This window comes from Acidimicrobiia bacterium (assembly GCA_036271555.1).
Taxonomy (GTDB): Bacteria; Actinomycetota; Acidimicrobiia; order IMCC26256; family PALSA-610; genus DATBAK01.
The window spans coordinates 1-49,029 of sequence record DATBAK010000058.1 but is presented as its reverse complement, the minus strand read 5'-3'; the positions used below and the strand labels follow the sequence as shown (position 1 = coordinate 49,029).

At 69.7% G+C, this 49,029-nt stretch carries 47 protein-coding genes and 1 tRNA gene; 8 read left to right on the top strand and 40 right to left on the bottom strand.

Annotation, left to right across the window (positions count from 1 at the left end):
- Positions 1-152: 152 nt before the first annotated feature.
- Complete coding sequence (locus VH914_14320) at positions 153-815, top strand: hypothetical protein (GenBank protein ID HEX4492381.1); 663 nt, start codon at positions 153-155, stop codon at positions 813-815.
- A 299-nt stretch (positions 816-1,114) separates the two neighbouring features.
- Here the strand turns inward: VH914_14320 and VH914_14315 are convergent, their stop codons facing one another.
- The 3 genes from VH914_14315 to VH914_14305 all read right to left on the bottom strand — a co-directional run bounded on the left by VH914_14315 (position 1,115) and on the right by VH914_14305 (position 3,340).
- The gene (locus tag VH914_14315; protein HEX4492380.1) at positions 1,115-1,963 is read right to left on the bottom strand and encodes a hypothetical protein; all 849 of its coding nucleotides are present in this window, start codon (positions 1,961-1,963) and stop codon (positions 1,115-1,117) included.
- A gap of 55 nt (positions 1,964-2,018) precedes the next feature.
- Positions 2,019-2,924 carry an alpha/beta hydrolase gene (locus VH914_14310; protein ID HEX4492379.1) on the bottom strand — a complete coding sequence of 302 codons (906 nt, stop codon included), beginning with the start codon at positions 2,922-2,924 and terminating at the stop codon, positions 2,019-2,021.
- 161 nt (positions 2,925-3,085) lie between these two features.
- Entirely contained in the window at positions 3,086-3,340 is a 255-nt protein-coding gene (locus tag VH914_14305) for a hypothetical protein (protein HEX4492378.1), read from the bottom strand.
- 164 nt (positions 3,341-3,504) lie between these two features.
- On the opposite strand from VH914_14305, the gene VH914_14300 reads away from it, so the two are divergent.
- Positions 3,505-5,490, top strand: coding sequence for a hypothetical protein (locus tag VH914_14300; GenBank protein ID HEX4492377.1), 1,986 nt, complete (start codon positions 3,505-3,507; stop codon positions 5,488-5,490).
- A gap of 84 nt (positions 5,491-5,574) precedes the next feature.
- Here the strand turns inward: VH914_14300 and VH914_14295 are convergent, their stop codons facing one another.
- Together VH914_14295 and VH914_14290 are read right to left on the bottom strand one after the other, a co-directional pair.
- Positions 5,575-6,642 (bottom strand): DUF1565 domain-containing protein, encoded by a 1,068-nt coding sequence (locus VH914_14295; protein HEX4492376.1) that lies wholly within the window; start codon positions 6,640-6,642, stop codon positions 5,575-5,577.
- A gap of 285 nt (positions 6,643-6,927) precedes the next feature.
- A tRNA-Asn gene (locus tag VH914_14290) sits at positions 6,928-7,003 on the bottom strand.
- Positions 7,004-7,104: 101 nt separating this feature from the next.
- Between VH914_14290 and VH914_14285 the strand changes: the two genes are divergently transcribed.
- Positions 7,105-7,335 carry a hypothetical protein gene (locus tag VH914_14285; GenBank protein HEX4492375.1) on the top strand — a complete coding sequence of 77 codons (231 nt, stop codon included), beginning with the start codon at positions 7,105-7,107 and terminating at the stop codon, positions 7,333-7,335.
- Positions 7,336-7,341: 6 nt separating this feature from the next.
- Here VH914_14285 and VH914_14280 read toward each other — a convergent pair whose 3' ends face one another.
- The 4 genes from VH914_14280 to VH914_14265 form a co-directional block, all read right to left on the bottom strand.
- A complete protein-coding gene (locus VH914_14280) occupies positions 7,342-7,809 on the bottom strand; it encodes an EVE domain-containing protein (GenBank protein ID HEX4492374.1) in 468 nt (155 codons plus the stop codon).
- A gap of 112 nt (positions 7,810-7,921) precedes the next feature.
- A complete protein-coding gene (rpoD, locus tag VH914_14275) occupies positions 7,922-9,361 on the bottom strand; it encodes an RNA polymerase sigma factor RpoD (protein HEX4492373.1) in 1,440 nt (479 codons plus the stop codon).
- Entirely contained in the window at positions 9,348-11,150 is a 1,803-nt protein-coding gene (gene dnaG / locus VH914_14270) for a DNA primase (GenBank protein ID HEX4492372.1), read from the bottom strand. The genes rpoD and dnaG overlap by 14 nt, the downstream gene beginning before the upstream one ends.
- Before the next feature lie 39 nt (positions 11,151-11,189).
- Complete coding sequence (locus VH914_14265) at positions 11,190-12,284, bottom strand: HD domain-containing protein (GenBank protein HEX4492371.1); 1,095 nt, start codon at positions 12,282-12,284, stop codon at positions 11,190-11,192.
- Between the two features lie 119 nt (positions 12,285-12,403).
- On the opposite strand from VH914_14265, the gene VH914_14260 reads away from it, so the two are divergent.
- Entirely contained in the window at positions 12,404-13,027 is a 624-nt protein-coding gene (locus VH914_14260) for a hypothetical protein (protein ID HEX4492370.1), read from the top strand.
- Positions 13,028-13,089: 62 nt separating this feature from the next.
- Here the strand turns inward: VH914_14260 and VH914_14255 are convergent, their stop codons facing one another.
- The 8 genes from VH914_14255 to uppS form a co-directional block, all read right to left on the bottom strand.
- Complete coding sequence (locus VH914_14255) at positions 13,090-13,533, bottom strand: GNAT family N-acetyltransferase (GenBank protein ID HEX4492369.1); 444 nt, start codon at positions 13,531-13,533, stop codon at positions 13,090-13,092.
- Positions 13,534-13,606: 73 nt separating this feature from the next.
- A complete protein-coding gene (locus VH914_14250) occupies positions 13,607-14,020 on the bottom strand; it encodes a PaaI family thioesterase (GenBank protein HEX4492368.1) in 414 nt (137 codons plus the stop codon).
- A 14-nt stretch (positions 14,021-14,034) separates the two neighbouring features.
- Complete coding sequence (gene ppdK / locus VH914_14245) at positions 14,035-16,668, bottom strand: pyruvate, phosphate dikinase (protein ID HEX4492367.1); 2,634 nt, start codon at positions 16,666-16,668, stop codon at positions 14,035-14,037.
- Between the two features lie 43 nt (positions 16,669-16,711).
- Positions 16,712-17,722 (bottom strand): RDD family protein, encoded by a 1,011-nt coding sequence (locus VH914_14240; protein HEX4492366.1) that lies wholly within the window; start codon positions 17,720-17,722, stop codon positions 16,712-16,714.
- Positions 17,723-17,798: 76 nt separating this feature from the next.
- Entirely contained in the window at positions 17,799-19,109 is a 1,311-nt protein-coding gene (locus VH914_14235; protein HEX4492365.1) for a glycine--tRNA ligase, read from the bottom strand.
- A gap of 61 nt (positions 19,110-19,170) precedes the next feature.
- Positions 19,171-19,896 carry a DNA repair protein RecO gene (gene recO / locus VH914_14230; protein HEX4492364.1) on the bottom strand — a complete coding sequence of 242 codons (726 nt, stop codon included), beginning with the start codon at positions 19,894-19,896 and terminating at the stop codon, positions 19,171-19,173.
- Between the two features lie 28 nt (positions 19,897-19,924).
- Positions 19,925-20,419 (bottom strand): hypothetical protein, encoded by a 495-nt coding sequence (locus VH914_14225; protein ID HEX4492363.1) that lies wholly within the window; start codon positions 20,417-20,419, stop codon positions 19,925-19,927.
- Positions 20,420-20,496: 77 nt separating this feature from the next.
- The gene (gene uppS / locus VH914_14220; protein ID HEX4492362.1) at positions 20,497-21,216 is read right to left on the bottom strand and encodes a polyprenyl diphosphate synthase; all 720 of its coding nucleotides are present in this window, start codon (positions 21,214-21,216) and stop codon (positions 20,497-20,499) included.
- 36 nt (positions 21,217-21,252) lie between these two features.
- Between uppS and VH914_14215 the strand changes: the two genes are divergently transcribed.
- Entirely contained in the window at positions 21,253-22,134 is an 882-nt protein-coding gene (locus tag VH914_14215; GenBank protein HEX4492361.1) for a diacylglycerol kinase family protein, read from the top strand.
- A gap of 6 nt (positions 22,135-22,140) precedes the next feature.
- On the opposite strand, the gene VH914_14210 is transcribed toward VH914_14215, so the two are convergent.
- The 17 genes from VH914_14210 to VH914_14130 all read right to left on the bottom strand — a co-directional run bounded on the left by VH914_14210 (position 22,141) and on the right by VH914_14130 (position 38,193).
- Positions 22,141-22,923, bottom strand: coding sequence for a plastocyanin/azurin family copper-binding protein (locus VH914_14210; GenBank protein HEX4492360.1), 783 nt, complete (start codon positions 22,921-22,923; stop codon positions 22,141-22,143).
- The gene (locus tag VH914_14205; protein HEX4492359.1) at positions 22,920-23,777 is read right to left on the bottom strand and encodes a cytochrome c oxidase assembly protein; all 858 of its coding nucleotides are present in this window, start codon (positions 23,775-23,777) and stop codon (positions 22,920-22,922) included. The genes VH914_14210 and VH914_14205 overlap by 4 nt, the downstream gene beginning before the upstream one ends.
- Positions 23,777-24,172 carry a cytochrome C oxidase subunit IV family protein gene (locus VH914_14200; protein ID HEX4492358.1) on the bottom strand — a complete coding sequence of 132 codons (396 nt, stop codon included), beginning with the start codon at positions 24,170-24,172 and terminating at the stop codon, positions 23,777-23,779. Before VH914_14200 ends, VH914_14205 begins: the two co-directional genes overlap by 1 nt.
- 13 nt (positions 24,173-24,185) lie before the next feature.
- Complete coding sequence (locus tag VH914_14195; protein ID HEX4492357.1) at positions 24,186-24,821, bottom strand: heme-copper oxidase subunit III; 636 nt, start codon at positions 24,819-24,821, stop codon at positions 24,186-24,188.
- Entirely contained in the window at positions 24,818-26,725 is a 1,908-nt protein-coding gene (ctaD, locus tag VH914_14190) for a cytochrome c oxidase subunit I (protein ID HEX4492356.1), read from the bottom strand. Before ctaD ends, VH914_14195 begins: the two co-directional genes overlap by 4 nt.
- A 40-nt stretch (positions 26,726-26,765) precedes the next feature.
- Positions 26,766-27,797 (bottom strand): cytochrome c oxidase subunit II, encoded by a 1,032-nt coding sequence (coxB, locus tag VH914_14185; GenBank protein HEX4492355.1) that lies wholly within the window; start codon positions 27,795-27,797, stop codon positions 26,766-26,768.
- Between the two features lie 181 nt (positions 27,798-27,978).
- Complete coding sequence (gene era, locus VH914_14180) at positions 27,979-28,884, bottom strand: GTPase Era (GenBank protein HEX4492354.1); 906 nt, start codon at positions 28,882-28,884, stop codon at positions 27,979-27,981.
- Positions 28,885-28,951: 67 nt separating this feature from the next.
- Positions 28,952-30,232 carry a hemolysin family protein gene (locus tag VH914_14175; protein HEX4492353.1) on the bottom strand — a complete coding sequence of 427 codons (1,281 nt, stop codon included), beginning with the start codon at positions 30,230-30,232 and terminating at the stop codon, positions 28,952-28,954.
- Between the two features lie 6 nt (positions 30,233-30,238).
- Complete coding sequence (gene ybeY, locus VH914_14170; protein HEX4492352.1) at positions 30,239-30,763, bottom strand: rRNA maturation RNase YbeY; 525 nt, start codon at positions 30,761-30,763, stop codon at positions 30,239-30,241.
- A gap of 136 nt (positions 30,764-30,899) precedes the next feature.
- On the bottom strand, positions 30,900-31,811 hold the full coding sequence (locus VH914_14165; GenBank protein ID HEX4492351.1) for a PhoH family protein: 912 nt from the start codon (positions 31,809-31,811) through the stop codon (positions 30,900-30,902).
- A gap of 109 nt (positions 31,812-31,920) precedes the next feature.
- Positions 31,921-32,418: a transcriptional regulator gene (locus VH914_14160; protein ID HEX4492350.1), complete on the bottom strand. Its 498-nt coding sequence runs from the start codon at positions 32,416-32,418 to the stop codon at positions 31,921-31,923.
- Between the two features lie 68 nt (positions 32,419-32,486).
- Positions 32,487-33,275, bottom strand: coding sequence for an RsmE family RNA methyltransferase (locus tag VH914_14155; GenBank protein ID HEX4492349.1), 789 nt, complete (start codon positions 33,273-33,275; stop codon positions 32,487-32,489).
- Positions 33,276-33,384: 109 nt separating this feature from the next.
- Positions 33,385-34,509, bottom strand: a complete 1,125-nt coding sequence (gene dnaJ / locus VH914_14150) for a molecular chaperone DnaJ (GenBank protein HEX4492348.1) — start codon at positions 34,507-34,509, stop codon at positions 33,385-33,387.
- Positions 34,506-35,543, bottom strand: coding sequence for a heat-inducible transcriptional repressor HrcA (gene hrcA / locus VH914_14145; protein HEX4492347.1), 1,038 nt, complete (start codon positions 35,541-35,543; stop codon positions 34,506-34,508). The genes dnaJ and hrcA overlap by 4 nt, the downstream gene beginning before the upstream one ends.
- 162 nt (positions 35,544-35,705) lie before the next feature.
- Entirely contained in the window at positions 35,706-36,797 is a 1,092-nt protein-coding gene (gene hemW / locus VH914_14140; protein HEX4492346.1) for a radical SAM family heme chaperone HemW, read from the bottom strand.
- Between the two features lie 32 nt (positions 36,798-36,829).
- On the bottom strand, positions 36,830-37,582 hold the full coding sequence (locus VH914_14135; protein ID HEX4492345.1) for an anti-sigma factor: 753 nt from the start codon (positions 37,580-37,582) through the stop codon (positions 36,830-36,832).
- A complete protein-coding gene (locus VH914_14130; GenBank protein HEX4492344.1) occupies positions 37,579-38,193 on the bottom strand; it encodes a sigma-70 family RNA polymerase sigma factor in 615 nt (204 codons plus the stop codon). The genes VH914_14135 and VH914_14130 overlap by 4 nt, the downstream gene beginning before the upstream one ends.
- Before the next feature lie 60 nt (positions 38,194-38,253).
- On the opposite strand from VH914_14130, the gene VH914_14125 reads away from it, so the two are divergent.
- Positions 38,254-39,396 carry an acyl-CoA dehydrogenase family protein gene (locus tag VH914_14125; protein ID HEX4492343.1) on the top strand — a complete coding sequence of 381 codons (1,143 nt, stop codon included), beginning with the start codon at positions 38,254-38,256 and terminating at the stop codon, positions 39,394-39,396.
- 508 nt (positions 39,397-39,904) lie between these two features.
- Here the strand turns inward: VH914_14125 and lepA are convergent.
- On the bottom strand, positions 39,905-41,689 hold the full coding sequence (gene lepA / locus VH914_14120) for a translation elongation factor 4 (GenBank protein ID HEX4492342.1): 1,785 nt from the start codon (positions 41,687-41,689) through the stop codon (positions 39,905-39,907).
- Between the two features lie 117 nt (positions 41,690-41,806).
- Between lepA and rpsT the strand changes: the two genes are divergently transcribed.
- Entirely contained in the window at positions 41,807-42,082 is a 276-nt protein-coding gene (gene rpsT / locus VH914_14115; GenBank protein HEX4492341.1) for a 30S ribosomal protein S20, read from the top strand.
- A gap of 9 nt (positions 42,083-42,091) precedes the next feature.
- Here rpsT and VH914_14110 read toward each other — a convergent pair whose 3' ends face one another.
- From VH914_14110 to VH914_14095, 4 genes are read right to left on the bottom strand one after another with little or no spacing between them, the layout of a single operon-like run.
- Complete coding sequence (locus VH914_14110; GenBank protein ID HEX4492340.1) at positions 42,092-43,183, bottom strand: hypothetical protein; 1,092 nt, start codon at positions 43,181-43,183, stop codon at positions 42,092-42,094.
- On the bottom strand, positions 43,180-44,064 hold the full coding sequence (gene folP / locus VH914_14105; protein HEX4492339.1) for a dihydropteroate synthase: 885 nt from the start codon (positions 44,062-44,064) through the stop codon (positions 43,180-43,182). Before folP ends, VH914_14110 begins: the two co-directional genes overlap by 4 nt.
- A gap of 20 nt (positions 44,065-44,084) precedes the next feature.
- Positions 44,085-45,608, bottom strand: coding sequence for a ComEC/Rec2 family competence protein (locus tag VH914_14100; GenBank protein HEX4492338.1), 1,524 nt, complete (start codon positions 45,606-45,608; stop codon positions 44,085-44,087).
- Entirely contained in the window at positions 45,605-46,348 is a 744-nt protein-coding gene (locus VH914_14095) for a ComEA family DNA-binding protein (protein ID HEX4492337.1), read from the bottom strand. Before VH914_14095 ends, VH914_14100 begins: the two co-directional genes overlap by 4 nt.
- Before the next feature lie 136 nt (positions 46,349-46,484).
- On the opposite strand from VH914_14095, the gene VH914_14090 reads away from it, so the two are divergent.
- The gene (locus VH914_14090) at positions 46,485-47,399 is read left to right on the top strand and encodes a DUF6398 domain-containing protein (protein HEX4492336.1); all 915 of its coding nucleotides are present in this window, start codon (positions 46,485-46,487) and stop codon (positions 47,397-47,399) included.
- Here VH914_14090 and VH914_14085 read toward each other — a convergent pair.
- The coding region (locus VH914_14085) for a class I tRNA ligase family protein (protein ID HEX4492335.1) at positions 47,389-49,029 on the bottom strand (1,641 nt) is incomplete at its 5' end. The genes VH914_14090 and VH914_14085 overlap by 11 nt on opposite strands.

The window sequence follows — 49,029 nt, the reverse complement described above, 5'->3', positions numbered from 1 at the left end:
TTATGAGTCCCCTGCTCTGACCACTGAGCTACGGGCCCGGAGAATCTCCTGCAAATACGGCGCCTTTCGCCGCACGTCGCCACGATAACGACTCGCCCCTGCTCGCCGACGGAGAGGCTCGGCGGTTTGCGGTTCGCGCATGGTTGCGCATCGTGCAAGCCGTCCGTAGCGTGCGCCACGGTGGGGATCCGGACGAGTGGGAGGGCAGGATGCGAAACGGGCGAATTCTCGTGTGTGCAATCGCGGCCGCGGGGCTGTTGACCTTTGGGGCTCAGGCCGTGTCGGCTCAGGCCGCAACACCGACGTCCTTCGGGGCGAAACTCACGAAGCACAGCCAGCCGTCGAATGCGCAGGATGGCTACTCCTGCGACGAGAGCGCACACATTCCGAATCACGCTGACTGCACCTGGGTCGCAACGTCGGCGTTCGAGAACGGCAGCAACTTCACTGCACCGAAAAATGGCAAGATTCTGCATATCAGCTTGATCTCGTGCGTAGCGGGCAGCTTCACGCTTCAGGTCGCGAAGGCGATCCCGTCGAAGCACAAGGCGCAGGTCATCGCGAACGGCCCCGTCATCAACTACGCCGGTCAGGGCGGCTGTGGGCACAGCTTCACCATTCAGACGTTCGCGGTGAACGTGCCGGTGAAGAAGGGTGACTACATGGCGATCGAGGCGCCGAGCACCGGCACCCTGTCGTGCTCCGGTGGGAGCGGCGTGATGCTCTTCGCGCCTCCGCTCACCCCGGGCGGACCGTTGACCAAGACGAAGGCCGGAGCGAGCTGCGATCTCCTCATCTCCTACAGCTACGTCTGAGCCGCACCGCGACCCGAGGGCGCTCGCCACGTTCGTGAGGCGCGTTCTCTGAACCGAAGGCCCCGCAGCAAGTGGCGGGGCCTTCGCGCGTCGCCGAAGCCGGCGTCGACACCGCGGGCGCAACGCGCGCGCAAGCGGAGCCCGTACGCGTGGGTGGCGTGATGGGGTCAGGCGCTTCACGCGCACGGGCTCCGCCAGCCGTCCTACCCGCGCGCAGCTGTGGCGTCACCCGCGCGCAGCGTCGACCTTCGTCACACCGCGTCGCAACGCGACGATCACGCGCAGCGCAACGACCGCGCTCACGTTCCCTGACAGAAACCGACCGCGTCCGTCTTGAGCGACCCGTTCGCGCAGCGCACGTCGGAGTTGTCGTGCGAGAACACGCCGCTCGGGCTCTCCCACCCGGGCACGACCCACGCGTGCACCATCCACGCGGTCTCGCGCATGAACTGACCGTGCTTCGCCGCACACATCGGCTCCGTCACGTCCGAGTCGGCCGCGAACGGCACGACGATCTTTGCGCCCTGGTACACGACGCACGTGTTCGTGTGCCGGTGCCAATGGTCGTTCGGACCCGCGAAACCCTGCGGCGGCAGCACCGACAGCGACAGGTACATCACCCCGATGACGCGCGACGTCGGGTCGCTGCCGTCGTAGATCAGCGACTGCGGCTGCGACGCGTCGAACCCGCCGTAGCGGACGTTCGTGCCGTGCGGCACCATCGCCCCGATGTTGATGAAGTGTGCGCCGGTCAACGGCGAGAACTGCCCGGCCTGCAGCATGTGCGCGTTCTCGGCGTCGGCGACCGTCGGGTAACGCAGCGCGGCCGCGCGCGCGGCGACGAGCTCTTGCGAGAGCACCGTGCGCGTCGGCGCGTTCAACGGCTGGTCCGGGATCGCGAGCTCCTTCGCCTCGTCGGTGTTGCACGAGGTCGGCGCGGCACCGGGGATGCACGTCGGTGCGGCCTTCGTACTCTTCGCCGGCGTCGCCGACACGGTCTGCACGACCGTCTTCGTCTTCTCGTGCGCCGTGCCGACCGCATACGAGATCGCGGCCGCCGCGACGACCGCGGCGACGCCGCCGGCCATCCACGTGAAGCGCGAATGCGACGACGCGCGCTGTGCCGGATCGGGCTCGAGCGTCTGCATGGCTTCCCCCCGGAGACCGCGGACCGTTGCCGAGAGTGTACGGCCGGCGGGTCGGTCAGGCGCTCAGCGCGTCGAGGATCTCTTCGAAGTGGGCCATCATCATCATGTGGCCCTCGCCCGGGATGGTCGTGAAGGTGGAGTGCGGCATGCGCTGCGCGACGGCCCGGGCCTCGGCGATCACGACGATGCGGTCGTCGTCGCCGTGCCAGAAGTGGACCGGGAACTCGACCTGCTCGGGCTCGAAGCCCCACGGTGACGCGAGCACGCGGTAGTCGTCGACGACCCCCGCGCTGCCGTTCCGGAACGCCTCCACGAAGAAGTCCATCGCGCGCCGCGGGTCGGGATTGAGCCGGCGGAAGATCTCGAGGTCGGTCGGCGACATGTCCTGCTCGGCACTCTTCGCCGCGAGGCGTGGCGTCCGACGCGCCGCGATCTCCGCCGGTCGGAGCAGCAGACGTCCCACGCGCGGCGCGCGCAGGCTCAGCGCGAGCAGCGTGCGATCGAACATCGCCGAGCTTCGGCGCGCGAAGCCCGAGTCGAGCGGACCGCAGCCGCTCAGCACCGCGGCGTCGGTGAGCCGATCGCTCAGCGCGTACGCACACGCGAGCACGTACGGCCCGCCACCGGACCATCCCGCAATCGCGAAGCGATCCAGACCCAACGCGTCGGCGAAGGCGTCGACGTCGCGCGCCCAGTCGAGCAACGAGCGGCCGGGCGCGGGATCCGAGAGCCCGATTCCGGGCCGGTCGAGCGACAGCAGGCGCACGCCGCGCTCGGCGGCGCCGACCTCGGCCCACTCGACCGCGAGCCGGCTCGCGGGAGTGCCGTGGAAGAAGAGGACCGGCCGGCCGTCGGGGTCGCCCCAGTCGGCGTAGCCGACACCACGGCCGTCGGGCAGCATCGCCCGGCGGGAGCCGCGCTCCCCCGGTGTGACGTCCGGCGCGATCGGGGTGCTGCTCACCGGTTTCGCCGCGTCGCGGCTCGCGCGCCGCGCCCGTGTGTCACGTCCACCCCCTCTGTTGCCGGATCGCACCTCGTCCGATCGAGCCCACCGGGATCGGAGTCGATGGTACCGGTTCGCCGCGGTGGTCCCGTCGGATCACACGCGCCGCGAAGGCGTCGTCAGGCCGAGCGCACCGACTCGTCGCCACAGGCGCCGGGTTCATGACGGCGCATGATCTCGAACAGGGCGCGGCGTCCGCGCGCCACGTCCGGCGGCTGGCCGAGGGCCTCGACGAGCGCCATGCCGTCGGCCGGGTCGAGTCGGCCCGACTGCACGAGCAGCAAGAGGAGATGCACGAAGCGTCGCCACTGCTCGAGCTCGAGCGACGCCGGATCGACGGCGCGGCCCGACGGCCGCGGTGCGAGATCACTCATCGCGTGCTGGTTTATCGCGGCGACCTTGCGAAGCGCCCACGGATGGGCGAACGCGGCGCGAACTCCGACTGAACGGCGGCGGGTGCGGTACCGGTTGGTACCGGATGTCGAGAGCGACCACGGCCTAACCTCCGCGTCGGCGCCCGGGGATCCAGCGGGGGGAAGTGGACACTTCGAGACCCAGGAGCGATGGGACCGGTCCGGTCGAGCCGCCGCATCGCCTGCGCGACCTCCAGGGGCGGGACCGGCTCCTCGCGGCGGCGTTGCTCGCGGCGGTGCTCGTTCCGTTCGTCGTGTCGCTCGTGCGGGCGTATCACGACGGCTGGGTGCCGAGCGGCGACGACGCGAACATCGCGACGCGCGCGCTCGACGTCTTCAGCCGGCATCCTCCGCTCACCGGTCTGCCGTCGACGACGTACGTGTACGGCAAGAAGATCTTCACGCAGCACCCAGGCCCGATCGAGTTCTACCTGCTCGCCGTGCCCGTGCGATTGCTCGGCGAACGGACGGGACCGCTGCTCGGCGCGGCCACGATCAACGCGACGTTCGTGCTCATCGCACTGTGGGCGATCTACCGGCGCGCCGGCGTGCGCGTGCTACTCGGCGCGGGCGTGCTCATGGAGGCACTGCTCTTCGCCGCGGGTACGTCGGTGCTCAGCGCGACGCTCAGCTCCAACATGACGATGTACTCGACCCTGTGCACCGCCGTGCTCGTCTGGGCGCTCGCCGACGGCGACCTCGCGCTTCTGCCCGTCACTGCCTTCGTCGCGACGTATGCGGCGCAACAACATCTCGCGACCGACCTCGTCGTCGTTCCACTCGTCATCGGCGGACTCGTCGCGCTCGTGCTCACTCGTGTCCGCGCGCAACGACCCGACCACGGCTCTCGATTCGTCGTCGGCGCGCTGGCCATTGCGTCCGTCGCGTGGCTGCCGGTCGCGATCGACGAGCTCGCGCGGCATCCCGGAAATCTCACGCAGATCGTGCGCTTCGCGCGCGACGGCGGCCGCCCCACGCAGGGACTCACGTCCGCGGTGACGCAGCTCGGTCACGCGATCGTGCCGCCCACGCTGCTCGCGATGCGCGACGTCACCGGGCTCACGCTGATCCATCACGCGAACGCGCTGCGAACAGTCGTCGCCGGCCTCGAGTTGCTCGCGCTCGTCGCGGTGCTCTTCGCCGCGGCGCGTCGGAATCGCGCGCTGGCGCGCCTCGCGGTGGTGACGCTCGTCCTCGTCGCCGTCGGAGTCGTGAACGGCGCCAACGTCCCGCGTGGCATCGAGGCGAACCGCGCATCGGAGTTTCGCTGGTGGTGGGCCGCCGCGTTCCTCACATGGATGACGCTCGGCTGGGCGGTCGCGACGTTCGTGCCGTGGCGGCCCGACCGGCGCGCCATGTCGCGATTGGCTCGCGTTGCCGTCGTCGTCGTGCTCGCCGTGCTCGCGGCCACGACGGTCGTGACCCACGGCTCCGACGACGTGCCGCGCGAGGCCGAAGCATTCACCCTGGAGCGCACGATCGACACGCTCGTGCTGCCCAACGTCGACCGCGATCATCCGGTCGCCGTCGTGTACCGCGGCGGCACCGCGGCGCTCAGCGTCGGCAACCACCTGACGTTCCGGCTCGTACAGGACGGCATCGCGGTACAGCTCTCGCCGAACTCCGCGCGCGCCTACGGCTCGTACCGCGACTTCCAACCGGCCACGCATCCTTCGGTGATCGTGATCTCGAGCGGCAAGGACACCGCCCCGCCGACACCCGGCCGCGTCGTCGCGCACGAAGTCTTCGATCCCAGGTATGCGGCGCTCATCGACCGGTTCGTCGTCGCGGTCGAGAAGCAACCGTTCACCCTCGCAGTCAGCGGCGTCGCGCTCGCCGGCGCGCAACGGGGCGCGTACATCGAGGCTCTCTTCAACCGCTACGGAAAGGACGCGCGCACGATGCTCACGAGCCGGGCGCTACTGGAGCTGGTGCAGTCGGGCTACGTCAGGTCGGCCGCGGTGACCACCGAGCAGGCCGCGAACCTGGAGACCCGGCTCGCGCGCGAGCGGACGATCCTCGGCGACGAATGGTTGCGCGTGTCGATCATGACGCCCGCCGAGGTCGCGGCCGCGCCTCCGCCCGAGCTCACGTCGACGTTCGGCCCGTAACGGCGCGGGACCCGGCGGCGACTCGAAGACCGATCTGCTCGCGGCGAGGCCCGAGCTCGCGAGCCCGGGCCTCGTGCGCAGTCGCTAGTGGATGACGCGGATCGCGTTGTTGCTCGACGTGACATGGAACGTCGCGCCGCCGGTTGCACTCTCACTGATCGCCGTCGACGGCGCCATCACGGTGCCCTGGTTTCCCGCGACGGTCGCGGTGAGGTCGTTGCCATTGAACTTGGCCTCGAGCACGATCGCCGAGGTTCCCGCGACGCCCGGATCGAGCGTGAAGGTGTTGCGAGCGAGAGAACCGCTGATCGACCCGTTGCACGGGTTGTCGGTGCAGTTCCCGTTGTTGTAGCCCGCTTCCATGATCACGCCGTAGCCGCCGTAGCCCCGGAACGTGTTGCCGTTCGCAACCTGCCCCGTGACCGACTGCGCGAGATCAGAGAGGAAGAACACGCCCTCGGCCGCATACGTCGTCGTGTCGGCGGTTTCGGAGATGCCGTTCTGCACGGTGTTCGAGAGCACCTGCGCGGGACCGTTGTCCTCGAGCAGCATGCCCTGGAAGAAGCCATCGACCGTGTTGCTCCGGATCGTCGTCGACGCCGCGTTGTTGAACGAGTCGATGCCGATCGGGAAGTCCGTCGAAGCATTCGCGTCGGACGACCCCTCGGTGATGACGTTGTTGTGCAGGTTCACGGTGTCGCTCGCATTCGTGTCCGCGAGCGCGACCGCTTCCGGCTCACCGCCGGTGTACGAATCCGGATACGGGTTCGTGATCGTGAACCCGCTCACCGCGGTCGTCCCGCCGGTTGCGCCGACATACAGCACTCCGTACTCCGACCCGACGGAATCGATGCCGTTGCCGTCGATCGTCGTCGTGGCCGCGCCCGCACCCTTCAACACGAGCGGCTTCGTGAGCGCCACCGTCTCGTGATACGTGCCGGCCGCCACGTTCACCGTGTTGCCGGCATTCGCCTGTCCCACCGCGTAGCTGATCGTCGCGCACGGATGAGCGTGCGCAGTGCAGGCACCGGTGTCGGTGCCCGTCGGCGCGACGTAGCGGGTTCCACCGACCGCGCCCGCGGTGCCCATGAAGAGCGGCATCGCCAGCGTGACCGCGGCGCCCATGATCGCGACCTTGCAAAGTCTCCTCACACTTACCTCCCACATCTCCCGCCCCCAGTGAGCGGGTCACGACGCGCCTACCCAAACGCGTCGCTCACTCGCGCGCAAAATGCTTTCGTCACGAATTGCGATGCGCGCGCGACACGCGTGCGCGTGTTGAAGGCCACGCGCGTGACGCGCCGACGACGCGCGGCAGGTGATCGGCGTGCCTTGCACGGTCGGCATCACGGTGAGGTCCGAGGCCCTCATTCCGTCCGGCGCAGGGTCGCCGAGGCGGGCGCAACCTCGCGCGCCGGGCCTCGAAGCGAATCGGTATGGCTCCGGGGGAGAGACTCGAACTCTCAACCTAGCGGTTAACAGCCGCTCGCTCTGCCGGTTGAGCTACCCCGGAATGCGCCCGAACCGGGTTCGGGCACGAGGGGTGACACTACCAGCCGGGCCCGACGCGACCGTTCGAAGCACGCACCTCGGGTGATGCGATACAACGTCGGCATGCGACGACGGACCGCCTTCCTCACCGGCCTCGCGGTCGGCTACTACTTCGGCGCGCAGGCCGGGCGCGAGCGCTTCGAGCAGATCCAGACCGTCCTCGGCGACCTCAAGCTCGACCTCGTCGCGGAGAAGAGCCGCGCGCTGCTCGAGCTCGCGGTGGTCCGGCTGCAAGAAGCACGCGAGGAGCGCAGCGCGATCGTGCTGCAGTTCCCCACCGCGTCGGGCGAGTAGCGCGCCTCAGCGTTTGCGCTTGCGGCTCCGAGCGAACGCGACGATCACGTCGAACTCGGCATCGGTGAGCGGTACGACCGACAGCCGGTTGCCCTTCGCGAGCAGGCGGCAGTTCACGAGCTCGGGAACCGTACGCAACTCGTCGAGCGAGACGAACGGCAACGCGCGCACGGGCGCGATCGTGACGAGATCCCAGCGCGGGTCCTCGGGTTTGCTCGCGGCGTCGTAGTACTTGGTCGCCGGATCGAATTGCGTCGGATCCGGCTCCGCGGTCTTCACGATCTTGCAGACGCCCGCGACCCCGGGCGGCTTCGCGTTCGAGTGGTAGAAGATCGCCTGCTCCCCCACCTTCATCGCGCGCATGAAGTTGCGCGCTTGATAGCTGCGGATGCCGTCCCACGGCTCGCGCTTCGATCGCACGAGATCGTCGTACGAGAAGACGTCGGGCTCCGACTTCAACAACCAGCGCGCCATGCCTGGAAGCTACGCGAGTTCCCGCCAGAACGGACGAGTCGCTGCGCGGCTCGCCCGACTCGACGACGGCGGCGTCAGGAACGGCGAGCGTCGGCGAGCGCGACCAGAGGGCTCAGGTTCCCTCGAGGTAGTCGCGGAGACGCTGCGAACGCGTCGGGTGGCGCAGCTTCGCGAGCGTCTTCGACTCGATCTGACGGATGCGTTCGCGCGTGACGCCGAACTCTCGTCCGACCTCTTCGAGCGTGCGGATCTGACCGTCCTCGAGACCGAAGCGCAGCCGCACGACCTGTTGCTCGCGCGGGTTCAGCTCGCGCAGCGCCTCTTCGAGGTCTTCGAGGAGGAGCTTGCGGTCGGCCGCCATCGCCGGCGCGATCGCGGTCGGGTCCTCGACGAAGTCGCCGAGGAAGCTGTCGTCCTCTTCGCCGACCGGCGTGTCGAGCGACACCGGCTCCTGAGCGATGCGCTGGATCTCGCGCACGCGGTCGGGCGTGAGCTCGCACTTCGCGGCGACCTCTTCGACCGTCGGCTCGCGACCGAGCTCCTGGAGCATCGAACGCTGCACGCGCATCACCTTGTTCATGGTCTCGACCATGTGTACGGGGATGCGGATCGTGCGCGCCTGGTCGGCGATCGCGCGTGTGATGGCCTGGCGGATCCACCACGTCGCGTAGGTCGAGAACTTGAAGCCCTTCGTGTAGTCGAACTTCTCGACGGCACGGATGAGCCCGAGGTTGCCCTCCTGGATGAGGTCGAGCAGCGACATGCCGCGCCCGACGTAGCGCTTCGCGATCGACACCACGAGGCGGAGGTTCGCCTCGGTGAGCTGCTTCTTGGCGAGCTCGCCGTCGCGCACCACCGCAAGGCGCGCCGACAGGTCGCGCTCGGGAAGCACCCAGTCCGAGGGCACGATCGGCGCAGCCGGCAGCGCACCGACCTGATGGAACAACGCGAGCACGGTCGGAAGCTGCTCGCACACGTCGAGCTCGAGCTGCGAGAACACACCCGCTTCGATGCGCTTCGCGAGCATCACTTCCTGCTCGCCGGAGAGCAGCTGAACCTTGCCGATCTCCTTGAGGTACATCCGCACGGGATCGAAGCTGCCGAACTCGCTGGCGGCGCGCAACGGGCGCGCGAGCGTTCCTTCGTCCTCGTCGTACGACATGCGCCGCGCCGGCGCGGCGCCGGGACGGGTCACGGCCTCGCCCGGTCGGTGCTCACTCGGACGCCGGCGCGCGGCGGGTTCGGGCTCGCGGTCGCCGATGACGCGTTGCTGATCCTCGAGCTCGAGCTCGGCGCGGATCTCGTCCTCGATCTTCACGCCCTGCGCTTCGATGCGCGAGTAGATCGACGACAGCTCGTCGGTCGCGGGCTCGAGATCGGGGAACGCGGCGAACACCTCACCCGACGTCACGAAGCCGCGCTCACGTCCGCGCGCGACGAGCTCGGCGAGACGGTGATCGTCGGCGTCGAGATGATCGACGGACGCGTTCGTCGCGCCGAGGCTCGAAGGGTGCGACGCGCTCGCTTCGGTCGCGTCGTCAGATGTTTCCATCGTCACCATTCGGCTCCGCGGCCACGATCCACCCTACCAATTGGTCGGCGACCTCCTCGGCCGCGGCCCACTCGTCGTTCCCCCGGCGGCGCACGAGAAGATCGAGCAGCACCTTGAGCTCGGACGACCGAACGTCTCCTTCGTTCACCATCGACGCAAGGAGGCGCTGACTTGACGCTTCCACCAGGTTCACCACGACCCGTACGACCATCTCATCGGCAGGTCGACCGTCGGCTATCGGATCTTCGACCGCGAGTCTTTCGAGCAATTTCGCCACTTCGGGCTCCGCGTCCGCGACCGCCTTCCGAAACGGGGCCTCGAGCAGCGCCGCGCACGCCGCCCGGGCCAGCGGATCGGAGAACAGCTCGAGCGCGATGCGGCCGCCGATGTCGGTCGGCGCGTGCACGGCCCAGCGCAGCGCATCGAGCTCGCGGCGGTCGACGGGACGCGTGCGCACGGGTGGCGCGCTCGTCGTCGCGGTGTGCGCAGACGCGGGCCGATCGCCGCGTCGCGATCGCTCCACTGCTTCGCGCAGGCGATCGTCGTTGATCTGCAATCGACCGGCGAGCTTCACCACGTACTGATCGCGCACGAGCTCGTTCGGATGCTCGGCCACGAGCGCCGCGGCCGCGCCCGCCGCGCGCGCGCGACCTTCGATCGTCGTGAGGTCGCCGGCTTCGAGCAGTCGATCCACTCGGAACTCGAGGAACGGCGCGGCGCGCTCGACCGCCGCGACGAGCGCGGGCGCGTCGGCGGGCCAGAGATCGCCGGGGTCGCGACCCGCGGGGAGGTCGGCGACTTGGAACTGCACCTCGAACTTCTGCTCCCACTGGTAGCAGCGCTCCGCGGCCGCGCGCCCCGCCGCGTCGGCGTCGTACGCGAGCGTGACCTTGCGCGCGAAGTTCTTCAGCATCGTGAAGTGCTCGTCGGCGAGCGCGGTACCGCACGTGGCGACGACGTTCGGCACGCCGGCGAGCACGAACGCCATGACGTCGGTGTAGCCCTCGCAGATCACGACCTCGCCGCGCGCCACGATCTCCGACTTCGCCCAGTTGAGGCCGTAGAGCAGCCGGCTCTTCTGGTAGATCGGCGTCTCCTGTGTGTTCTTGTACTTCGGTGGCGTGCCGTCGAGCGAGCGCGCGCCGAACCCGGCCGCTTCGCCGCGCTGGTCGTAGATCGGGAACATGACGCGACCGCGGAAGGCGTCCTGGATCTTGTTGGCGCGGTTGACGAATCCGAGGCCGGCGTCGGTGATGTCGGCACGCGAGAACTTCTGCGCTTGGAGGTGACGGGACAGCTCGTCGAAACCGTCGGGTGAGGAGCCGAGCATGAACCGCTCCGCCGCTTCTCGTTCATACGAACGGCTGCGGAGGTAACGGCGCGCGAGGCCTGCGTCCTCGTGCGTCATCAAACGCTGGTGGTAGAAGTCGATCGCGGCCGCGACCGCGGCCTGCAGCCGATCGCGCCGCTTGCGGTCCTGTGAGTAGGACGTGTCGTCGTAACGAAGCTGGATGCCGGCGCGCGCCGCGAGCCGTTCGACCGCGTCGACGAAGTCGAGATGCTCGACCTCGCGCACGAACGTGATCGCGTCGCCACTCGCCTGGCAGCCGAAGCAGTAGTACACGCCCTGCTCGGGATTGATCGAGAACGATGGGGTCTTCTCGGGGTGGAACGGGCACAGGCCCACGAAGCGCCGACCCGACCGCTTCAATGCGAGGTGCTCACCCGCCAACGCGACGAGGTCGGTCGCGTCACGGACCCGCGCCACGTCGTCGTCGACGATCCCCATGCCGTGTCCAAGCCTACGGGGCGAGCGCGACCAAGAAGCTCAGACGCCGCGGGGAAGCGTCTCGAACCGCATGCCGAGGAGCTCGACGCCCTGCGCGAGCGCGAACCGGTCGGTCATGCCCGAGACGTACCGCACCGCGACCGCCGCGGCCTCGGGGGTACCGGGTTCGAGATCCGGGTGCGCGCCGGTCGCACCCTCGGGCAGTCGCGCCGGCACGTCGACGTACCAGTCGACCAAGCCTCTGAGCAGGCTGATCACGCGATCCGCCTGGCGCAGCGACGCGGGGCGCAGGTAGATGCGCTCGAAGTTGAACTGCCGGAACGCGGCGAGGGCGTCCGCTTCCCGTTGGGTCATCGAGACGCGACCGGTGCGGTCGATGCCGTCGAGCACCGCGTGCACGAATGCCCCGATCTGCTCGGAGCTACGCGTTCCGACCACGTCGGTGACCGGCGCGGGCAGGTCGGTCGGCGCGATCAGCCCGGCGCGGCACGCGTCCTCGAAGTCGTGGCACACGTACGCGATGCGGTCGGCCCACGCGACGACCTCACCCTCGGGTGTGGCGGGCGGCGGCCGGCGCCACGAGTGGTTGCGCACACCGTCGAGTGTCTGCACGCACAGGTTCAACGGCTCGAGCGTGACGTCGGCGCCGTACACCGCGTGGTCGTAGCCCCCGGGGAGGTACGGCGCGAACGCGTCTTCCGACGCGTGGCCGGCGGGGCCGTGGCCGCAGTCGTGCGCGAGCGCGATCGCCTCGACGAGCGGAAGACACAGGTTCGCCGCGCACGCGATGCCCGACGCGACCTGCGCCACCTCGACCGCGTGCGTGAGCCGCGTGCGCAGATGATCGTCCTCCGGTGCGACGAACACCTGACACTTCCCCGCGAGCCGGCGCCACGGTCGCGAGTGCTTGATGCGGTCGAGGTCGCGTTCGAAGCACAGACGGTACGGATCGGGATCCTCGGCCCGGGCGCGCGTGCCCGCACCCGACGGCCGGGTCGCGCCCGGCGCGAGCCGTTGCGCGAGGTCGCCCTCGCGTTCCTCTCGCCCCAGCAGTGCCCCGCCGACGACCGCGAGCGCGTCCGGATGCGCGTGCGCCACGTCGTCGACGACGGTGAGCCGAGCCGGTTCCTTCACGGGATCAGCGTACCGAGGGGGTGCGACAGCGAAGCCGACCGCTCGATCTGATCGAGAAGAGCGACGCAGGCGCGTCACGAAACTCGATCAGTTCGCCGAATCCCCTACGCTGCGCCGTCGTGGGCGGGCGGATGCGGTTGTGCGTCGCGGCGGCGGTCGTCGCCCTCTCGGCGTGCGGCGGCGGCCGGTCCGCGGTGACGACCACCACGACACCTGGGCCGGTCGACCGGCAGGCGCCGTTCCTGCGGGTCGTGACCGCAGAGTCGAAGCCGCCGTGCCGCGCCGGTCAGGTCCCCGGATTCGGCACCGAGCAGGACGGCAAGTGCTTCGCGCTCGGCACGACGCTCGCACGCGCCGACGGTCTCTCGAGCTATCGCGTCTCGTGCACGGATCCATCGGTCGGTTGGAACATCTTGCTGGCGTTCGACCGCGACGCGGGTGCGCAGATCTCCTCGTTCACGCGTGCACACGTCGGCACGCAGCTCGCGCTGGTCGAAGACGGCGTCGTCGTGTTCGCGTCCCGGGTGAGCACACCGGTCGGGCGGGACTTCACGCTGACGAACCAGGACTTCCACGCGTCGGCGCTGCGTCGCATCGGCGCGCGCTCCGGTGCCCGGGAACAAGCGTCCGGAACGAATGGCCTGCCGCCGACGCCGCCCGGATCGCCCAGCACGCTCACGATCACGCCGATCCCGACCGTGACGCCGGCGCGCATCGGTCGCTGCAAGGCGAACGACGACTGACTTCTGGGCCCTTCAGTTCCCCTCAGGGGAATCCAATGGCCCAGAAGTGCGAAGGTCCCAGGTCAGGCGGGCGGGGCCAGCGGGCGGAGGAGGCGTTCCATCGCGCGCTCGGGATACGAGTGCGGGGTGAAGCCGAACTTGGCGTACAACCCGTGCGCGTCGCGCGTGCCGAGCTGAAGGCGGTTGATCCCGGAAGCCGCGTCGGCGACGCACTCCATCAGGAACACGCCCAACCCGCGCCCTTGCATCGCGGACGCGACGAACACGTCCGCGACCCAGCCGTACGTGACGCGATCGGTGACGAGCCGGGCGAACCCGACGACTCCGCCCGTCGCCTCGTCGATCAACGTGAAGCACCACGACGCCGCGAGCGCGGCCGCGGTCTCGTCACGCGTGCGATGTGTCGCCCAGTACGACTCCGTCGAGAGGTACGCGTGCACGACCTCGACGTCGACGCGCGCCGGATCGTCGGTGACAAGAAATCCGTCCTGCCGCCACTCGGTCACGACGCACCGTCGGCATGCGACCAGACGCGGTGGCATCTCGCGTCCGGAGCGGCGAGCGAAGCGAGTGCGACGATCAAGACGGCGGGATCGCGTACGTCACCGACGCACGCGCGCACGGCTCCGCGGAACCGTCGGCGGTCATCAACACGTCGCCGACGGCCAACGAGCGGCCGACCTTCAGCAATCGCGTGTCGGCAACGACGTCGTGCGCGCCGACGAAGCGTAGGAAGTCGATGTCGAGGTGCGTCGTCACCGTCATCGCGACCGGGCCGACGACGGCGAGCACCGCGACCCACATCGCGACGTCGGCGAGCGCCATCAGCGAGGGCCCCGACACGGTGCCGCCGGGCCGCAACATCCGCTGCTGATGCGTCAGCCGAACGACGGCGCGCCCTTCCGACAACGAGATGATCTCGTACGCCTCGAACGCGCCCGGCCAGACCGATTCGATGAAGGCGCGCACGCCTTCCGCATCGAGCTGCAACACGGCGACGAAACCGGCTACGCGGTGCCGCCGGGTCCGCCCGCGCCGAGCGCCGCGTGCGCGGCGGCGAGCCGCGCGATCGGCACGCGGTACGGCGAGCAGGACACGTAGTCGAGGCCGACCTCCGCGCAGAAGTGCACCGACGCCGGGTTGCCGCCGTGCTCACCGCAGATGCCGAGCTTGAGGTCCGGGCGCGTCGCCCGACCCTCGCGCACGCCCATCTCGACGAGCTTGCCGACACCCTCGACGTCGATCTCCTCGAACGGGCTCACGCGCAGCAGCTTGTCCGCGAGATACGCGGGCATGAGCCGGCTCTCGACGTCGTCGCGCGAGAAGCCGAACGTCATCTGCGTGAGGTCGTTCGTACCGAACGAGAAGAACTCGGCGACCTCCGCGATGTCGGCCGCGTCGATCGCGGCGCGCGGCGTCTCGATCATCGTGCCGACGGTGTAGTGCAGGTCGACACCCGCGGCCGCGAGCACCTCGGTCGCGACCTCGCGCACCCACTCGTCGAGCATCGCGAGCTCGGCGCGGTTGACGATGAGCGGGATCATGATCTCGACGCGCGGATCGCCTCCCGCCTGCTTGCGTTCGACCGCGGCTTCCATGAGTGCCCGTACCTGCATGCGGTACAGGCCGGGCTTCAGGATGCCGAGCCGGCAGCCGCGCGTCCCGAGCATCGGGTTCACTTCCTGCCACGCGCGCGCCGCCGCGAGGAGCTGCTCGCCCTTTGCGTCGAGCTCGCCCTTCGCCTGCGCGACGATCAGCTCCTCGATGTCGGGCAGGAACTCGTGCAGCGGCGGGTCGAGCAGGCGCACGGTGACCGGCAGCCCGTCCATCGCCTCGAGGATCCCGACGTAGTCGGAGCGCTGCACGCGCCGCAGCTCCTCGAGCGCGGCGGCCTCTTCCTCGTCGTTCGACGCCAGGATCATCCGCTGCACGATCGGCAGCCGGTCGCCGAGGAACATGTGCTCGGTTCGGCAGAGGCCGATGCCTTCGGCGCCGAACTCACGCGCGCGCTTCGCGTCTTCGGGCAGATCGGCGTTGGTGCGCACGCCCAGCACGCGGAACTCGTCGGCCCAGTCGAGCACCGTGCCGAACGGACCGCTCGGCTCGGGCGTCACGACCGCGACCTCGCCGACGACGACCTCACCGGTCGTGCCGTTGATCGACACGACGTCGCCTTCGCGCACGGTCACGTCACCGACGGTGAACGTGCGCGTCTTGAGGTCGATGCGCACGGCCTCGGCACCGCAGATCGCGGGCGTGCCCATGCCGCGCGCAACGACGGCCGCGTGGCTGACGAGACCGCCGCGCGATGTGAGGATGCCCTCCGCCGCGATCATGCCGCGCAGGTCGTCGGGCGACGTCTCGGGCCGCACGAGGATCACGCGCTCACCGTCGTTGTGATGCGATTCCGCGGAGTCGGCCGTGAAGTAGACGCGCCCCACGGCTGCGCCGGGCGACGCGTTGAGACCCTTCGCGAGCACGGTGTACTTCGCGTTGGGGTCGAACTGCGGGTGCAGCATCTGGTCGAGCTGGTCGGGCTGCACGCGCAGCACCGCTTCGTTCTTCGAGATCAGTCCCTCTTCGTGCATCTCGACGGCCATGCGCAACGCCGCGAGCGCGGTGCGTTTGCCGACGCGCGTCTGCAGCATGAACAGGCGACCCTGCTCGACGGTGAACTCGGTGTCGCACATGTCGCGGTAGTGCAGCTCGAGCTTCGCCAACACGTCGAGCAGTTGCTGATGCGACTCGGGGAAGTCGTTGGCCATCGCGTCGAGCGGCTCGGTGATGCGGATGCCGGCGACGACGTCCTCACCCTGTGCGTTGGCGAGGAAGTCGCCGTAGGGCGCGCGCTCGCCGGTGGCGGGGTTGCGCGTGAACGCGACTCCGGTACCGGAGTCGTCGCCCTTGTTGCCGAACACCATCGTCTGCACGTTCACCGCGGTGCCGAGATCGTCGGGGATCTTCTCCATGCGGCGGTAGACGCGCGCGCGGTCACCGTTCCACGAGCGGAACACGGCTTCGATCGCGTAGCGAAGCTGCTCCTGCGGATCGTCGGGGAAGTCGACGCCCGCTTCCTTCTTGACGATGCCCTTGAACGTCGCGACGAGCCCTTCGAGCGCGGTGCGGTCGAGCTCGGTCTCGTTGGTGACCTTCTTCTCCTCGAGCAGGTCGTGCAGCGCGTCCTCGAAGTGCTCGCCGGAGACGTCGAGCACGATCTTCCCGAACATCTGCACGAAGCGGCGGTACGAGTCGTACGCGAAGCGCTCGTTGCCGGTCTGGCGCGCGAGGCCGCCGACCGAGTCGTCGTTCAGCCCGAGGTTGAGGACGGTGTCCATCATCCCAGGCATCGAGAAGGGCGCACCCGAGCGCACCGACACGAGCAGCGGGTCGACGGGGTCGCCGAGCCGCTTGCCCATCTTGTCCTGGAGTTGCTCGAGCGCCTTCGCGACCTCGTCGAGGAGGCCGTCGGGGAACGCGTTGTCGCGCTGCATGTAGGCGTTGCACGCCTCGGTCGTGATCGTGAATCCCGGTGGTACGGGAAGGCCGAGAATCGTCATCTCGGCGAGGTTGGCGCCCTTGCCCCCCAGCAGGAACTTCTGCTCCTTCGAGCCTTCTTCGAAGCCATAGACGTACTTGGTCATGGGAGCGGGCCTCCGGCACGAGATTCGACTGGTCTCAACATTCTCACGCCTCGACGACCACCGTTTTCGCCAACCGGTCGTGGATGCCCTGGCGATCGGGCCGGTTCACCCAGCCGATGATGAAGATGATCCCGAGCAGCAACGCGAACTCACCGAGGATGAGGACACCGAGGAGCATGGCGACACCGAGCGGCAGGCCGAAACGGATCAGCGTGGGCTTCCAACCCACCGGCGACCCGTCGGCAACCCGAACGACACGGATCTTCTGCAACCGCTTGCCGACCGTCTGGCCGGTCAGCGCGGTCAACGGGACGAGATAGAGGAACGCGACCAACACCCCGATCGCGTAGACGACCTTCAGCCCGGGCGCGAAGTCCCGGTTGATGTCGTCGATCTCCTTGTTGTAGCCGTCCTTCTTCTTCTGATCGGCGTTCTGCTCGTCGGTCGCGGTCTTCTCCGCCGCGGTGTCGTGCTTGTCCTTCGCGGCCGACACCTTCTTCTTGTCGGCGTCGATCGTCTTGTCGACCGCGTCGACGCGCTTCTGCAGCGCCGACGCGTGCGAGCGCTCACCGGGAAAGCGCTTGTCGACCTGGCGCGCGCCGATCAGCTGCACCGCGGAGAACAACGCGAGCAGGATGACGACATCGGTCGCGAGCGCCACGAGGCGGCGGCGCACCGGCGCGACGACGAGCCCGTTCGGCAGCGTGACGGTTGCCGTCATGCGGTTCTGCCGCGCGTGGCGGATCTCCTCGCGCCGCTGCGCGCGCGTGACCGGCACCGGTCGCTCGCCGCCATCCTCGCCGTCACGGTCGTCGTGGTGCTCGCCGTCGCCGTCGTCACCCGACTCCCGCGCCCGCGCGAGCCGGTCGTCGTAGCGCTGACGCTGGGTCGGGTCCGACAACACGTTCCACGCGCGGTTCAGTTCCGCGACCTTGCCGCGCGTGTCGTCGCCGTCCTGCGCCTGCAGGTCGTCGCGCTTGGTGCGGTACGCGCCGCGGATCTCCTCGCGGTCGGCATCGGGCGCGACGTCGAGCAACTCGTAATAGTCGTCCATCACCTTGGTCGCATGTTCGCTCGTACGGGCACGGGGCCTCGCCTCGACGGGCAGTGACCGTTCACCTGCTCCATCGTCAATCGAACCGGGTGCGGAGGTGGTCGAGCAGTGCCTTCACCGGCACGCGTTCCTGCCCCATCGAGTCCCGCTCCCTCACCGTGACCGCCTGATCGTCGAGCGATTCGAAGTCGATCGTGACGCAGTACGGCGTGCCGACCTCGTCCTGCCGTCGGTACCGACGACCGATCGCGCCCGCCGTATCCGTGTCGATCTGGAAGTGCGGTCGCAGCGCGCCGGCGACCTCGTTCGTCAGCGGCGCGAGCTCGTCCTTCTTCGAGAGCGGGAGCACCGCGACCTTCGTCGGCGCGAGGCGCGGATGCAGTCGCAGCGTCGTGCGCGGCTCGCCGTTCACCTCTTCCTCGGCGTACGCGGCGAGCAGGAAGGCGAGCGTCGCCCGGTCGGCACCCGACGCGGGCTCGATCACGTACGGCCGGTAGTGCTCGTTCGTCGCCTGGTCGAAGTACGAGAGGTCGTCGCCGGACTCCTCGGAGTGACGACGGAGGTCGAAGTCGGTGCGGTTGGCGATGCCTTCGAGCTCGCCCCAACCCCACGGGAAGAGGAACTCCACGTCGGAGGTGCCCGCCGAGTAGTGCGACAGCTCCTCGGCATCGTGCGGCCGGATGCGGAGCATCGACTCGGGGATGCCGTGCTCGACGTACCAGTTGAACCGCTGCTGCACCCAGTACTCGAACCACTTCGGCGCCTCGTCGGGCGGCACGAAGTACTCCATCTCCATCTGCTCGAACTCACGAGTGCGGAAGAGGAAGTTGCCGGGCGTGATCTCGTTGCGGAACGACTTTCCGATCTGCGCGATGCCGAACGGCGGCTTGCGGCGCGCGGTCGTCTGCACGTTCTTGAAGTTCACGAAGATGCCCTGCGCGGTCTCGGGGCGCAGGTACGCGACCGACGCGTCGTCCTCGACGGGGCCGACATGCGTCTTGAACATCAGGTTGAACTGACGCGCGTCCGTGAACTGATCCTTCACGCCGCAGTTCGGGCACGCGCCCGACTCGGGGAGCTGGTCCTCGCGAAAACGTTCGTGACAGTTGCGGCAGTCGACGAGCGGGTCGGTGAAGGTGGCGACGTGACCGCTCGTCTCCCACACCTTCGGCGCCATGAGGATGGCGCTGTCGAGGCCGACGATGTCGTCGCGCAGCTGCACCATCGAGCGCCACCACGCGTCCTTCACGTTGCGCTTCAGGAGGACGCCCAACGGCCCGTAATCCCACGTGGAACGGAAGCCGCCGTAGATCTCGCTGGAGGGAAAGACCAAGCCCCGCCGCTTCGTCAGATTGACGACGCGGTCCATCAAGTCGTTCTTGGCCATGAGGTTTCAGGCTAGTCGGGGGCCTGGATTTTCCCGGGATTGCTTCTGATCAGCGGTGTGATCAGAGCAGCGTCGCGCTTCGGAGGCGACGTTCGAGGTGATACTCGACCGCCATCAACGCGAGACGCTCCACCTCGCGCGTCGTCGGGCCCGGCGGCTCCGCGAGCGCGACGTTGAGGCCGCCGCCGAGCAGCAACCGCAGCAGGGTCAGTGCCGCGGGCGTGACCGCGCGACCGGAGAGCGTGGCGCACGACGCGCACAACATCCCGCCGTCGGCGAGGTCGAAGGCGCGCAGCTCGATGTCGTCGCCTTCCGCAGCACAGCGCGCGCAACCGTCGAGCATCGGTTGGAAGCCTTCGAGGCTCAGCAGCTTCCAGAAGAACGCAGTGGTGACGAGCGCGCTGCGACGCTCACCGAGCGTGCGGAGCGCGCCGGTGAGCATGCGGTAGAGCGCGGGGTTCGGATCGCGCTCGGGCGTGACGTGGTCGACGACCTCGAGCATCGGGATCGCGTGCGTGAGCATCTGATAGCCCTCGCGCACGGCGCGGTTCGACTCGATCGTCTCGGCCTGCGTGACGACGTCGAGCTCGCGGCCCTTGTAGCACTGGAGCGCGACGTGAGTCGCGGGCTCGAGGCGCGCGCCGAAACGGCTCGACGTCTTGCGCACACCCTTCGCGACGGCGCGGATCTTGCCATGGCCCTGCGAGAAGATCGTGACGATCCGGTCGGCCTCCCCGAGCTTGATCGTGCGCAGCACGACCCCGTCGTCCCGGTACAGGCCACTCATGACACGAGTGTAATTCTCGAAGCGGTCCTCAGGCCTTGCGGCAGGTCATCTTCTGATTCGGCGAGCCGCCCGGCTCGAGTGGGAAGCCGAACGTCACCGAGCGGGACTTCCGGTCGGCCGTCACCGTCGACCACTTCGCGTTCGCGCCCTTGCCGCTCTTGATCCGGAACTGCTTCGTGTTCAACGCGATCGGCTTCGCCTCGGCCGCGCCCAAGTTGCGCTTGCTCCACTGCACCGCCAGGTCGGTGCCGGAGAGCTTCCACGCGCCCGAGAGCTTGTACGGCTTGGGCGCCTGCGGATACTGAATGGTGATCGTCACCGCGCCCGTGGTGGAGCTCGACTCGGTCACGACCGCGTTCGGCTTCAGGGTGATGCTCTGCCCACCGGCATGGATGGTCGTCGAGCAGTTCCACGTCCCGGCCGCGTACGACGCGAGCGTCACCACCGACGCCGACGCCGTCCCACACGCCGCGGCGAGCATCACCAGCATCGCCACTCCGACCCGCCGCCCCAGTTGTCCCATTTGCGTAGCGTACCGGGCGCGCCGGCGCGGCCGGAACACGGGCCGCGCGACGGGGCCATCCCCGTCGATCCTTGCGATCAGACCGCGCCGAAGCGGCGCTCGCGGCGCTGGAACTCGGCGACGGCCTCGAACAGATCCTCACGCCGGAAGTCGGGCCAGAGCACGTCGGTGAACACGAGCTCGGAGTACGCGAGCTCCCACAGCAGATAGTTCGAGATGCGGTACTCCCCCGACGTGCGCACGAGCACGTCGGGGTCGGGCATGTCGGGCGCGTAGAGGTGGCGGCGTACGACCTTGTCGTCGATGCGACCCGGGTCGAGTCGCCCGGCCGCAACCTCCGACGCGATCGCGCCGATCGCGTCGACGAGCTCGGCGCGGCCGCCGTAGTTGAACGCGAACGTCAGCGTGAGCCGGCGGTTGCCCTGCGTGAGCGCCTCGGTCTCCTCGATGCGCTGGCGCACGCGCCGCGGCACGCGCCCACCGCGCCGTCCGATGAAGCGCACGCGCACACCCTTGCCGTGCAGCTCGTCGCGCCGCTGCATGAGCAGCCGCTCGTTGAAGCCCATGAGGTAGCGGACTTCGTCGAGCGGACGCCGCCAGTTCTCGGTCGAGAAGGCGTACACCGTGAGCCAGCGCACGCCGATCTCGAGCGCGCCCTCGACCGTGTCGAACAACGCCTCTTCACCCGCCGCGTGCCCCTCGGTCCGCTTCAATCCCCGCTTCTGCGCCCACCGGCCGTTCCCGTCCATGACCACCGCGACGTGTCGGGGGATCCGGTTCGGATCGAGATCGGGCACGAGGCCGAAGCTAGTGCCGCCGGGTAGCGTCGGACGATGCCGTGGACCGTCGTCCTGAACCCGGCCGCCGGACGGATGCGTCGTCGTGATCTCGCACCGGCGCTGCGCGCGCTCGTCCGCCAGGCCGACGTCGATGCCGAAGTCGTCGTCTCGTCGTCGCGCGACGACGCGGAGCTCCTCGCGCGCAAGGCCGCGGCCGACGGGCGCGACCTCGTCGCCGCGGGTGGCGACGGCACCGTCGGCTTGCTCGCCGGCGTCGCCGCCGAGACCGATCGCCGGCTCGCGATCGTCCCTGTCGGCGCGGGCAACGACTTCGCGGTGACGCTCGGCTACGACCGCACGCGTCCGCTCGACGCGATCGGCGTGCTCGCCGACGGCCGCGACCTCACCGTCGACCTGGGCATGGTGAACGGCCACTGGTACACGTGCGTCACCTGCTCCGGCTTCGACGCCGAGGCGAACCGTTGGGCGAACACCGTCGAGCGGCTCTCGGGCACACCGCTCTACGTCGCCGCGGTGTTCCGAACCCTCGCCGACTACTCGCCGCGCGACTTCCGCATCACCGTCGACGACGACGTGTACGAGCTGCGCGCGTGGATGGTCGCGGTCGGCAACAGCCGCGCCTACGCGGGCGGCATGCGGATCGTGCCCGACGCGCGCATGGACGACGGGCTGCTCGACGTCTGCGTCATCGGCGACATCAGCCGCGCGCAGCTCGTCCGCCACTTCCCCAAGGTGTTCGGCGGCACGCACCTCTCGGTGCCCGGCATCTCGTCGTACCGCGGCGCGCGCGTGTGCGTCGAGACCCCCGGTCGCGACGACATGGAGGTGTGGGCCGACGGCGAACGCGTCGGACCGCTGCCCGCGACGATGGAGCCGAAGCCCGGCGCGCTGCGCGTGCGGGTGCCCGCGTCGTAGACGGAACTACGACGTGACGGTGAGCGTCCCGACCATGCCCGCGCTGGCGTGGCCCGGGATCGTGCAGTGGAACGCGTACGTGCCCGCGGGGAGTGTTCCCGCCCACGAATCCTGGTTCTGATCGAGCGTCGGGAACGCGGACGCGGCCGCACCCGAGTCGAACTGCAACGTGTGGGTCCCGTCGAACTTCACCGAGAGCTGCACGCAGCCCGCCTTCGCGGTCAGCTTGTTCGGGGTGAACGAGAGCGTGTTGTTCTCGCCCGCGACCGTCGTGATCTTCGACTTCACCGGCGTGCACTGGGTCGGCCCGCTCGCCACGTTCGGCGACGCCGCACCGATCGAGATCAGACCGCCGAGCAGCAGCACGAGCAGCGAGCCGGCGACCACCAACGTGAGCGACGAGCCCCGCACCTTCGGCGCGGCCGCGAGCGCGGTGCCGCCGCCGAGGATCAGCACGGTGATGACCGACGCGAACACCAACGCGAGCGTCTCGTCGTTCGCGAGGAAGATGCGCGAGACGTTCAAAACGTAGAACACGATCGCGGCGGCGACCCCGACCGGCACGATCAACGGCGCGAGGAACTTCGACCGGAACGTCGGCCGGTCGACGGGACCGGTCGGGTACGCGGCGTCGGCCGGTGCCACCAGCACGGGTGCGTCCGCGCTCGCGACCGTCCCGGCGGGCGCGTCGACGACGGCTTTCGCCGCATCGCCGGTGGCCTCGGGCGCGGCAGTGGATGCTTCGGCGGCATCCGCTGCGTCGGGCGTCGGGGTCTCGTCGTCGCTCATGGTTGCGTCATCCCTAGACGGACGAGCTCACGGTCGAGCTCGCGTGACGTGGACAGCGGGCCGGAATCGATCTCCTCGCGCTTGATCCAGCGGAAGAAGACGATAGTGATCACGCCCCAGATGAGGAGGCCGGCGCCGATCTTCATGATCAGCCCCGAGACCTGCATGTCGGTGAGCGCGCTGACGCCCCACAGCCGCGGGAACGTCGCGTACACGTGGTACAGCGGCCTCGAGCCGAACGTGAGGAACGAGGCCGGGACGGTCGGGATCACGCCTTGGAGGAACAAGAAGAGCATCCCCATCGGCGGATAGAGGCGCGGCACCTCGGGCAGCGGGCTCAGGATCGGCGTCCACACGATGATCGACGAGAGCAGCACGAGTGTGTGCACACCGAAGTGCACGATCCCGTAACGCAGCGCGACGTCGACGACCGCAGGGACGTGGATGAAGACGACGACCGCGTTGAAGAGGATCGTCGCGGGGAAGAAGCGGGCGACCCAGCGCATGGCGCGATAGAAGCCGGGCGGCGAGAGCAGCGCGCGCGCCATCCACGCGGGCGTCCCGAGCAGCAGCAGCGGTGCGGCGACCAACGAGTACGTGAGGTGCTGCACCATGTGGATGCTGAAGAGGTAGTGCTCGGCGAGGTCGTGGATCGGGTAGTCGGACGCGATCAGGATCGCGAGCGCGCCCGCACCGAAGCACGCGATCTGGAAGCGCGTCACCACCGCTTCGCCCGCGCGCACGTGCTTCGGGCCCACCCGCGCCACTGCGACCGCGTACGCCGCGACCAGGAGGCCGACGACGAGCCAGACGTCGGGGTGCGGTTGCCACGCGGGGAACGAGGCGCGCGGCATCAGTACCTGGCGAAGTGGAGCATGAGCAGCACGACGAGGTACAGCACCGGCGCGGCGCCGAGACCGATGAGGAAGAAGCGCCGCAGCACCTTGCTGTCGGTCCGCAGGTGCATGAACCACGCGACGACCAAGAAGAACTTGAGCGCCGCCATGATCCCGAGCGCGGCGATGATCAGGTTCGAGTTGACGTCGCCCTCGAGGTACGACGTCGCGATCTCGAACCCGGTGACCACGACGAGGATGACCGCCACCAGCACGTACTGCTGCGGCGTCGGGTGCGGCTTGCCGTGCGGCTGGGTCGCGACGACACCGCCGCCCTCGGTCGCGATCGCGGCGCCCCCGCCGAGCGGGACGAGCCCGGTGGCCTGGGGATCGACGGTGACCTGGTCGCTCATGGAAATCGCGGTCCTAGTGGTAGGGAACCAGATAGATCGCGGTGAAGATGAAGATCCACACGATGTCGACGAAGTGCCAGTACAGGCCCGCGACCTCGACGGCCTCGGACTCCTCGGTACCGAGCTTTCCCTGCATCGACCGGCTGTACAACGACAGCAGCCAGAAGATGCCGACCGTCACGTGCGCGCCGTGCAGGCCGGTGAGGATGAAGAACGTCGAGCCGAAGAGGTTCACGTGCAGGTTCAGGCCCTGCCGGTAGAAGCTCGTGAACTCGTAGACCTGGCCACCGATGAAGGTGAGGCCGAACAGCGCGGTCGACAGGATCCAGATGCGGAAGCGACGGTGGTCGCCCCGCTGGATCGCGGCGAGCGCGAGCACCATCGTGAGCGAGCTCATCAGCAGGATGAACGACGTGCACGAGGTGAACGGGATCGTGAACAGCTGCTTCGGTTTCGGACCGATCGTGTCCCGCCCGCGGTACAGCAGGTACGTCGAGATGAACGCACCGAAGAACAGGCACTCCGATCCGAGGAACGCCCAGATCGCGATCTTGACGTTGCTGATCCCGGTGTTCGTCGGGTGGCCGCCCGCGACGTGCGTCGGCGTGGCGGGATGCCCGTGATCGGTCGTCGCGACCGTCGTCGTCATGTTCCCGGCTCCGTCGACGGTTCGGTCGCCCAGCCGGTCATGCCGAACATCAGCCACACCGCGCCGAGCCCGACGAGCCACCAGTTCTTGAACACGAAGCCGTAGCCGAGGATCGGCAGGCCGATCGTGAAGAGCAGCGGCCAGTACGACGGCGACGGCATGTGGATGTGGTGGTGCGCCTCGGGCTCGGCGGTCGCGGTCGCGGCACCGGCGGGCAGGCGCACGAGCCGGCCGTCCTCGTCCTCGGTGTACTTGCGGTGCCACCACTCGTCACGGTTCGTGACGATCGGGATCTCCGCGAAGTTGAACTCCGGCGGCGGCGACGACGTCGCCCACTCGAGCGTGCGCGCGTCCCAGGGATCCTCGCCACAGGGCTCGCCGCGCAACTTCGTGTGCACGATGTTCACGATGAAGACGAGGACCGAGGTGGCGATGAGGAACGCGCCCACGGTCTCGAGCTTGTTCAGCAGATCCCAGCCGAGACCGGCGCCGTAGGTGTAGGTGCGGCGCGGCATGCCCTCGAGCCCGACGATGTGCATCGGGAAGAACGTGAGGTTGAAGCCGATGAGCATGATCCAGAAGCTCGTCTTGCCCAAGCGCTCGTCGAGCATCTTCCCGAAGACCTTCGGCCACCAGTAGTAGAAGCCGCCGAAGAGCGCGAACACGAGGCCGCCGAACAGCACGTAGTGGAAGTGCGCGACCACGAAGTACGAGTCGGTCTGCTGCGTGTCGGCCGGCACGATCGCCGACATGACGCCCGACAGCCCGCCGAGCGTGAACATCGCGATGAACCCGAGCGCGTAGAGCATCGGTGTCGCTAACCGCACCGCGCCGCCCCACACCGTGCCCAACCAGTTGAAGATCTTCACGCCGGTCGGGACGGCGATGATCATCGTCGACACACCGAACGCCGACTGCGCGACCGGACCGATGCCCGTCGCGAACATGTGGTGAGCCCACACGCCCCAGCCGAGGAAGCCGATCGCGATGCCGGAGAACACGACGACGCTGTAGCCGAACAACGGCTTGCGCGAGAACACCGGCAGGATCTCGGACACGACCGCCATGCCCGGCAGGATGAGGATGTAGACCTCGGGGTGCCCGAACAGCCAGAACAGGTTCTGGTACAGCAACGGATCACCGTGCATCGACGCGTTGAAGAAGTTCGTGCCGAAATTTCGGTCGAGGTACACCATCATCAGCGCCGCGGTGACGATCGGCATCGCGAACAGCGTGAGGAACGCGACGACCGTCATCATCCAGACGAACACCGGCATGCGCAGCATCGACATGCCCGGCGCGCGCATGTTGATCACGGTGACGATGAAGTTGAGCGCCGACGTCACCGACCCGATGCCGAGCATGATCAGGCCGATGGTCCAGAAGTCGGGACCGTGGCCGGGTAAGAAGCCCTTCGACATCGGCGTGCTGGTGAGCGGCGCGTAGCCGAACCAACCGCCGTTCGGCGCGCCGCCGAGCACGAAGCTCGAGTAGAGGAACAGGCCGCCGAGCAGGAAGACCCAGTACCCGAACATGTTGATGCGCGGGAACGCGACGTCGCGCGCACCGATCATGAGCGGGATCAGGTAGTTGCCGAACGCGATCGACAACGGCATGCCCATGAGGAAGATCATGGTGGTGCCGTGCATCGTGAAGACCTGGTTGTACTGGTTCGCGGTGAGCACGGTGCCGTTCGGGCCCCAGAGCTGCACGCGGATCAGGAGCGCCTCGATGCCCCCGATGAGGAAGAAGGCGAGCGCGGTGACGCCGTAGAGGATGCCGATCTTCTTGTGGTCGACGGTCGTGAACCAACTCCACGCGCCCGTCGTCGAGCGCGGGCGCTGCAACATCCGGTTGACGGGTTTGGTCTCGACGTGGGTCAGCGCGTCTTCGACGGTCGTCATCTCGCTGCGACCTCCAGACTGCGAACGGTGGCGATGAACATCAGTGCAGCGTCAGCAGGAAGTGGGCGATGTCCTGCGCCTGGCCGGCTGACATGCCGAACGTCTTCTCCATCGACGGCATCCCCACCTTGCACGGATCGGGCTGCGGCAGACGCGGGCACTGGTTGGGCTTGCGGCTCGGCGCGTTCAGCACCCACTTCCACAAGTTGTCGAAGGTCAGGTCGTACTTGCCGCCGGCGAAGATCTCGCGGTCCGCGAGGTGCGTGAGGTTCGGGCCGACCTCGGCCTTCGACACGCCCTGGAACATGTGGCACGTCGTGCAGCTGTACTCGGTGCCGAGCTTCTTGAACTCGGCGAGGTCGGCCGCGCTCGGCGGCGCCTGCTGCGTCTGCACCCAGGTGTCGTAGTCGGCCTGCGTCTGCGCGATCACGCGCAGGCGCATGTCGGCGTGACTCAGGCCGCAGTACTCCGCGCACTGCCCGAGGTAGGTGCCGGGCTTCTCGGCCTGGATCACCTCGACGTTCGTCTGGCCCGGCACGACGTCCTTCTTGCCCGAGAGCTCGGGCACCCAGAAGTCGTGGATCACGTTGTCGGACGTCATCGAGAGCACCACCGGTCGGTTGATCGGGATGTGCAGCTCGTTCGCGGTGTAGATGTTCTCCTTCGGGTACTTGTACTCCCACCACCATTGGTGCGCCATCACGTCGACGTGGATGACGTTCGGGCCCTTCGGCGTCTTCGCGAGCTGGAAGATCGTCGGCACGGTGAAGATCGCCATCACCGCGAGGATGAGCACGGGGATGATCGTCCACGTGATCTCGAGCGTGGAGTTGCCGTGAACCTGCTTCGGGTTCTCGTTGCCTTCGCGGCGACGGAACCTGAGCGGCAGGATGATCGTCGCGACGAGCACGCCGATGCCGATGACGACCGCGATCCAGAAGAACGGCGTGAAGAGGTTCAGGATCTTGTGCGCGGCCGGACCATCGGGGTGCAGCGAGTTCTGCTTGTTGTTGTTGCCGTTGCACCCGGCCGCGAGCAACGTGATCGCGGCGACGAGCGCACCCGCGCGCATCGTGCGACGGCGACGTCTCGGTTGCCTCCGCTGGCTGGTCATCCGACCGTTCTCACCCCCGCGCGCGGGTCCGGCGATGCACCGGACCGGCTCGTCGCGGCGACTCTATCCGTCACGCCGCGACCGGCAGCAACTTGTGCGTCATCGACGTTCGCGTCGTTCACAAGGGCGCAAATCGGCGTCACAGCCCGAGGCGATCGAGCGCCTGCGCGCGGCGCTGCCAGCGGGGCTCGACCTTCACCCGGGTCTCGAGGTGCACCCGCGTGCCGAGCAGCGCTTCGAGCTCGCGCCGGGCCGCGGTCCCCGCCGTCTTCAACACCTCGCCGCCGCGACCGACGACGATCCCCTTCTGAGATTCGCGTTCGACGAGCACGCGGGCGTGGAACGCGACCAGCGGGCCGGCGGCGCTCTCCCGCTCCTCGACCTCGTCGACCACCACCATGATCGAGTGCGGCAGCTCGTCGCGCGCGATCTTGAGCAGCTGCTCGCGCAGCAGCTCGGCCGCGAGGAACGCCTCGGGCTGATCGGTGACGACGCCCTCCGGGTAGTAGTGCGGACCCTCGGGCATGCGAGCGAGCAGCTCGCCGACGAGGGCATCGACACCGGCGCCCTTGCGCGCCGATACGGGCACGTACGCCTCGAACGCCGCGAGCTCCTCCGCGCGTGCGAGCTGCGTCGCGATCTCGTCGGGCGTCGCGCGGTCGGTCTTGCTCACGACGAGGACGAGTGGCGAGCCGCTGTCGCGCGCGGCCTGCGCGACGAAGCGATCACCCGGCCCGACCGCGGCGTTCGCCTCGATCACCACGCACACGACGTCGACCTCGGTGAGCGTCGCGAGCGCGCGCTGGTTCGACCGCTCACCGAGCAACGTGCGCGGCTTGTGCACGCCCGGCGTGTCGAGGAACACCATCTGGTCGGTCGGCGTCGTGCGCACGCCGCGGATCTCGTTGCGCGTCGTCTGCGGCTTGTCGGAGACGATCGCGACCTTGCGCCCGACGATGCGGTTCACCAGTGTCGACTTGCCGACGTTGGGCCGCCCGACGATCGCGACGAAACCCGAGTGGAACGTCGACTCCGCGTCACTCATCCGGCTGCGACCTTCAGCGCTCGATCCACACGGCGCGACGGCGCGCGTGCGGCCTGCGTCCGGCCGCTCACGACGGCTGCGATTCGGGCACTGCGTCGCTCGCACGCACGCGGTGCACGAGCACCGACACGATGCGCCGGCCCTGCACGCGCTCGGCGCAGAACTCGAGCCCGTCGACGAGGACGCACTCCCCTTCTTCGGGGACGTGCCCGAGCGTGTTGAACACGAGACCGCCGACGGTGTCCCACTCGTCGTCGGGCAGGTGCGCGTCGAGCTCTTCGTTCACGTCGTCGATCGGGGTGCGGCCCGGGCAGCGCAGCGAGCCGTCGGGGAGGTGCTCGACCTGGGGCTCCTCGACGTCGTACTCGTCGGTGATCTCGCCGACGATCTCCTCGAGCAGGTCCTCGAGCGTCACGAGCCCCGCAGTACCGCCGTACTCGTCGACGACGATCGCCATGTGGAACTTCTGCTGCTGCATCTCGCGCAGGAGCTCCGCGACCCGTTTCGACTCCGGCACGTAGACCGCCTCGCGCACCGCACCGCGCACGGGCTCGCTCCCCTGGCCCTCGGTCTGCAGCCCCACGAGGTCCTTCAGGTAGACGAGCCCGATGATGTTGTCGGTGCTCTTCTCGTACGCGGGCGTGCGCGAGTAACCGGCCGAGATCATCGTGTTCACGGCTTCGTCGACGGTCGCGTCGGCTTCGACTGCGACCATGTCGGGCCGGGGCAGCATCACCTCGCGCGCGACCGTGTCGCCGAACTCGAAGATCGAGTGGATGAGCTCACGCTCTTCGGTCTCGATCTCCTCCTCGTTGGCCGCGACGTCGGCCATCGTGAGGATCTCGTTCTCGGTGATGAACGGACCCTTCGCGAGGCCACGCCCCGGCAGGATGACGTTGGCGATGCCGATGAAGCCGCGCGTCAGCACGCGCAGCGGCGCGAAATGCGTGACGAACGACAACAGGCCCGACATCTGCGACGCCGCGCGCTCGGGATGGGTCACCGCATAGGTCTTGGGCGCGACCTCCGCGAACGTGAAGAACACCGTGATCTCGAGCGCGCTGCCGATGAACAGGCCGGCGGTGCCGAACGTGGGCTCGAGCACCGAGCCGAGCAGCGTCGCCGACACCATCTGGCATCCGAGCAACAACAGCAGCACCGAGTTGAGCGTGCGCTCCTGCTGGTCGAGCAGACCGAGGACGCGCGCGGCGCGCCGGTCACCGTGGTCGGCGAGCGTCGCGAGCTTGATGCGGCTCGCCTTCGTGAACGCGGTCTCCGACATCGCGAGCACGGCCGACGCGCCGAACAGCACCACGATCGCGACAATGGATCCCGCGCGCGCACCCACCGTCGTTCAGCTCCGTGCCTCGTCCTCGGCGAAGGCCGCGAGGATCTCTCGCTCGCGACCCTGCATCGCCTCGGTCTCCTCGGGTTCCGTGTGGTCGTAGTCGAGCAGGTGCAGCAGACCGTGCACGACGAGCAGCGCGAGCTCCGCGTCCAACGCGATCGAGCGTTGCGTCGCGTTGCGCTCGGCAACCACGGGACACACGTAGACGTCGCCGAGCAGCACCGGCGGCTCGGTCGCCTCGCTCGCCGAACCCGGACCCCTGCCGCCGCGGTCGGGAACCCGTCCGCTCTCGGGCACGTCGTCGTCGATCGGGAACGCGAGGACGTCGGTCGCGCCCGCGTTGCCGAGGAAGCGCTCGTTCAGCTGCGCCATCGCGGCCTCGTCGACGAACACGAGCGCGACGTGCACGTCGGGAGCGACGCGCTCGGAGTCGAGCACGAGGCGCGCGAGTCGTGAGAACCGCAGCAGGTCGACGGTGACGTCGTGCTGCTCGTCCGCCACGAAAACCGTGCTGTCGATCTCGTCGCTCATGTCGATTCGCTCGCTACTTCAGTCGCTCCCCTTCGGGTCGCGACTTCGGGCGCTCTCTGGCGAGCTCGACGGGTCGCTCCGCTCGCCGCCTTCGCCGCGTGGGAAAGACCGGATCGTGCGCGCCGGGTCACGGCACTCACGGTTTGCTCGTCTCGTGGCGCTCGTACGCGTCGACGATGTCCTGCACGATGCGGTGCCGCACGACGTCGCTGCTGCCCAGCTCGACGAACACGAGCCCGTCGATGTCGTCGAGGACCGAGCGCACCGCCAGCAGCCCCGAACGGCCGCGACCGTCGGGCAGATCGATCTGCGTGATGTCGCCGGTGACGACGGCCTTGGACCCGAAGCCCAGCCGCGTCAGGAACATCTTCATCTGCTCGGCGGTGGTGTTCTGCGCCTCGTCGAGGATGATGAACGAGTCGTTGAGCGTGCGGCCGCGCATGTAGGCGAGCGGCGCGACCTCGATCGTGCCCCGTTCCATGAGCCGGCCGATCGCCTCGGGCTCGACCATGTCGTAGAGCGCGTCGTACAGCGGCCGCAGATACGGATCGACCTTCGCGAGGACGTCGCCGGGCAGGAACCCGAGTCGCTCGCCGGCCTCGACCGCCGGACGGGTGAGGATGATGCGGTTCACCTGCTTCGCCTGGAGCGCCTGCACCGCGAGCGCGACCGCGAGGTAGCTCTTGCCGGTGCCCGCGGGTCCGATCGCGAACGTGACCGTGTTCTCGCGCACGGCGTCGACGTAGCGCTTCTGACCGCTCGTCTTCGGCCGCACGGTCTTGCGACCCTTCACGACCTCGACGGTCAGCACCTCGCTCGGACGCTGGTCGGCCTTCAACATCTCGATCGAACGCGACACGTTGTCGCGGTCGAGCTCGTGACCGCGCTCGAGCAGGACGACGAGCTCCTCGAACAGCCGGCCGACGCGCTCGGTCTCGGCTTCCTCGCCGGTCACGGTGATCTCGTTGCCGCGCACGTGGATCGACACGGGGAACGCGTCTTCGACCATGCGCAGCAGCTCGTCGCGTTGACCGAGCAGGCCGACCATCAAGTGGTTGCCCGGGACGAGGATCTTGACCTGCGTGGACGCCGCGGAAGTTGCCAAGGCAGACGTCAGCGTAGCGGCGCCGACGAACGCTCCGGCGCGGCTCGCAACCTCAGGTGGTGGCGCGCAGACCGAGTTGGTCGAAGCGCAAGCCGAGCTCTTCGACGCCCCGGTCGAGCACCGCGGCCAACACGCGCAGGTCGTCGCGCCGAATCGTCAGCATCTTGCCGTTGAAGTCCTGACGCTGCAGCTGGATCGTGCGCGCGTAGCGCGACAGGATCGCCGCGTCGGGATCGTCGACGTCGCCGAGGCGAGTGAGATCGATCGTGTAGCCGGTGTCGAGCGACAGGCCCGACGTGGTGCCGGCATCGGCGAGGTTGATCTCGGACTCGGAGTCCCGAGGCAGCAGCTGGTCGCCGGGCACCTCGTAGATCTCCGAGAGCCGCAACAGCCTCGGGACCGAGATGGCCCGCTCGCCGCGCTCGTAGGCGCCGAGAACGGACGCCTTGAACTCGAGGTTCGACCGTGCCTCCACATCGTGGAGGGAAAGGCCCTTTTGCCGGCGGATCGCCCTGAGACGCTCCCCGACACGTGCTCCGCTGCTCGACACCCCGAACTCCCTCACCCCTGCGCCCGTACCAGCCCCGCGGCTGAGAATACCAGCACGCTACGTGAAAGTCATGCTTCCGAGGGGGACTCACTTTGGGTGATCGAAGCATCACTGACCACATCAGGCCCAGGGGACGCTCGCGCGACGAGCAAAGCGGCCGCTACGACCGGCGCGGTCGCGGCGCGCAGCACGTACGGTGACAATCTGATGACGGCCGCGGGGCCGAGCGCCTCGACCTCGCCGGGATCGAACCCACCCTCCGGCCCGACGACGACCGTCCAGACCTCCCCGGCCGGCGGCGCGGCCAGCGCTTCGGCCGGATCGCCCGTGCGGCTGGCGATCACGAGGCCGGGGCGGCCGGTGAGGGCGGCGAGATCGGCCACCGGCGCGACGTCGGGCACCCGTGCCCGCCGGCACTGCATCGCCGCCTCCCTCGCGACCGAGCGGAGCCGGTCGACCGCGGCCGCGGCCCGGTCGTCGTCCCAACGCACGACCGACCGACGGGCCCGCACCGGCTCGATGCGGCGCACGCCGAGCTCGGTCAACTGCGCGACGACGGTCTCGAGCTTCGCGCCCTTCGTGAGCGCGACCGCGAGCGACACTCCCGGCGCAGGCTCGGGCTCGCACGCGACTTCGGAGTCGGCGCGCAACAGCAGGCGGCCCGGCTCCGCGCTCGCGACCACGTAGCGCCGCCACCGGCCGTCGCCGTCGGCCGCGGTGACGAGCTCACCGACGCGCAACCGGCGGACGCGCTGGAGGTGATGGCCGTCGGCGCCCTCGACGGTGACCGCGGTGTCGAGCGCGTCGACGAAGCAGTGCGCGGCCGCGGCTTCGTCCGCGGCGCAGGCCGCGTTCACCGTGCGCGCGCCGCGACCGCCACGATCGCGGGGTCGCTTCGCGGCCCGTCGAAACCTGCGACTGGGGCGTCCGGAGGGCGAAGCGTGCGAGCCCGACCAGAGCGCACACTCATTGGAAGGCGGACTTGATGCGCGAGAAGAGTCCGTGATCCTTGGGCGGCGACACCTCTTCGCCGCGGAGCGCGGCGAACTGCGCGAGCAGCTCGGCCTGGTCGCCGGTGAGGTCGGTCGGCACCTCGACGTCGAGCTCGACGAGGATGTCGCCGCGCCGCCCGGTGCGCAGCGACGGCATGCCCTTCCCGCGGATGCGCTGCACCGCACCGGGTTGCGTACCCGGCTCGACGATCACGACCTCGGGCCCGTCGAGGGTCTCGATCTCGACCTCGGCACCGAGCGCGGCCTGCGTGAGCGCGACGCGCTGGAGGCGGTAGAGGTCGTCGCCGCGGCGCTCGAAGCGCGGATCGCGCCGCATGCGCACGCCGACGTAGAGGTCGCCGGCTCCGCCGCCGCGCGGCGCGGCAGGGCCCCGACCCGCGAGCCGCAGCCGTTGCCCGTCGTCGATGCCCGGCGGCACCTCGACGTCGAGGCTGCGCGTCCCGCGGTGACGACCCTCGCCGCGACAGGTCGGACACGGGTTCGGCACGATCGTGCCGAGACCGCTGCACTGGGGGCACGGACCCGCGGTCACGAGCTGGCCGAGGATGGAACGCCGCATCTGGCGAACCTCGCCGCGGCCTTCGCACGTCGGACAGGTCTCCGCGTGCGTGCCCTCGGCGGCGCCGTCGCCGCCACAGGTGTCGCACTCGACGGGCATCGTGATCTCGAGCGTGCGGGTCACGCCGAACGCGGCCTCTTCGAGCGTCAGCTCCATCGCCGTCTCGGCGTCCTGCCCGCGCGGCGGCCCCGCCGAACCGCGTGCACGGCCGAAGGCGTCGCCGCCGAAGAACGCGTCGAACAGGTCGTTGAGCCCGAAGTCCCCGCCGCCGAAGCCCGCGGCCTGGCCGAGACCCTCGGCGCCGAACATGTCGTAGCGCCGGCGCTTCTCGGGATCGCGCAGTGTCTCGTACGCGACCGACACTTCCTTGAAGCGCGCTTCGGCGTCGGCGTCGCCGGGGTTCGCGTCCGGGTGGTACTGCCGCGCGAGCGCGCGGTACGCCTTCTTGATCTCGTCGTCGGTGGCGCTGCGGGTGACGCCGAGAATCTCGTAGAAGTCCTGCATCGGGGTGGTCGTCACGTCGAGTGGGAGAGCGAACGACTGAGCAGGCGCGACACCGTGGCGACCGCGGCCTGGGCCTGGCGGTAGTCCATGCGCGTCGGGCCGAGAACACCGACCGTACCGCCGGGCTGACCCTCGACGAGATACGGCGCGAGCACGACCGAGCAGTCGCGCAGGTCGGTGCTCTCGTGCTCGGAACCGATGCGCACGGTCACGCCCGGGCCGAGCAGCTCACGCATGAGCGCAACCATCACGACGTGCTCCTCGAGCAGGTCGAGCAGGCGCGCCGCGACGTTCGCGTTCGCGAACGCCTCGTGCTCGGCGGCGAGGCGGCTCGCACCGCCGACGAACAACGGCTCACTACCGATCGCCGCGCGGTGGCGGAGCGCGTCGCAGATGTCGCCGGCGAGCCGCTGCGCGAGGTCGGGTCGGCCGGACGCGCGCGGCGGATCACTGATGGTCGCGAACGTCGAGCCGAGCAGGTGGCGCGACAGCTGCGCGTTCGCGGCGGCGACGTCGTCGTCGCTCACGTCGAAGTCGAGGACGACGTGCTCCTTCTCGACCGCGCCGTTCGACAGCACGACGACTGCGAGCACGACCCGCGGCTGGAGCCGCACGAGCGTCAAGCCGACGACGACCGCGACATCGGGCTGCGGACCGACGATGACTGCGGCGTGGCAGGTGAGGCGCGCGAGCAGCTGGCTCGTGTTGAGGAGGAGGTCGTCCATCACGCCCACCGCCGACATGAAGAAGTCGGCAACCTCCCGGCGCTGGGGCGCGGGCAGCGAGCCCTCGCCGGTGAAGCGGTCGACGTAGAAGCGGTAGCCCTTGTCGGTCGGGATGCGGCCGGCCGAGGTGTGGGGCTGGGTGATGAAGCCCTCGCGCTCGAGCGCGCCCATCTCGTTGCGCACCGTCGCGGCGGAGACGCCGAGGTCGCGGGTGTGGGCGATCGTCTGCGACCCGACCGGCTGCGCCGACGCGACGTACTCCTCGACGATGGCGCGCAGGATCGCCGACTTGCGGTCGTCGAGGACCTGCTCGGGCTCAGTCATGGGGCTCCCACCCGGAACCGGTCCGCCGGGACGGCGGCGGATTGGCACTCAATGGTACCGAGTGCCAGCGCTTCCGGTCGCGCTCGCTGCGAGCCGGGGTACCGGGCCCGCTCGGCTGCGCCGCCGCTCGCCGCTCCGCACGCGGGATGGGAGACCGTCGGATCACGTGCGACTCGGTATCGAGCCCGCTTCGAGCGCGAGGAGGAGGCGGGCGGTGACGTCGGAGGCCATGAGCCGTCCCGACCGGGTGAGGACCACGCGCTCGGGCAGGGCGGCGGGATCGAGGAGGCCGCCGTCGGCGAGGGCTCCGGCGGTCTTCAGGGCCGCGGCCGGAAGGAGTGCGCCGGCGCGCAGTCGGAGGAGGAGCGCGAACGCCTCTTCCTCGCGTGCGGCGGGATCGAGCGTCTCGGAGTCGGCTTCGGTGGAGTCCGCCTGCGCGACGCGCTCGATGTAGCGCTCGGGCGTGCGCACGGTCCACCAGCGGCGGCCGTCCGTGTAGCCGTGCGCGGCGCAACCGATCGCGAGGTAATCGGCACCGGTCCAGTACAGGAGGTTGTGGCGAGACTCCTGTTCTGGGCGCGCCCAGTTCGAGATCTCGTACCACTCGAAGCCCGCGTCCGAGAGACGCTCGTCGGCGATCGCGTACTTGTCGGCCTGGTCGTCGTCGTCGGGCGATCGTGCGGTGCCCGCGGCGACGCGCTTGCCGAGCGGGGTCGCGGGCTCGACGGTCAGCGCGTACGCGCTCACGTGATCGGGTTCGAGTGCGAGCGCGTCGTCGAGCGTGCGGCGCCAGTCGTCGAGGGACTCCCCCGGCGTGCCGTAGATGAGGTCGACGCTCACCCGCGCGAAGCCCACGTCGCGCGCGGCGGCGATCGAACGCGCGACGTTTGCACGGTCGTGCGTCCGGCCGAGTGCGGCGAGCACGTGCGCGCGGCTCGACTGCATGCCGAACGACAGCCGGTTCACGCCGTGCTCGCGGTACGACGCGAGCTTCGCGTCGTCGACCGAGTCGGGATTGCACTCGACCGTCACCTCGCAGTCGTCGGCGCGCGGGATCGCGTCGAGGACGCGGACGAGTTGCTCGGCCGGGATCAACGAGGGCGTGCCGCCACCGAAGAAGACGCTCGTCGCGGGCTGCGGCGCGCGGCGTCCGAGATCGGTGACACACGCGTCGACGTAGTCGTCGACGAGGTGCGCGCGGTCCGTCCACGTCGCGAAGTCGCAGTAATCGCACCGGTGCGCGCAGAACGGCACGTGTACGTAGACACCGAACGGATCCGGAGCGATCAGGCGTTCACCTCGCCCACGGCCGCGGGTTGCTGCGTCGACTGCACGACCCCCGGCGCCTGCTCCACCGTGATCGCGAACGCGTCGGGCGCAGACGCGACGTGGAACGCGACCGCGCTCGGGTCGGGACCGAGCACACCCGCCGAGATCGCGGTCTGCGAAGCACCGGTGCCGTTCACCGCCCACAGCTGGTACGTGCGGCCGGCCGGCAGCGCCGCGAGGTGCTCGTTGCGCAGGTATCCGGTGCCGTCGGACTGCAACGCGATCTCGGCAACGGGCGCGTGCGCGCCGGTGTCGAGCGCGACCGTCGTCGCACCGTGCGCGACCGCGTGGCGGTACGCGGCCGCGGTGTCGCCGACACGGCTCGGAGCACGGTTCGCGACCGCGAACGCGAGCACCACGACGAGGATCGCCGCCGCGGCGGCGATCGGCGCGAAGACGCGCATCGGAACCGATCGCGCGCCGTGTGTCCTCGTGATCGGGATCGGCTCGACGGCGGTGCGCTCCGGTGCTTCGTCGTCGGTCTTGATCGCGGCGGCGATGCGGTCCCAGAGATCGGCAGACGCGCCCTGGCCTTCGCGCGGAACCGACGCGAGCACGGCCGCGGTCTCGCGCATCGCGTCGACCTCGGCGCGCGCGTCGGGATCGACGGCGAGGTGCCGTTCGACCCGCGCGCGTTCCTCGGGCTCGACGGCGTCGAGCGCGAAGGCAGCCAGGAGGTCGTCGACCGAGTGGTCGCGCGCGTCGCTCATGATTCCGTGATCCCCGCCTCGACGAGCGCGGCGCGCAACCGGAGCAGACCGGCTCGGATGCGGCTCTTCACCGTGCCCTCGGGCTGTTCGAGCATCGCCGCGACCTCGCGGTAGGTGTGCCCGCCGAAGTACGCGAGCTCGATCGCGACGCGCTCGGGCTCGGGCAACGCGGCGAGCGCGTCGCGCACGGTCTCGCCCTCGTTGAGGTTGACGATCTCGCGACCGAGGTCGAGCACCGGGTCGAACCGCTGACGGGCCTCCTTCTCTTCACGGCGGCGGCGCGCGGTCTCGGCGCGCAACAGGTCGACGCTGCGCCCGTGGGCCTGCGCGACGAGGAACGAGCGCAATGAGCCACGCGCGGGCTCGTAGCGCAGCGGCTGGTTCCAGAGCCGGATGAAGATCTCCTGCACGACCTCTTCGGCGAGCGCGCGGTCGACGAGAACCCGGCGCGCGAGCGCGAAGCAGTTCGGACCGTGGCGGCGATAGGCCTCCGCCAGCGCCCCGTCGTCGCGGGCCGCGATGGCCGAGACGAGCTCGCCATCGTCGGAATTGGGAGAAGGATCGATGACGACAGGATCGCACGCGCCGGGAGGGAGCAGGATCGCAGTCACGCTGCGCATTCGGCACCGACGACCGGGCCGGATGCTCGGCTCGAGGGTTAGCGTCGGCCCGTGGAGTCCACGACCGTCGATTCGGCCGACGCGGGCGCCGAGGCCGCGGCCCGGGAGTGCGAGGCATTTCTCGCCGCGACCGCGCCCGGCGGGCGATTCCCGGCCGACTTCGTGGCCCGCCTGGCCCGCGCCGGATACGCGGCGCCGCATTGGCCCCGCCCCTACGGCGTCGACGCGGGTCCGGCCGAGCAGCTCGCGATCGACGGGGTCCTGCGCGTCGCGAAGGCGCCACGTCCCCTGAACCCGATCGGGATCGGATGGGCCGGGCCCACGCTGCTCGTCGCGGGCAACGCGGAGCAGCAGGCGCGCTGGCTGCCCGGAATCCTCGACGGATCCGAGCTGTGGTGCCAGCTGTTCAGCGAGCCCGACGCCGGCTCCGACCTCGCGTCGTTGCGCACGCGCGCGACACGCGACGGCGACGAGTATGTCGTGAACGGCGGCAAGGTCTGGACGACGCTCGCGCAGTTCGCGCGTTGGGGGATCCTGCTCGCGCGAACCGATCCGGCGGCCGAGGCGCACCAGGGCATCACGTACTTCGTGCTCGACATGCAGTCGCCGGGCGTCACCGTGCGACCGATCGTGCAGATGACGGGCACGCACGAGTTCAACGAAGTGATCTTCGACGGCGTGCGCGTGCCTGCCGCGAACGTCGTCGGCACCGAGCACGACGGTTGGCGACTCGCGAAGGTCACGCTCGGCAACGAGCGCGTCTCACTGTCGGGTGAGGGCGCGCTGTGGGGTCGCGGTCCGACGACCAACGACCTGTTGGATCTCGTGCGCGCGCACGGGGGCGTGCGGTCGCGCGCGCTGCGCCAGCGACTCGCGGCGCTGCACATCGAGTCGGAGGTGCTGCGGCTCATCCGTCTGCGCACCGTGTCGGCGCGCCTGCGCGGCCTCGAGCCCGGACCCGAGGCGTCGGTGCGCAAGACGCTCGCCGACAAGCACGGCCAACACGTCATGCAGCTCGCGCTCGACCTCTGTGGCACCGACGGCCTCCTCGCCGACGCATCCCCCTACGAGGATCGCGCCGGCGCCTGGGGCTACGGCTTCCTCTACTCCCCCGCGCTGACGATCGGCGGCGGCACCAGCGAGGTCCAGCGCGACGTCATCGGCGAACGCATCCTCGGACTGCCCCGAGGCTGACGTCACCGAGCAAACGCGCCGCTTGCCGGCCTCGCGATGGAGATGCACGGTCCAACGCGTATCGGACGCGTCTCCGACCACCGCGCGGGCGCACCATGATCGGTTGCGTCGCGGTATCGCCTCGGATCGTTCCGAAATCCGGCGTGTCGAGTTCACCATCAGCAACGTGATCGAGACGATCGCGGCGTTCGAGACGCGTTGGCGCGGCACTCGTTCTGATCGATCGGTGGTCGCAATCCATGAGAACGCTGACGTGCGCGTCAGAAACGGTTCCGCGGAACCGCTTCCTGCGGGTCGGCCAGTCGCACCGTCGCGTATTCGCTGACCGCGGCGGTCGCCACCGCGGCGTTCGGTGTCGGGAACGTCGCCGGACGTCGGCGCCGGCGGAAGTCGCCGCGCCTGGCACGGCGGCGTAGTTCGCAACGCGCGTGCGGCGGGCGGGTGGGGTCCGGCGACCGACCGGCGCCGAGCGCCGCAACGCGCGACGCCCCGGCGAACGGTTTACGCGTTACTCATCGAGCTTGAGCGCGGCGGCGAAGGCTTCCTGCGGGACTTCGACGCGGCCGACCGACTTCATCTTGCGCTTCCCTTCCTTCTGCTTCTCCAGCAGCTTGCGCTTGCGCGTGATGTCACCGCCGTAGCACTTCGCGGTCACGTCCTTGCGCCGCGCCTTGACCGTCTCGCGAGCGATGATCCGACCACCGATTGCGGCCTGGATCGGCACGTCGAAGAGCTGTCGCGGAATGAGCGCGCGCAGCTTCACCGTCATCTTGCGGCCGTAGTCGTACGCCTTGTCGCGGTGCACGATCGCGGAGAACGCGTCGACGGGAACGTCGTTGAGCAACACGTCGACCTTGGCCAGGTTCGACGGTCGGTAGCCGATCGGCTCGTAGTCGAGCGACGCGTAGCCGCGGGTGCGCGACTTCATCTGGTCGAAGAAGTCGGTGACGATCTCCGCGAGCGGCAGCTCGTAGACGATCTCGACGCGGTCCTCCGAGAGGTAGTCCATCTTGTCGAGCGTTCCGCGTCGTTGCTGCGCGAGCTCCATCAGCGTGCCGATGTAGTCGGTCGGCGAGAGGATCGTGACGCGCACGTAGGGCTCTTCGATCCGGTCGATGGTGCCCGGCTCCGGCATCGTCGACGGGTTGTCGACGACGACGACGTTCCCGTTCGTGGTGATCGCCTGGTACTCGACGTTCGGCGCGGTCGCGACGAGCGCGAGGTCGTACTCGCGCTCGAGCCGCTCGCGCACGATCTCCATGTGCAGCAAGCCGAGGAATCCGCAGCGGAAGCCGAACCCGAGCGCGCCCGACGTCTCGGGCTCGTACGTGAACGACGAATCGTTCAACTGGAGCTTCTCGAGCGCCTCGCGCAGGTCTGCGTAGTCGTCGCCTTCGGTCGGATAGAGACCGCAGAAGACCATCGGCTTCGCTTCGCGATACCCCTCGAGCGCGGGCGCGGGCTTCGACGCGTCGGTGACGGTCTCGCCGACCTTCGCCTGACCGACGTCCTTCACCCCGGTGATGAGGTACCCGACCTCGCCCGGACCGAGCATCGCGACCGGGGTGGGCACCGGCAGGCGCACGCCGACCTCGTCGGCGTCATAGTTCTCACCCGCGTGCACGTAGCGGAGGCGCGCGCCCGTGTGCAGCGCGCCGTTGAACACGCGCACCGAGCTGACGACGCCGCGATACGTGTCGTAGATCGAGTCGAACATCAGCGCCTGCAACGGCGCGTCGGGATCGCCGACCGGCGGCGGCACGCGTGCGATCACCGCGTCGAGCAGCTCGGCGACGCCGACGCCCGTCTTCGCGGAGATCCGCAACGTCTCCTCCGCGGGCAGACCGAGCACGCGCTCGAGCTCCGCGGCGCGCCGATCGGGCTCCGCCGCGGGGAGATCGATCTTGTTGAGCGCGGCGACGATCGCGAGGTCGTGCTCGATCGCCTGGTACGCGTTCGCGAGCGTCTGCGCCTCGATGCCCTGCGACGAGTCGACGAGCAGGATCACGCCCTCGCACGCGGCAAGGCTACGCGACACCTCGTAGCCGAAGTCGACGTGACCGGGGGTGTCGATCAGGTGGATCGCATAGCCCTTGTACTCGAGGCGGACGTTCTGGGCCTTGATCGTGATGCCCCGCTCGCGCTCGAGCTCCATGGTGTCGAGGTACTGCGCGCGCATGTCGCGCGCGTCGACGGCGCCCGTGAGCTCGAGCAGCCGATCCGCCAACGTCGACTTGCCGTGGTCGATGTGGGCGATGATCGAGACATTGCGGATGTGGTCGAGGGACGTCACGGAGTCATCTCTGTCGGGGGGTCGAACCCGTCCATTCTCCCTTATGGGCCGGCGGCGAGGTCGCTGCTACAGTCTCCCGGTTCTCGATTCCGGCCCAAAGGCTTGTGCGCACGTCCTATGGCGAACATCAAGAGTCAGAAGAAGCGGATCCTCACCAACGAGAAGCGGCGCGTCCGTAACAAGGCCGTGCGCTCGGAGTTGAAGACCCGTATCAAGGGTGCGCACGTCGAGATGGCGGCCGGCAGCGACGACGCCACGGCCGCGGTGAACCTGGCGCAGAAGCGCCTCGGCAAGGCCGCCGCCAAGGGCACGATCCACAAGAACCAGGCCGCCCGCCGCACGTCGCGCCTCATGCGCGCCGCCGCGGCGGCTGCTGCAGCCTCGGCCGAGTAGCTCCTTCCTTCAGCGCCGACGCTTGCCGCCGGACGGCGCGGCTGCACCGGCGCCCCGACGGCGCGCGAGCGACGCGAGCCGCGCGACGAGCACCTCGATCACGGTGTCGTTGTCGGCACCGGTCGCGCCGCGCAGGTCGAGCTCGGCCTGCGCGAGATGCCCGAACGCCTCGTGCAAACCCTCGGTGCCGTGCCGGCGCGCACTTTCCATCGCGCGGCGCGCAGGATAGGGCTTCACCTTCCCGCCGAGTGCCGCGACCGCGTCCTGCTCGGTACGGATCGCAGGGTCGTCGAGGCGCAGCATGCGTTGGTAGTGCGGCACCAGCGTCGCGACGAGCTGCATCGGGTGCAGCGGCCTCGGGTCGCGCGCGCTCGTCGCAGTGAGCAGACGGTGGAGGGTGTCGAGCGCGGCCGCGGTGTCGCCGCGGTCGATCGCGTTCGTGAGCTCGTAGCGCGGGACGCCGCCGGCTTCACCGAGATGGGGCTCGACATCGTCGACGTCGATCGTCGCGCCGTCGCCGAACGCGCCGTGCAGCAGCGCGACGAGCTCGATGACGCGGCCTGCGTCCTCGCCGAGGTGGTCGGTGACGAGCTGCGACGCGGGCGCGGTGAAGCCGATGCCGACGCGGCGCGCCTCGGACTTCAACACGCTGTCGGTGCGCTCGGACTCGGGGGCGATCGTCGGCGCGCCGGTGGCCTTCAATGCCTTCTCGAGCGCGCTCGCCATGCGCCCGCCCCCCGCGACGAGCACGAGCGCGATGCCGTCGGAAGGCTCGGCGACGAACGGCGCGATCGCTTCGCCCGCGGCCGCGTTCAGCGCGCCGGCTTCGCGCACGACGACGACCCGCCGCGACGTCACGAACGGTGGGCTCGCGAGCGCCGTGACGATCGCCTGCACGATTCCGGTGTCGCCGGCGGCGTCGTCGGCGTCGCTCGGTTCGTCGGCCGCACCCGCACCCGGGCGTCGCCGGCCGGGCGCGGTGTAGTCCTCGAGCGCGAAGTCGCGCGATTCTTCGCCGAGGAGCTCGGCGACGAGACGATCGACCGCGGCATTCCGCAACACCGGGTCGTCGCCCTTGACGAGGTGCACGGACCCACTCACGGCGCGCCGACCGTCGCCGCGGTCGCGAAGCGCGACGCGAGGATCGCCTCGACGACCCGGCACACGCTCGCGGTGCCCGCGACATCGTGGACCCGCACGACGCGGCAGCCCGCGAGCACGCCGTAGGCAACCGCGCCGAGCGACTCGGGCCGGCGGTCGTCGATGTCGAGCGCGAGCAGCTCGCCGAGGAACCGCTTGTTCGACGCCGACAAGAGCAGCGGGTAGCCGAGCGAGGCGTGGCGCGCGGACTCGCGCAGCAGCACCGCGCTCATCGCCGGTGTCTTGCCGAGGTCGAGGCCGGCGTCGAGCACGATCTGCTCGGGAGCGAGGCCGGCGGCTTCGGCGCGGCGCGCGCGGTCGAGCAGGAACGTCTCGACGTCGGCGACGAGATCGTCGTAACGAGGCTCGGGATCGGGCACGCGTGGCTTCAGGCGGATGTGGGTCGCGACAACGGTGGCCTCGTGGCGTTTCGCGACCGCGAGGTAGTGGGGATCGCCGAAGCCGCTGATGTCGTTGCCGACGACCGCGCCCGCCGCGCAGCCCGCGTCGAGCACGGATGCGCGCCAGGTGTCGACCGAGATCGGCGTCTCGAACCGCGCGTGCAGAGCCTCGACCGCCGGGATCACCCGGTCGAGCTCCTCCTGCTCCCCCACGTCGGGACCGGGGCCGGCCTTCACACCGCCGACATCGAGCAGATCCGCGCCCGCGTCGACGAGCGCGGCGGCGCGTTCGAGGAACGCGTCGAAGCCCCACGTCGCGCCGCGGTCGTAGAACGAGTCGGGCGTGCGGTTCAGGATGCCCATCACCAGGGTGCGGGTGGTCACGTCGTGGCGCACCGGCCCGAGCCGGATCGTCGGGTACGGCACCACCGCAGTGGACATGCCGCCAAATGGTCGCACGCTCACTCCGTCCGGCACGGACCGTCACCCTCCCGAGCGTCGCCCGCTCGCCTGCTCCGGTCCGGCACCCTACCGCCGCGTTCTCGGCGGACCGCCGCCGCCAGCGCGCCGATCGCGACGACCGCGAGCGCGCCGCGAATGTGCAGCTGGACGGGGACTCGCGCGCCGAGGTGCGCGACCATGCGGACCCAGCTCAGCATGGCCGCCACCGGCGCGAAGCCGAGTGCGAACAGCCGTGGCGCGTGCCCGCCGAACACACCGGCGACCGACGCGAGCACGAAGCCCACGACCGTGAGGGGCTCCGCGAGCGGGACCGCGACGAGGTTCGCGAGCGGCGACACGACCGGCACCGATCCGCGCGTCGCCAGCAGCACCGGCGTGACGCCCACTTGCGCGGCGACCGACACCGCGAGCGGGAGTCGCAACCACTCCGGTCCCGGCAGCCTCCTCGCGATCGCAGGCGCGCCGCCGACGATCGCGGCGGTGGCCGCGACCGAGAGCTGGAACCCGAGCGAGTGCAGCAAGAACGGGTCGGCGACGAGCAACACGATCACCGCACCGCACAGCAACCGACCCGCCGGGGCCGGACGACCGACGAACGCCGCGGCCATCGCGAACGCGGCCATGACTTCGGCGCGCAACACCGACGGCTCGAAGCGCGTCGCGCAACCGAACACGATCAGCAGCGCGAGCCCACCGAGGAGGCGACCTCGCAGCGAACATCTTCTCAACAGGGGTCCGACGAGCGCGAGCACGAACGCGACGTTCTCGCCCGAGACCGCGAGCAGATGCGTGAGACCGGAGTCGCGGAAGTCGTCGGTGACCGGCTTCGGTACGCCGCGCACGTCGCCGACCAGGAAGCCCGCGAGGAGCGCGCGGTCGGTCGGGTCGAGCGGTTGCGTGCCGCGCAGGACGATGTCGCGCAGCGCGTTGGCGACACGGAACGGAGGCGCCCGTGGATCGTCGAAGCTCACGAGTCGTGGCTCGGTGAGCAGCGCCACCGCGTGCTGCCAGCGCGCGTCGCGATCACGTCCGACGAGTGGTCGCAACAATCCGGTTGCGCTCACCGCGTCGCCCTCGGCGAGCACGCGCCACTCGCTCGAGTCGGTTCCGGTCGCACGCACGAGCACGCGCGCGTCGATGTGCTGCGGCGGCGCGCCGTCGATCGCGAGCGTGGTGACACGCAGCAGCGCGGAGGCGATGTACGCGGGACCGCCGGGATCGGAGACGAGCGTGCCCGAGACCGTGACCAGCGGCCCGCGCGTCGCGAGCGCGGTCAGCGGCGAATGCGCCTCGCCCGCGAGCGCACGCTGCGTGCACGCGAAGGTGAGCGCGGCGACGCCGACCGACGCGAGCAGCACGCGCCGTGAGCCCCGCACCGCGATCGACGCGAGGACCACGAGCCCGCCGACCAACAGGACGAGCGACGCGGGGTCCGGGCCCGCGCGCTGGCCCGCGAGGACGCCGGCGACCGCGGCGAGGGTCGCGATCACGGGACCGGGCTCGAAGCTCGGGACGCCGTTCACACCGTCACCAGCCCGCGCAGCTGCGCGAAGCGAACGTCGCCGATGCCGCGCACGCGGCGGAGGTCGTCGACCGAGTGGAAGCCGCCTTCGCGCTCGCGTTCCTGGAGGATCGCCTGCGCGAGCGACGGACCGATGCCCGGCAACGCCTCGAGCTGCGGTTCGGTCGCAGTGTTGAGGTCGATCGGGGTCGACGGTGTCGGCGTTCCGGACGCGCCGGCCGCTCCTGCCCCGCCGGCGGCGCCGGCGGCGCCGGGGTCGTTCGTCGGCCCGGCTTCGTCGGCGGGCGCGCCGCGCCGCGGCACCGCGATGCGCATGCCGTCGACGAGATGCGCGGCGAGATTGATGCGATCGAGATCGGCGGTCGGCAGCGCTCCCCCCGCGGCGTTCACCGCGTCGACGACGCGCGCGCTCCCCGGCAACGAGACGACACCGGGCTTTCGTACCGCGCCGACCACGTCGACGACATACGCGGCCGCGCTCGTGGTGGTCGGGCCGATCGACGACGTCGGTGCAACCGTCGCCGCCGCGCTCGCGCGCGCGTCGGTGCGCGGCGACGCGCCCGACGGATCGGCGCTCGACAGGCGCAGCCACCACGCGCCGGCCGCGAGCGCGACGACGATCAGCGCGGCCGTGAAGACGCGCGGGTCGTGACGCCACTGCGCCCAGCGTTCCGCCGACGTCGGCGGCAGTGTCGGACGAACCGGCGCGCCGATGTCGAGCTCGGGAACGGGATCGACCATGCACAGACCTCCGGGTGCGCGCGAACAGACCGGAGGAAGTGCGAGGGAAGCGCCGTCACCGTAGCAAGCGGGTGCGACAGCGAAAACCTGCATGAGAGTGTGCTTCGTTGTCACACCCCGTCGTCATGATGCGCGCATGGATGAAAACGGTCAGTTCCAACCCGCCCCCTACCTCCGTGCGGTCGACCCCGACGACAGGTACACGGACGACATGTACATGGACGACATGCCGATGGATCTCGGCGCGTGCGAACGGCTCGAACGCGAGGGCCGTCGCGACTCTCTGCTCGCGAGCCTCATCGCGCGCGTGGGCGATGCCGACGCACTCGCGACGCTCGACGCCGTGCCGATCCCCGACGAGCCGTTCAACTGGTCGGTCGTCGAACCGGCAGATCACGCGTTCGTCAGCGAGGTCGTGGCGCTGAGCGATCGCTATTGCGATGCCACGCTCGACGTCGAGTTCCGAACCATCACGCGGCGCCTCATCGCCCGCGTCGCGCGTCGCGATCCGCGCCCGTTCCGCAGGAGCCGCGACGCGGCCCGTTGCGCCGCGGCCTTCGTCTGGCTCGCGGGCGGTGCGAGCGGCGAGTTCGGCGGTCGCGGACCGCGTGCCGTCCACCTCCTGTGGAAGTGGTTCGGCGTGAGCAGCGCTTCCGACCGCGGGTACGCGCTCCGACGGGCAGCCGGCCTCGAACCGAGCTGGATCGACAATGGGTACTGGAGCGATGAGATGACGCTCGGCGACGTCTCGCTCCTTCACTCGGGGTTTCGTGCGCGACTGCTCGCGCGCCGCGATCTCCTCTTCGACATCGAACGCGGACGACGCCGATGGAACCCGCGACCCGACGGAACCGCCGAGATCCAGGCCCGACCGGCCGCCGTGATCGCGGCGGGACCGGGCACGGCGAGGGACACGACCACACCGCTCGTGCTCCTCGGACTTGGTGACCACCTCGACGACGCCGACTTCTTCGCCTTGACGGTCCCCGAGGCCAAGTCGCTCGTCGCGCGCGTGCAGCACACGCTCGACGGATTGAAGCTCAGCGGATGATGTTCACCAAGCGGCCGCGCACCACGATCACCTTGCGCGCCGGCTTCTCCGCGAGCAACGCGGCGACCTTCGCGTCGGCACGCGCGGCCGCCTCATGAGCCGCGTCGTCGGCGTCCGCAGCGACGTTGACCCGCGCGCGCACCTTGCCGTCGACCTGGACCGCGATCTCGACCTGGTCCTCGGTCAGATACGCGGGGTCGGCCTTCGGGAACGGCGCGTACGCGAGCGTCTCCGGATGGCCGGTGACGCTCCACAGCTCCTCCGCGAGATGCGGCGCGAGCGGCGCCGTCATGAGGATCAACGGCTCGACGATCTCGCGCGGCGCCGCGCCGTCGCGCGCGACGACCGACGTGAGGTGGTTGTTGAGCTCGGTCAGGCGGGCGATGGCGGTGTTGAAGCGCAGCGCGTCCATGTCGGCGGCGACGCTCGCGATGGTGCGGTGCAGCGCGCGCCGCGTCTCGTCGTCGGCGGGCGTGTCGTTCACGTGCACCGCGCCGGAATCCTCGTCGACGACGTTGCGCCACAACCGCTGCAGGAACCGGTGCACGCCGATGATGTCCGCGGTGTTCCAGACGCGCGACGCGTCGAGCGGACCCATGAACATCTCGTACAGCCGCAGCGTGTCGGCGCCGTACTCCGAGCAGATGTCGTCGGGCGTCACCGAGTTCTTCAGGCTCTTGCCCATCTTGCCGTTCTCGCGCGTCACCGGCTCACCGCGGAACGAGTACGTGCCGCCGCGTTCCTCGACTTCCGACGCTTCGACGTAGATGCCGCGCGCGTCGACGAACGCGGGCGCGAGCACGTAGCCCTGGTTGTAGAGCCGCTGGAACGGCTCGACCGTGGTGACGTGACCGAGGTCGAACAGCACCTTGTGCCAGAAGCGCGCGTACAAGAGGTGCAGCACCGCGTGCTCGACGCCACCGACATAGAGGTCGACGACACCCGACGCCGGCTTGCCGTCGCGCGTACCGGTCGCCCAGTAGCGCTCGACGGCGGGGTCGACCATCGCGTCCTCGTTCGTGGGGTCGAGGTAGCGCAGGTAGTACCAGCACGAACCGGCCCACTGCGGCATCGTGTTCGTCTCGCGCCGGTACGGCTGCGATCCGTTGCCGAGATCGAGCGTGACGTTGACCCACTGCTCGGCGCGACCCAGCGGGGGCTCGGGCAGCGCGTCGGGATCGTCGGTGACGCGCGGCTCGAAATCGGTGACGTCCGGCAACTCGACCGGCAGCATCGTCTCCGGCAACGCGACGGGCCGGTCGTCGATGTCGTAGACGATCGGGAACGGCTCGCCCCAGTAGCGCTGGCGGCTGAACAACCAGTCGCGCAGCCGGTAGGTCGTCGCCCCGCGCCCGTGCCCGTGCGCCTCGAGCCACTCGATCATGCGCGATTTCGCCTCGGCCACGCCCAGCCCGTCCAGGCTCAGCCCGTCGGTCGAGGAGTTGATCGCCAGGCCGTCGCCGGTGAACGCGTTGCCCTCGAAGCCTTCCGACGGCGCGACGGTACGCACGATCGGCAGGTCGAACAGCTCGGCGAAGTCCCAGTCACGCTCGTCCTGGCCGGGGACGGCCATGATCGCGCCGGTGCCGTAACCCATCAGGACGTAGTCGGCGACGAACACCGGGATCGG

Coding starts and splice junctions, on each gene's coding strand:
- VH914_14315 (HEX4492380.1), bottom strand. CDS start 1,963: ATGCAGACGCTCGAGCCCGATCCGGCACAGCGCGCGTCGTCGCATTCG.
- VH914_14305 (HEX4492378.1), bottom strand. CDS start 3,340: ATGAGTGATCTCGCACCGCGGCCGTCGGGCCGCGCCGTCGATCCGGCG.
- VH914_14285 (HEX4492375.1), top strand. CDS start 7,105: ATGCGACGACGGACCGCCTTCCTCACCGGCCTCGCGGTCGGCTACTAC.
- VH914_14280 (HEX4492374.1), bottom strand. CDS start 7,809: ATGGCGCGCTGGTTGTTGAAGTCGGAGCCCGACGTCTTCTCGTACGAC.
- rpoD (HEX4492373.1), bottom strand. CDS start 9,361: ATGGAAACATCTGACGACGCGACCGAAGCGAGCGCGTCGCACCCTTCG.
- dnaG (HEX4492372.1), bottom strand. CDS start 11,150: ATGGGGATCGTCGACGACGACGTGGCGCGGGTCCGTGACGCGACCGAC.
- ppdK (HEX4492367.1), bottom strand. CDS start 16,668: ATGACCAAGTACGTCTATGGCTTCGAAGAAGGCTCGAAGGAGCAGAAG.
- VH914_14240 (HEX4492366.1), bottom strand. CDS start 17,722: ATGGACGACTATTACGAGTTGCTCGACGTCGCGCCCGATGCCGACCGC.
- VH914_14235 (HEX4492365.1), bottom strand. CDS start 19,109: ATGGCCAAGAACGACTTGATGGACCGCGTCGTCAATCTGACGAAGCGG.
- recO (HEX4492364.1), bottom strand. CDS start 19,896: ATGAGTGGCCTGTACCGGGACGACGGGGTCGTGCTGCGCACGATCAAG.
- VH914_14225 (HEX4492363.1), bottom strand. CDS start 20,419: ATGGGACAACTGGGGCGGCGGGTCGGAGTGGCGATGCTGGTGATGCTC.
- VH914_14215 (HEX4492361.1), top strand. CDS start 21,253: ATGCCGTGGACCGTCGTCCTGAACCCGGCCGCCGGACGGATGCGTCGT.
- VH914_14210 (HEX4492360.1), bottom strand. CDS start 22,923: ATGAGCGACGACGAGACCCCGACGCCCGACGCAGCGGATGCCGCCGAA.
- VH914_14205 (HEX4492359.1), bottom strand. CDS start 23,777: ATGCCGCGCGCCTCGTTCCCCGCGTGGCAACCGCACCCCGACGTCTGG.
- VH914_14200 (HEX4492358.1), bottom strand. CDS start 24,172: ATGAGCGACCAGGTCACCGTCGATCCCCAGGCCACCGGGCTCGTCCCG.
- VH914_14195 (HEX4492357.1), bottom strand. CDS start 24,821: ATGACGACGACGGTCGCGACGACCGATCACGGGCATCCCGCCACGCCG.
- ctaD (HEX4492356.1), bottom strand. CDS start 26,725: ATGACGACCGTCGAAGACGCGCTGACCCACGTCGAGACCAAACCCGTC.
- coxB (HEX4492355.1), bottom strand. CDS start 27,797: ATGCGCGCGGGTGCGCTCGTCGCCGCGATCACGTTGCTCGCGGCCGGG.
- era (HEX4492354.1), bottom strand. CDS start 28,884: ATGAGTGACGCGGAGTCGACGTTCCACTCGGGTTTCGTCGCGATCGTC.
- ybeY (HEX4492352.1), bottom strand. CDS start 30,763: ATGAGCGACGAGATCGACAGCACGGTTTTCGTGGCGGACGAGCAGCAC.
- VH914_14165 (HEX4492351.1), bottom strand. CDS start 31,811: ATGGTCGGCCTGCTCGGTCAACGCGACGAGCTGCTGCGCATGGTCGAA.
- hrcA (HEX4492347.1), bottom strand. CDS start 35,543: ATGACTGAGCCCGAGCAGGTCCTCGACGACCGCAAGTCGGCGATCCTG.
- VH914_14135 (HEX4492345.1), bottom strand. CDS start 37,582: ATGAGCGACGCGCGCGACCACTCGGTCGACGACCTCCTGGCTGCCTTC.
- rpsT (HEX4492341.1), top strand. CDS start 41,807: ATGGCGAACATCAAGAGTCAGAAGAAGCGGATCCTCACCAACGAGAAG.
- folP (HEX4492339.1), bottom strand. CDS start 44,064: ATGTCCACTGCGGTGGTGCCGTACCCGACGATCCGGCTCGGGCCGGTG.
- VH914_14095 (HEX4492337.1), bottom strand. CDS start 46,348: ATGGTCGATCCCGTTCCCGAGCTCGACATCGGCGCGCCGGTTCGTCCG.
- VH914_14090 (HEX4492336.1), top strand. CDS start 46,485: ATGGATGAAAACGGTCAGTTCCAACCCGCCCCCTACCTCCGTGCGGTC.